Origin of the sequence: Aeromonas sp. s11 (assembly GCF_040907945.1) — a bacterium.
In the GTDB taxonomy this organism is placed as follows: Bacteria; Pseudomonadota; Gammaproteobacteria; order Enterobacterales; family Aeromonadaceae; genus Aeromonas; species Aeromonas veronii.
Genome location: NZ_JBFOCU010000062.1, coordinates 225933 through 281757 on the forward strand (window position 1 = coordinate 225933; position 55825 = coordinate 281757).

Sequence of the window (55825 nt, forward strand, 5' to 3'; positions counted from 1 at the left end):
GCCAGCTGGATGAGCGCCAACTTGGCCAGTTTCAGCAGGTCAATCAGCAGTTTCGCCGGGAGTTCGGTACACACCCGACGCTGGAGCTGATCAATCAGACCAGAACGCCGCGTCAGGATGAGCTGGAGTTCGACGTGCGCAGCGTCTCGTTTGGCCGGGTGCCTTATGTGGTACTGGCGGACAACCAGCGCTATCCGGTCGGGGGCGCAACCTCCAGCGGGGTGCGGGTGCTGGCTATTCGCCCCGATGCGGTGGTGGTGAGCAAGGGCAAGCAGCAATACATCGTCAAATTAAAAGGAGCCGAGCGGCATGATGACCAGTTTGGAAGCGCGACTGTCCGGCGCTGATCCCGCCTTTGCCCGTGAGCTGCATGAGCAGCTTGTTCAGGCGCAGGGTGAAGTGAAACGGCAACTGCTGCGTGGTGGAACCCCGCAACAGTATCGGGAGTGGCAACAACAGGCCGACGCCATCGAGGCGGGGCTCACGATCATTGGCAAGTTAAAGGAGCACAACCATGGCTGATTACTTTAAGTATGCGGACGGTACTACTAACACCCTCGATCAGGTGGCATCGAACCTCTCCGGGCAGGCCAATGACGCCAATACCGAGGTCAACAAGGCCATTGAGGCGATGAAAACCAATCCGGATAACCCGGCGCTGTTGGCCGAGCTGCAGCACAAGATCAACAAATGGTCGGTGATCTACAACATCAACTCCACCGTGACTCGGGCCATGAAAGACCTGATGCAGGGTATTTTGCAGAAGATTTGATGATGAACCCTGAACTAAAGCGACAACTGGCCGAACTTGCGCTGGCTGGTACCGGCCACCATTGTCACCAGGAGGCGGCTATTATTGCCGACTGGCTGGCTGGTGCGCCGGAGATGACCGAGTGTGTAACGCTCATTCGCCTCTCCTCCCTGATGAACCGGGGGGATTACCAGGCCGCTTTGCAGCTTGGTGGCGAGCACTGCACACCGGATATCGAGCCCTGGCTGGCCCTGTGCGAGTGGCGGCTTGGCCAGCAGGATGCGCTGGCCGCACGGCTGCTGCGGCTGGAACAGAGCGGCCAGCCCGCCTTGCAACAGTTTGCTGCAGGCCTGCGCGAGCAGATGGCGTCATGAAGATTGAAGGTAGCGATCAGCTGGGGGGAGTGCAGCCGCTGCATCAGCCCCTCCCGCCTGAATCCATGGCTCAACGCCAGTTCGAACGACTGCTGGCCAAGACCCCCGAGCCGGATCTGTTCGAACGCTGGCAACAGGGGGCCCCCCTTGAGGGGTTGCTTGCTGGTGTAACACCAGCCGCCAAGCGTGAACTGCTCTGGCAGATCTACCAACAGGGCGACAAACTGGCGCCGGATATTGGCAAGCAGCTGTTTGCCCCGGTCACCGACAAGCTGATCGCGCGTTTTGGCGAGCGCCAGTCGCCGGTGGTGGATGCCATCGATCTGCCGGAGTTGCGAGCCACCCTGCGGGAGTTTGATCCCCTGGCGTCGCGGCGGGAGAAGGTGTTGCTGAACTTGTTGAGCGAGCTCAGAGACGGGCAGGGCGCTGTGCCTGCGGGGCATCAATTTCTCGATGCACTGGCCCGGCGCGAGCTGATGACCCTGATCCCGCTCAACGGCATGGTAGACAATCTGATGCGCAATTCGCACAAACTTGATCTGGAGGCGTGATGGAAATTACACAGTCTGCCCAGGCGGTGGTCACCAGCCTGGATGAGTTGAAAGCGGTGGATCTCTCCTCGCCCCATGTCGCCAGTTTTGAACAGGCGATGGGGAGCACATCCCAGGGGATGGGGAGCTCCCTGCTCGGGGAGCTGGGGGAGTTGAAGCAGCAGTTTGTCGAGGCCAAACAGAGCCTGCAAGCCGAGCTGGCGACCCCGGGGGATGATCCCAACAGCCTGATGCAGATGCAGTGGTCGCTGATGCGGATCACCATGCAGGAGGAGCTGATTGCCAAGACAGTGGGCAAGATGAGCCAGAACGTAGAAACCCTGTTGAAGACCCAGTGAGGTAGTGTGAAGAGATCGATGCTGATGGGGGTGCTTGGCGCCTCGTTGCTGCTCAGTGGCTGCAAAGTGGAGCTCTATACCGGGGTCACTCAGAAAGAGGGCAACGAGATGCTGGCGTTGCTGCAAACCGAGGGGATCGCCTCGGACAAGCAGCCGGACAAGGATGGCCGCATCAAGCTGCTGGTGGAGGAGTCCGACGTGGCGCAGGCCATCGAGACCCTCAAACGCAAGGGCTATCCAAAAGAGAGCTTCTCCACTCTGCAGGATGTGTTTCCCAAGGATGGCCTCATCTCCTCGCCCACCGAGGAGCGGGCTCGCCTCACCTATGCCAAGGCGCAGGAGATCTCCAATACTCTGTCGGAAATAGACGGCGTGCTGGTGGCTCGTGTCCATGTGGTGCTGCCGGAGGGCAATGAGGGGATCAGCAAGAAACCCTCTCCCGCATCGGCCTCGGTCTTTATCAAACATGCGGCGGATATCCAGCTCGATACTTACATTCCGCAGATCAAACAGCTGGTCAACAATAGTATCGAGGGGCTCGCCTACGACCGGATCAGCGTGGTGCTGGTGCCCTCGGCGGATGTGCGCCAGAGCCCGCTGATGCCGCGCAATACCTCGCTCTTCTCCATTGAAGTGAGCGAAGGTTCAAAGTGGCGGTTGGGCGGCTTGATTGCCCTGTTGCTGGCGTTGGTGGTGACCAGCAACCTGGCGCAATACATGTGGCACCGGAGCCGGAGTCGCGGATGACGGTCGGTTTGACCCCCTATCAGCTGCGCTTTTGCCCGGCCAGTTACCTCCATGAGGCGCACCTGCCCTCATCCTGGGCGCAGGTGCCGAAACTTTTTCCCGAGTGGCGGACGCAGCCAGCCAGTAACGGCGCCCTGCTCGAGGCGCTGGCATTGGGAATTGGCTATGAGATGCCCGCGCCACTGGGGGGATTGGCGCTCTTTCCCCAAAGTGAGTTGGTGCTGTTGTTGCGCCGTCTGGGGGCCGTGCTGCACGGTGAGTCGATCCGTCGCTGTCTGCTGGCACCGATGCTGCGCCAGATCATCGCCTTGCTGGGGGAGGAGGGGCACAGAGCCGTACTCTCCCAGCTCGACTTGTTGATTGGACCTTGGCCCGCTGGCTGGCAGCAGCCTCTGCCCGCTCAGCTCGATGAGGGGGTGCTGGAAGAGGCTGGTTTGCAGTTCTGGTTGGCGGCGGCCGGGGAAGGCTACCCCGACTGGGCCCGTCGTCTCGCCCTGCGACTTCCCCCAGCGCCACCCGGGCCATCATGGCCTTTGGCGGCTGACCAGCTGCCACTGGCCCGGGCGCTTTGTCTCAAGATTGCCAAACAGGTAACTCCCCAATGCTGCCATTTGTTGAAATAAAGAGTAACCATCTGCAACTGGCGCCAAGCCAGCGTATTTTGCGTAGCCAGGATTACCTCTCCTACCTGAGCGCACAGGAGTTGGTAGAGGCCGCTCGTGCCCAGGCGGCCGATATCGTGGCCGAGGCCCGCGCCGTCTATGAAGAGCAGAAGAGCCTTGGCTGGCAAGCCGGGATGGACGAGGCCCGGCGCGAACAGGCGGTGCTGATCCACCAGACCCAGTTACAGTGCCAGGGGTACTATCGCACCGTGGAGCAGCAGATGAGCGAGGTGGTGCTGCAGGCGGTGCGCAAGATCCTGCACGATTACGATCAGGTAGCGCTCACCCTCAAGGTGGTGCGCGAGGCGCTCTCGCTGGTGAGCAATCAGAAGCAGGTGACGATACGGGTTCATCCCGAGCAGGTGCAGGCGGTACGCGACCAGATCGCCCGGGTGCACAAGGATTTCCCCGAAATCGGCTATCTCGAGATCTCCGCCGATGCCCGCCTCGATCAGGGGGGCTGCATCCTCGAGACCGAGGTGGGGATCATCGATGCCAGCCTCGATGGCCAGCTGGAGGCGCTCTCCTTCGCCATGAGCTCGGAGTTGGAAAAGCGTGGTGAACAGCAGGCCCGACTCGCCGGGGCGAATACCGCGGTTGAATAAGGCGGCTGAATATATGGCCGGCTACGTGAGAGAACATTCATCTGACAAGTCCCGCCGGTTGTTACCTGCCCAAAACAAAACCGCCCCGGATATCCGGGGCGGTTTTTTATTTAGCGATACCGAGATGAGCCGTGGGCGACATAAGGGCTCAGCGATAGCGGCCACGTACCGAGCTGCTGGCGCGGCCGGCCATCTTGATCAGGCTCTGGCGGGTGTGCAGGTGGCAGAGCGCGACGCCGAGGGCATCTGCTGCATCCGCCTGCGGGGTGGCGGAGAGTTTCAGCAGATGGGTCACCATATGCTGCACCTGCTCCTTGGCGGCGCCGCCGGTGCCGACCACCGCCTGCTTGATCTGGGTGGCGGAGTATTCGCTCACCGGCAGATAGGCGTTGACTGCGGCGACGATGGCGCTGCCACGGGCCTGCCCCAGCTTCAGGGCCGAGTCAGCGTTGCGGGCCATAAAGACCCGCTCGATGGCAAATTCGGTGGGTTTGAACTGGGTGATGATCTCGCATACCCCGTCATAGACCTGCTTGAGGCGCTCCGGCAGCTCGCCGCAATCGGTGCGGATGCAGCCAGAGCCCAAGTATTCGGCCTTGCCGCCCACGACCCGGATAACCCCGTATCCGGTGATCCGCGAACCCGGATCGATGCCCAAAATAATGCTCATGGGTGTTGATTGCTCTAAACGCGAGTGATGGCCGCCAAGATAGCAAACTGTGGCCCGTTTGGCTGTATGTCCCGGGTCAAGCGGGCAAAGATTGGCCAGCCTGCGTCGAGCGTGGTTAGCCCTTGAACAGCGCTATGGTGTCGCCATCCTGAAGGCTGCCGGCACCGCGCACCACCACCCGGTCCCCCTGCTTGAGGGCGCCGCTCACCGCCACCTGCTGGCTGTCGCCAAACAGCACGGTGACCGGCACCCGATTAACCTTGAGCGACTTGCCGCTTCGCGCCACCTGATAGACCACGCTGCCATCGGTGCCGAGCACTAGGGCATCCCGGGGCAGCAGCATGCTCTGCTGATCCCCCAGTGGCAGGGCAACCCGCACCGGCGAGCCGATGATGAAGGTGCCCGTTTCCGGTTTGAGGCGCAGCTCGATCAGGCGCGACTTGGGGTCGGCGCTGGCGGCCCGCTGGTAATAGACGCCGTGACCGCTCAGCTGCTCTCCCTCCACTCGCAGCCGGGTTTGCGGCGCAAGCTGCTGGGCCCAGAGAATGGGGGCTTGCAGGCGAATATCCGGCTGATCCGGGTTGACCAGCTCCAGCGCCTGCTCGCCCGCGTCCACATGCTCGCCGGGCTGGATGAAGTGGTTGTTCACCACCCCGTCGAACGGGGCATAGATGTGGCTGCGGCGTAGCTGTTCTTCAATCTGGCTCACCTGTATGGCGGCCAGCCGCTCGGCCAGCGCGGCCTGCTCCACATCGTAGTTGGCCTTGTCGTACAGGCTTTGGGAGGCGCTCTTTTGCTGGTGTAGTCGGGTGATCCGCTGGGATTCGGCGCGAGCGAAGCGCAAGTTGCTCTGCCATTTCGCCTGCTCGGCGCGGGCCTGCTCCAGCGAGAGGCGCAGCGCCGCGCTGTCGAGGCGCAGCAGCTCGTCCCCTTTTTTGACCCGGCTGCCAAATTCGGCGATCCACTCCACCCGGCCGCTCACTTCGGCACTGAGCGCCGCCTGCTGGCGACTCGCCACCGTGCCGCTGACCCAGATATTGGCGGCCGCATCCCCTTGGGTCACATCCGCCAGGGTCACCATCTTGCCCTGATCGGCCAATACCGGTAGCGCACTGCCTGCAATCAGTGCAGCGCCAGCCAACATTCGGGTAATCATATGTGTCATTGATGAGCTCCTTGCTCAGGCCCGCTGGCGCAGGGGTTGTGGGATCGCCACCTGCTCCCCGAGACGCAGGAAGGCAGGCAACAGGATCAGGGTAAACAGGGTGCTGCAACTCATGCCGCCAACAATGACGGTGGCGAGCCCGCGGTAAATTTCGCTCCCCTCGCTCGGGCTCAGCATCAGCGGCAGCATGCCGAAGATGCTGGTGAGGCTGGTCATGGCGATGGGGCGCATCCGGCTTTGCAAGGCATCAGCTACCGCCAGCTGACGGCTCATACCGTCCCGTTCGGCGGTGCGGGTCTGATGCACCAGCAGGATGGCGTTGTTGACCACCAGTCCCAGCAGGATGACAAAGCCGATGATGGTGAGCAGGTCCATCGGCAGCGGCACCAGCAGCCCGCTCAGTTGCAGCGCCAGCACGCCGCCAACCGAGGCAAGGGGCAGGGTGAGCAGCACCAGCAGGGCATCCTTGATGGAGGCAAACACCCCCCACAGCAGCACCAGCAGGATCACCACGGCGAACAGGAAGATGGTCCCCAGATTGTCGAGCGCCTGTTGCAGGCTGTCGGCATTGCCGGCAATGCGCAGCTCGCCACCAGCGGGCAGCAGGGGGCGGATGGCGGCAAAACTACGGTTTTTCAGGGTGTCGATCACCTGCTCCATGGTCATGCCCGCCGGAGGTGCTATCTGCAGGATGATGCTGCGACGCCCATCGGCCCGGAAGATACTGGCTGGGCCCATGTCGTGCTCCACCCGTAGCAGCTCGCCAAGGGGGACGATGCGTCCGGAGGGGGTGGCCAGCGGCACTGCCTTCAGCTCGTCCGGATTGGCGGAGCTCTGTCCCATCAGCATGATGTCGAGCCGATCTTCGCCGTCAAAATACTCGCCAACCCGCAAGCCGTCGCCAAAGGTCTGGATGATGGTGGGCAGGGGCGTGCGATCCCAGCCCACTTCGGCGAGGCGCCGATCTTGCGGCACCAGTTTGAGCTCGGGGGCGGTGAAGTCGAGACTCGGCTCGGGCCGGATCTGTGCTCCCGGCAGGTCCTTGCTGAGGATCCCCATGCTGGCTCGGGCCGCCTGATAGAGCTCGGGCAGGTTGCCTCCCTGCAGCAGCAGGGAGACGCCGTTCTCGCTGTCAAAGCCGCCAAACAGCGACCCCTGACCGCCGAACACCCGGGTGTCGGGAATACCCACCAGCAGCTGCTTCATCAACAGGCTCTCCAGCTCCTTGATGCGGTTTTCGTCTTTGGGGCGCACGCCAATCTGGGCGCCCCCCGGGTAGCGCAAGATGTAGTAGTTCTTGAGGGCAGGCTCTTTCTCCCCCTTCATGTAGGGGGCAAGGCGGGCGATCAGGGTATCGATCACCTCTTCGCGCTGGGCCTTGAGGTTGACCCCGGGGGTGAAGTTCATCCAGACATCCACCGCGTCCCGTTTCACGTCCGGCAGATAGTCCATCTTGGGCAGCAGCGCCCAGGTGGCCAGTGCCGGCAGACTCATCATCAGGGTGATGACTGTCCAGCGCTGGCGTGAGGTCGAGGTCCAGCGGATCACATGACGAGTGGTGCTCTGCCACAGCGACTCATAGGGATCGGTCAGCGTTTCACGCCCCATCCAGCGCGCCGCCACCGCGGGCAGCACGATGACGGCGACCAGCATGGAGACCGTCACGGCGCAGGCGATGGTGAGCGCCAGATCGGCAAACAGCTGACCCTCCACATCGTTGAGCAGCAGCACCGGCAGGAAGATGGCGACTGTGGTGAGGGTGGAGGCCACCAGCGCCGTCCACACCTGACGGGTACCTTCGAGCGCCGCCTCCGCCTTGCTCAAATCCCCCCGCTCGTGGCGCCGGTAGATGCTCTCCAGCACCACGATGGCGGCGTCGAGCACCATGCCGACGGCAAAGGCGATGCCCGCCAGCGAGATGATGTTGAGGGTGCGATCCATCACCTTGAGCAAGCAGAAGGTGAGCATGATGCTGATGGGGATGGCGAGGGCAATCATCAGGGTCGCCTTGAGCTGGCGCAGGAAGAGCCAGAGGATGGCGCAAGAGAGCAGCACCCCGAGCCCCAGGTTGGCAGTGACCATGCTGACGGCGCGATTGATGTAGAGGGAGGCATCGAACGACTGCTCCATGTGCAGCCCGACCGGCTCCAGCACCTCGCGGTTGAGCTCGTTCACCCGAGCCTTGATCGCCTCAAGGGAGGCCAGGGCATTGGCACCGCTCTCCTTGAAGATCTGGGCGGCGATGGCGGTATTGCCGTTCTGGATCCGCAGCACCGGGTTCTCTTCCCTGGCCACCCTTACTTCTGCTACATCCCGCAGATAGATGGGCAGGCCATCGCGCCAGTCCACCACCTTGTCCCCCAGCGTCTCGACATCATAGCGACCGGCGAAGCGCAGCTTGTACTCCCAGCGACCGATGTCGAGGGTACCGGCCGACACGTCCCAGCCGGTGGTGGCGCGGCTGGCCAGCACCGGGATCTCCACCCCCAGCTCGGCGGCGCGATAGGGGTCGAAGCGGATCTGGATCTGGCGCTCGTTGATCCCCTCGACTGCGACTGTCGAGACCCCTTCGATGCGCTCCAGCTCGGGTTTGACCCGCGCCTCGATCAGCGCCTGATGATCATCGATCACCCCTTTGGCACCGGGTAGCTGCTGGATGAAGAAGAAGGTGAGGGTATCGTTGCTGCTGTAGTTGTTGACGTAGGGGCCGCCGATCTTGTCCGGCAATCCCGAGACCCGGTTCAATCGCGAAATCACATCGAGTTGGGCCCGTTGCATGTCGGTGCCGAGGGCAAACTCCATGTCGATTTCGGTAAAGCCGGGATAGCTGTTGCTGACAAGGCTCTTGAGCCCCTGCACCCCCTGCATCTCCTGCTCGATGGGGTCGGTGATCTCCGACTCCATCTCTTGGGGCGAGGCTGAACGCCAGCTCACCGAGATGTTGAGGTGTGGACGGTCGATGTCGGGGAACAGCTGGATCGGCAGTCCCCGGATGCTGAGCAGGCCCAGCAGGAAAATCAGCACGATCGAGACCGCCACCCAGATGGGGCGCTCGATCGCCGTTTTGGCGAGGTTCATTCACTCTTCCTGAGTTGTTGTTATCGGCCATTCCGCTGGCCTTGCTTCCAAAGCCCCTGCAACAGGGACTCAAGCATTTAACTGGAATTCTCCCGGCTTGTAAATGCATGGTTAACAAACAAAAAAACCGGCCACGAGGGCCGGTTTGGTACTGGTTTGCCAAGGGATCAGGCGGCGTGCTCGACCTTGTTTGGCTGCTTGTTTGCTTGCTGGGAGAAGCCTTCCAGCTCGCCCGGGGCGAAGTTGTCTACCTGAATCGCTTCGTAGCGCAGGGCATCGGCGGCCAGCAGTTTGTCCGCTTCGTCCTTGCTCAGGATGGAACCGGCCAGTGCGGCGGCAACCAGCTCCGGCAGCGCCAGTTTGCGGGGCAGTTTGCCCTCTTTCTGGGCCTGCACCAGCTTCTTCTCGTAGGGCTGCACTGCAACCATGGCCTGGAAGGCACGCTCCATCAGGCCGACCGGATCCGCTTCGTCCTTACCCACGTAGCAGAGTGCCGTCAGACGGTCGCGGAACTCGCCCGGCTTCATCATGGCCAGACAGATGGCGTGGCAACGATCGTCGGCCGGCATTTTGTAACCGACGCCGAACGGGAACACCACGCGCTTGAGCACGGCACCCACCACCTTGTTCGGGAAGTTCTGGAAGAAGCCCTCGAACGCCTTGCCAATCAGGTAGAGGTTGCGCTCCACCGCGTACTGCACGAACGGCAGATCGGAGACCATACGGCCCTGATCCTCGTAATGCTTGAGGGTAGCGGAGGCCAGATAGAGGTGGCTCAGCACGTCACCCAGACGGGCGGAGATCATCTCCTTGCGCTTGAGATCGCCACCCAGCATCAGCATGGAGACGTCGGCGCACAGGGCTAGCCCTTTACTCATGCGGGAGAGCTGCTTGTAGTAACGGGCTGTTTCACCGGCCACTGGCGCGCTGTTGAACTGGCCAAGGGTCAGCCCCTGGAACAGGGAACCGAAGAAGTTGCCGGCGCCGAAGGCGATGTGCTTCATCAGCAGGGCGTCAAACTTCTCGAGACCGCGCTCCACGTCGGTGTCAGCCGCCGCTTCCAGCTCGGCAAACACGTACGGGTGGCAGCGGGTGGCACCTTGCCCGAAGATCATCAGGTTGCGGGTCAGGATGTTGGCCCCTTCCACCGTGATGGCGACCGGAATCCCCATGTAGGCGTAGCCAGTATAGTTTTTCGGGCCCAGCTGGATGGCACGACCGGCGTGGATGTCCATGGAGTCATCCATGATCTGGCGCGCCATCTCGGTCATGTGGTACTTGGAAATCGCAGTGACGATGGCCGGCGCCTGACCCAAGTCCAGCGAACCTGCAGTCATGCGACGTGCCCCTTCCAGCTGATAGGTGAGGCCACCGATGCGGGCCAGCGCTTCCTGCACCCCTTCAAACTTGCCGATGGACATGCCGAACTGCTTGCGCACATAGGAGTAGGCGCCCACGGTGCGGCTCGCCATGTGACCACAGGCGGTGCCCAGGGCAGGTAGCGAGATGCCGCGACCGGCGGAGAGGCACTCCACCAGCATGCGCCAGCCACGGCCGGCGTAATCGGGGCCGCCGATGATCCAGTCGAGCGGAATGAACACATCCTTGCCGAATGTCGGGCCGTTCAGGAACGCCAGCCCCATGGGGTAGTGGCGATCGCCGACGCGCACACCCGGGTGGCTGGTAGGGATAAGCGCGCAGGTGATGCCGAGCTCTTCCTTGTCACCCAGCAGTTTTTCCGGGTCATAGAGCTTGAACGCCAGTCCCAGCACGGTGGCGCGCGGCGCCAGGGTGATGTAGCGCTTGTTCCAGTTGAGACGAATACCCAGCACTTCTTCACCCTTGTGCATCCCCTTGCAGACTATCCCCTTGTCAGGAATGGCGCCTGCATCGGAGCCTGCTTCCGGCCCGGTCAGGGCGAAGCAGGGCACCTCTTTGCCATTGGCAAGCCCCGGCAGCCAGAAATCTTTCTGGGCCTGGGTGCCGTAGTGCATCAGCAGCTCGCCCGGGCCTAGGGAGTTCGGCACCATGACGGTAACCGCCACGCTCAGGCTCTTGGTGGCAATGCGGGTGACGATGGTGGAGTTGGCAATCGCTGAGAATTCGCGGCCGCCGTAAGATTTCGGGATGATCAGGGAGAAGAAGCCTTCCTTCTTCAGATAGTCCCACACCGGTTCCGGCAGGTCTTTGGTTTCGTTGACGATCTTGAAGTCATCAACCATGGCGAGCAGGGTTTCGACCTGATTGTCGATAAAGGCCTGCTCCTCGGCGGTCAGCTCGGCCTTGCCGTAGCCGTGCAGTTTTTTCCAGTCGGGGTTGCCGCGGAACAATTCGCCATCCCACCAGACGGAGCCGGCTTCCATGGCCTCCCGCTCGGTAGCTGACAAGGGCGGCAATATCTTCTTGAAGATGCCGAACACCGGACGGGTTACCACCTTTTTACGGATGGAGGGTACGCCGAGCACAACGGCTATCGCCAGCACCAGCAGGACAAGCAATGTGATCATACCGAAGTTCCTTCTATTTCACTGTTTCCGTTGATTTATTGTTGGTTGTTACACGGCCAGGGAGAGCCTGGTCGACTCCACGGGCGCCCCGACTCCGGACGCCAGATAAGGAATAACGTTGCGCACCAGCCCTTCCACATCGAGCTGCTGGCCAAAATCGGCCAGGGCGATGTCGCGCAGGGCATCGGCAGAGGCCATGGTGAATACGACGGTGCCCAGAGTGAAGTGCAGGCGCCAGAAGAGATCCGCCGGCGACAGGGCCGGATTGGCCTTGGAGATGGCCTGGGTGATCCGCTGCAAAATGGGGCCATAGTGGGCGGTGATAAAGCGGCGCAGGTGGCCCTGGCTGTCGATATAGCCGCGTCCCAGCAACTGCATGAAGATGGCCGGGCCATTGGCCCGCACCGCCGAGAGCTTCATCAGCGGCTCGACAAAGCTTTCAAACAGTTGCAGCAGGGTCAGCTGCTCCTGCTCCATCAGTACCCGCAGGCGGGCATCGAGATCGGGCATAAACAGGCTCAGATAGCGGTCCAGCACCGCCTGGATCAGCTCCTTCTTGGAGCCGAAGTGATAATTCACCGACGCCAGATTGACGTCGGCTTCACTGGTGATCAGACGCAAAGAGGTATCGGCGAATCCCCGCTCGGCAAACAGCACTTCAGCGGCGTCGAGAATACGGTTTTTGGTATCGATTTTACTCACTGGACACCTCACTTAAACGAATGTTTAAAAAGTACGTTTCATAACGTGAAGTGTCAAGAGAATGTGAATGAGTGTTAGCGGAATGTTTTTTGTTAAAAGGGGCAAAAAGATTGGAACTAACTCCACAGCAGGAGACTCTATATCAATGCCACTGCAATTAAACATTAAGTCTCGCCCAACCTGCACCATGCTAGTTGGGCCTTTTTTTTGCGCGTTTGTTACCGGTTTGCAGGCAAAAAAAACCGCCGCAGGGCGCGACGGTGGGGAAAGTGAGTTCGCGTCATCCTGACGGCAAACTGTCGATGCGAGTTCAGGCATGTATCGACGGGGGTAGTATGCCAGCCAGAGCCCCTCAGACTATGTCAGCTTCGCGGTATTTTGTGACAAAGTGTGGCAAGCACTGGCGTGGCCCAAGCTGCCGCTCTTTGCTATGCTGCCCTTTCAAAATATGAGGGGAGAGAAGATGAAGTACCCGGTCGATACCCACACTCACACCATTGCCAGCACCCATGCCTACAGCACCATCCACGACTATCTGCCGATAGCCAGGGCCAAGGGGATCAAGCTGTTCGCCACCACGGATCATGGCCCCGAAATGGCCGATGCCCCTCATGTCTGGCACTTTGCCAACTTGCCAATACTGCCAAGAGTGGTGGACGGCGTGGGGATCCTGCGGGGTATCGAGGCCAACATCAAAAACCTGGAGGGGGAGATCGATTTTCCCGAGCGTTACGAGTCGCGCCTCGACATGATCATGGCGGGCTTTCATGAGCAGGTATTCCCTCCCTGCGATCAGGCCACCCACACCCAGGCGATGATCAACGCCATCAAGAGCGGCCGGGTCGATATGATCAGCCACCCGGGCAACCCCGCATTTCCCATCGACATTCAGGCTGTGGTCAAGGCGGCGGCCGACTATCGGGTGGCGCTGGAGATCAACAACTCCTCCTTCATTCACTCGCGCCCGGGTAGTGAAGGTAACTGCCGTGCCATTGTTGAAGCTGCGCGAGATCTGGGGGCCTATCTTACCTTCGGCTCTGATTCCCACGTCGCATTTACCCTTGGCGATTTTGACCACTGCCACCGTCTGGTGACCGAAGCGGGCTTTCCGCTGGAGCGGATCCTGGTGCGCACCCCCCGGGCCCTGCTCGATTTCCTCGAGAGTCGCGGCCGCGCCCATATTCCCGAGTTTACGGATCTGTAGATTGGGCGCTAACACCATGAGCCAACTCATAAAATCGAGCTGGCTCAATTGACTTGCCGGTCATTTTTTATGAATGTGGAGAGCAACAAGCCGGTATAGCTCAGTTGGTAGAGCAGCGCATTCGTAATGCGAAGGTCAGGAGTTCGATTCCCCTTATCGGCACCATATAAAACAAAGGGTTAGCTTCTCATCGAAGCTAACCCTTTGTGCTTTTGGGCTGGTGGCCCCTTCTCATCCCCCTCTTTTGCGCTCGCAAAGCCAAGGGGGAAGGGTTGGCAGGCCAGACACCCGGTAGGTGGCCACTCAGGTGGTAACCAAGCGGCGCTCGCTATTCCCCTCAGGTCACCTCGGGTTCTGGCTTGGCCGGTTCCGCCTGCATGGTGTGTTGCTCTCCTTGCCTCGGGCACTCCAGCTTGTCGATGCGCACCGCCGCCACCTTGAATTCGGGGATCTTGGCGTGGGGGTCGGTGACATTGATGGTGAGCCGGTTGGCCGGTGCTTCGGCAAAGTGGAACGGGATAAAGACTACACCCGGTTGCATCCGCTTGGTGACGAAGGCGGGCAGTTCGATATGGCCGCGGCGGCTGGTGACTTTCACCTGTTCGCTGTTGCGGATGCCCAACCGCTGCGCATCCACCACGCTCATCATCACCTGCGGGCCAGCCAGCTTGTCGAGCCCCTTGGTCTTGCGGGTCATGGTGCCGGTATGGAACTGCTCCAGCAGGCGGCCGGTAGTGAGCACGATGGGATAGGTCTCGTCGGGCAGTTCGGCGGCATAGCGGAACGGGGTCGCGACCATCTCCCCCTTGCCACGGGTGAACTGCTTGCCGTGGAGCAGGCGAGTGCCTTCGGGCACCGCGTTGTTGCAGGGCCACTGTAATCCCTCCGGCCCCACTTTGTTCCACTGGATGCCGGCGTATTGCGGGGTGACCCGGCAGATCTCGGCGGTGATCTCTTGCGGGTGTTGATGGCGCCAGTCGCCGCCCATGGCGATGTGGTGCAGATAGGATTGAATGTCCACCCCGGCCGGACAGGCGCGCTGGCAGGGGGCTTCGCAATCGGCGTAGTGATCTGCGAGGATGCGGCCGAGCGCCTGCTGGCGGTGCGCGCGCAGGGCATTGCTTTGGGTCGTGATCACCATCCCTGCCTCGGGGCGCGTCTCGCAGGCGCGCCGGATGCCGAGCCCGGCAATCTCCACCACGCAGAGATCGCACGGCGTCTTGGGGCCGCTGGTGTTGTCACCGCACAGGGAGGGGATATCAGTCTGGTGCTGTTTGGCTATCTGGAGCAGGGTTCTGGTCGGGTCAACCGTCAACTGAGCCCCATCGAGGGTGATGGTGATCATGGCGTCATAAACTCGCTTTCAAGGCGCAGAAAATGCTGCATCTGGCGGAGCCAGCAGGGGAAGCGACAGGGAGGCCGCTTGCTATACGCTCACCATAACAAAGATTATTTACAACTTTATTTGATTTTAGACAGCTTATTGTTCAAAAGGGAAAACGATTTCAGGTTGTATTGTCTACCTCATCGGCTCGGCGCATCGTTGAGAACCATTCCTGTTAAAGCAAGCGATTCATTGTCTTATTGTCAGTTTATGCGTCTGGTAGAAGAGAGGCCACTCTCGCTCACGGTAGGCGTGATCCGCCAGTAGCACCATTTGTGATGCAACTTATTTTGCATAAATGGTGACTCTGATGAAGGCATGCAGAGCAAAGGGGGGGGGCACTCGGCTGGATAGACGGTTGCTGGAGAGGGGGCGGGCATGCGTGAGTGGCGAGTCCTAGATAAAGAAAATGGCCACCTTTTCCAAGGCGGCCATTCACGCTGCCGATCGGCGCGCTGTTGGCCCAAAGGGTTGGTCGCAGGAGATCAGCCGGATATCAGTGTCGGCAGTCGGGCTTGCCAGATCTGGTGCCAATGCTGCAGTTCGCTGCGCGGCATCGGGCGGGCGGTGAAGAAGCCCTGACAGATATCGCACCCCAGCTTGGCCAGCAGTTGCCAGGTCTGCACATCTTCCACCCCTTCGGCGACTGATTTCAGCCCCAGCTTGCGGGCCAGCTCGATGCTCGATTCGATGATGGCCAGACGGGAGGGGTCGGCATAGCAGCGATCGACAAAAGATCGATCAAGTTTGAGCTCGGTAAACGGCAGCAGCGCCAGCTGCTGCATCGAGGAGTAGCCGGTACCGAAGTCATCGATGGAGAGGCCAAAGCCGTGCATCCGCAGCCGGGTCAGCACTTCCAGTGCCTTGCCGATATCCTCGACAAACGAGCTTTCGGTCACCTCCAGGGTGATCAGCTCGGGATTGACGCCCCAGTGCTGGCACTGGTTGATCAGGAAGTGGCAGAGATCTCCCTCAATCAGCGAGGTGGTTGAGAGATTCATAGACAGATTGAGGGATAGGCCGGTCTGCCCCCACAGATGGCAATCCTGTAGCGACTTGTTGATGATGACATCGGTCAGCTGATCGATAAGGCCGTTATTTTCCGCCAGCGGGATAAACATGCCGGGGGAGATCAGCCCATATTCCGGATGCTGCCAGCGGGCCAGCGCCTCCATCCCCACCCACTGGCCGGACGCAAAGCCGACCTTGGGTTGATACCAGGGCAGCAACTGGTCGTTGTCGAGGGCGCGTTTGAGCTCGTCCACCGAGAGGACGAGGCCATCGTCCTTGCCCGAGGGAGCCGACTTGGGTGCCCAGGAGTCGATCAACTGGCGCAGCCGCTGCGGGCTGGAGGGTTTCTCGATGCGACCCAGCACATGGAGACCATAGGCCGCGCTCATCCGCAGCACGGCCTCCACCACGTCATCTTCCAGCGCGCTGGAGAGGATGATGCCGCCCCGAAAGCCACCCAGCGAGAGGCGGCGTAGCAGCGCCATGCCATCCATGCCGGGCATCCGCAGATCGCAGAACAGGATGTCGACAGCGTGGCTCTGGCACAGCGCCAGGGCTTCGATGCCGTCTGCGGCCTCCAGCAGTTGCTGATAACCGAGCGCCCGGATCTGGTGCATCAGGGTCTTGCGTTGAAACCCGTGATCCTCGACCACCATGATGACCAACTCGTCTGCCGTTCTACTCATCGAGCCACAATCCCATTTCACGTTCAATATTGTTCATCTGTTCTTCCACTCTCTGTGTCAGCAGCGCGAGCTCGCTCAACTGTTTGAGGCGGGCCGCCGATTCCAGTTGCGCCGCCTGCTCGGCCAGGGAGAGCTCCCCGACCATTCTGGCTGCCCCTTTGATGCGGTGGGCGATCTCCACCAGCTCCTGGCTATCATCGGAGGAGAGCGCGCTCATCATAGCGTGGCAATCTTTCCGGTTGGAGGCCAGATACTCCCTTGCCATGCTTTTGGCAATCCCTTCATCGCCAAACAGATCTTGCCAGCGACCGATCATGTCGAGATTGATGGCCTGTCGTGCGGGCACTCTCTCTGTGATCGTAGTCGCGGGCAACCACCGCAGCAGCATCTGGCGCAGTGACTCCAGCGAATAGGGTTTGCACAGCATGTCGTTCATGCCGGCTGCCGTCATATTGGCTGCCGCTTCCTCCGAGGTATCGGCAGTGACGCCGATGATGGGGGCTTGCTCCCCTTGTTCCCGCAGGTGGCAGGTCAGGGTGTAGCCATCCATGTGCGGCATGTGGCAGTCGGTGATCAGCAGGGCGAAATCCCGGGTTTTCCAGGCGTGCAACGCCTTCTCGCCATCTTCCACTACCTCGCACTCCACCCCCAGAATCGCCAGCTGACGGGTCAGCAGGGCGCGATTGACCAGATGGTCATCGGCGACCAGCACCCGCCCGCCCAGTTTTTCGATGCTGGCGGCATGGGTGGTCACGGCTCGCCCGGTGATCAGCTCGCGGCAGCTTTCGAGCAACAGATCCGGATAGAGGGGGGATTGGCCGAGGCGCCACCAGTTCTCTGAGCCCATGCGTCCCCGCAACGCTTCGCGGGAGGAGAGGATGACCCCTTTGAGGGTGCCGGACTGCAGCAAGGTGTGCCAATCGCTCCCCAAGTAGGACTCCAGCGAGGCCTCTTCCGCTAACAGCAGTCCGTCGAGATCGGCGGTGAGCTGGTGGATATCGAGGGGGCTCAACCGGGCGCCGAGCCGTGCCATGGTGGCCTGCAAGGCGGCATCGCTACCCAGCCACCACCATTCGCTGCCCGCCAGTGCGGGTGGTTCCCACAGGCCATTGAGCAGCGGGATGCTAAAGCGGAAACAGGCCCCTTCACCGAGCTGGCTCTTGACCGTCAGGGTGCCGCCCATCTTCTTTACCAGCTGATCACAGATGGCCAGGCCCAGACCTGTGCCGCCAAAGCGGCGATTGATATCGGATTCCACCTGCTCGAACGGGGTAAAGAGCTTCGCTTGCTTCTCTTCGGCGATGCCGATGCCGGTATCCGTCACCGCGATAACCAGCTGCTGGTCGTGACAGCTGACCTGGATCGAAATGGTGCCCTGCTCGGTGAACTTCACCGCGTTGTTGAGCAGATTGGAAACCACCTGGCCCACTCTGACCGGATCGATATCGGCCAGGTCGGGGAGTTGATCCTCCCACTGGAGCGTGACCTTCAGCCCCTTGCTGTAGGCCAGTGCGGCATGGCCGCGGATCACATCGCACACCACAGGTTGCAGACGGCAGGATTGGTGATTGAGGTGCAGCTGACCCGCCTCGATTTTAGAAAAGTCGAGGATATCGTTGACCAGATAGAGCAGGTGGTTGGCCGAGCTCTCCACATTGCGCAGCAGATAGCGCTGGTCATCATTGAGCTCGCTCATGCGCAGCAGCTCCAGCATGCCGTGCATGCCCGAGATGGGGGTTCTCAGCTCATGGCTCATGGTGGCCAGAAAAAGGCTGCGAGCCTGCATCGCCTGCTCGGCCACGGCGCGCGCCTCGCGCAGCTCATGCTCCTGTTGCTTGATGGCGGTGATGTCCTGCACCACGCCGTTGAGCAGGCGATCATGGCCCTGTTGCGCCACAAAGTTGCCGCGGATCTGGATATAGCGCTCCCCCTGAACAGAGGGCACCAGCACCTCCATATCGAGCGGCTCAAGGGTTTGCGCATGTTTGGCCACCTTATCGATAAAGGTTGCCAACGCCTCGTCATTCAAGCCGAGGATCACGCCGCCAGACTCGGCTGCCATCAACTCTTGGTGGGTCATCCCGAGAATGTCGCTGGCGCCTTGGGACAGATAGAGGAATTTCCCCTTGCCGGCCCCTTGCCAGAGATATTGATAAACCAGACCCGGCATGCTGTCGGTGATATCCCGCAGCCTGCCCTCCACTTCCCGCACCTTGTTTTCGGCGGCCTTGAGGGCACTGACATCGGTCAATACCGTCAGCACCCCCTGAATCGCGCCGTCTGCGCCGCGATAGGGCAACTTGACGTAGACCACGTGAAGGGGAACATCCCCCTCGCGCTGGGTATAACCCGATCCTTGGAAGATCTCGCCGGTTTCCCAGACCGCAAGCTCCTCGCGCAGCATCTGTTGCCGCTCGTCCTCGGTCATATAGCCCCAGCGATCACCTTCTTCCCCATCACCGACAAACAGCTCGCGGTATGCCCGGTTGCTGAGGGTCAGGCGATGATCGCGATCCCGCAGCGCCACCATATTGGGTAGGGAGTCGAGCAGGGTCTGGATGAACACTAACTGTTCATTGAGCGTCTTCTCGGCCCGTTGTCGCTGCACGATCTCCCGTTTCAGGGTACGGTTCCACGCCCAGAACAGGGTAAACAGCAGGGTGGCAGTTGCGCCGCTCATTACGAACCAGAACAGCACTGTTTCGTTATTGATGCCGGTCTGCACGCTCATGGAGAGCCAGCGTTTCTCCACTTTATGGAGCTCCTCCGGCGGTATCGAATAGAGCACCTTGGTAAGGATCCGCTGCAGCATGGGATCTTTGCGCGTGGCCATGGCGACCGGCAGGCGCAAGTCTTTGCCGGCATAGACCACCTGATAGCGTTCGCTCACCCGCTTGTTGATGGATGGCAGGGTGACCATCACGTAGTCGGCATCGCCCGTGTCCAGCAGCTCCAGCAAGCGGTTGTCATTGTTGACCTCTACCGGATGGGCGCCGATGTGGGTCAGTAGATCTTTGTCCAGCGAGCCATGCACCATGCCGACCCGTTTCCCTCGCAGCAGTGAGAGATCGGTGATATCGGCACTGCGTTTGGGGGCAATGACTACCCGATCGACAAACAGATAGCCGGGGGTGAACAGTGCAAACTGGCCGCGGTCGTGGTTGGGGGAGATGGCCGGAATAAAATCGATCTGCCGCAGCTTCAGCAGGTTCTGGGTTTCCCCCCAGCTATTGGTGCGAACCAGAGAGAACTTCAGCCCGGAGACTTGCTGCATCAGCGCCATCAGGTCCGCCACATAACCGACCAGCCTGCCCCGGTAATTGAATTCGCTCATGGAGGTCCAGTCCGGAGAGACGCCGTAAGTGAGCTCAGGATGCTGGTTGAGCCACTCCTGCTCCTCAGGGGTAAACTGCACAGACTTTACCGCTCCTGAGTCCGCATGTTGGCTAGTCGTGGTAGCTGCCAGCATATGACGACGATCTTCAACCGGTATCTCGTTGAATGCCTTGCTCACCAGGCTGACCAGTGCCGGGTCGCTCTGGTTCATATTGATGGAGAGAGACGTGCCGCTTACCCATTCCGGAGTGGCAATGGTGAAGCCAGCCTTGGGGTGCTGATCTTTCACCATCACCAGTGACGGCATGTCAGCAAGATAGGCGTCAGCCATGCGCTTTTTGAGCATAAAGGCCGCTTCGCTGCGACTCTCGGCCTCGGTCACACGGGGAAATCCCAGTTTTTTCAATTCACTGCAAGCATTGACTCCCGTGACACAGACCCAGTGCAAACCATGGGCATCCTGTCGTGACAACTTCGTTTTGCCATTGTTGAGCAGCACGCCGCGCGGCATGGATAGCAAAAACGGGAGGGAGACAATATTGGATCGCCATTGTTCGCTTGGCTGGTCGTTCACCAGTATGTCGATTGCGCCGTGGCCAAGCCCGGTCAGCGCATCCACGTAGGAGGGGTAAACCTTGTAGCGCAGGGTCAACCCGAGCGTTCTGGCAATCTGCTGCGCAATGTCGGGGACTGGGCCGGTAAAGCGTTGATCTGCATCCTTATAGCTGTATGGAGGGTCACCCATCATCGGCATGCCGATGACCAACTCCTGGTGTGATGACAGCCAGGCGCGCTCAGACAGATCAAACTCGTCTTCATTCAGACTGGTAATGGCGTGCGCCGCCACGCCCCAGAGCAGTAGCAGGAGAAACAGGAATAGACGATCACATTGGCGGAGCATCAGAAGGAATCCAACAGAATTGGGTGCATATTGTAAGTGCATTAAAATGCAGCGGCCAACTTCAATTTACTCAATATTGGGCCACGACATGCCGATGTGCGGCTGTGAGTCCGGCTAGTACCGGGATGGCAACCTGATGATAAAGCCTGCGTGGTGATGCGCCTGATTTTTTGCCAAAGGTTAGTTCAAGGGGGATATTGGAAAAAATCCAACCAGTTTGATATCGGTAAACAACATGGACATGGACAAATAAAAAGGGCCACCTCTTGCGAGGTGGCCCTTTCCAAACGTTTGGTGGAGCTGGGGGGATTTGAACCCCCGTCCAAAATTACTACATCCTTGGCACTACATGCTTAGTCACTCTTTACATTCGCCAACCCGCTGCGGAGAGACACGCCACGAATTGACTAGCTCGATTGGTTTTAATGCTTCCGCCCCGAGCAGGACTTCCACACGATCCTGTGAAGGATGACCTTCCGATTCCCTAGGACACAGGCAAGCTAGGGTAGAAGGGCTCTATGCAGGTTATTAAGCTGCTAGTGCGTAGTTTTCGTCGTTTGCGACTATTTTTTTGCGGTTTATTAACGAGGCCTACCGCACCTCGGCATGCACCTTGGGTTTCGTGAATCTTGTCGAATCCAGAATCAGCCCCAAGTTGTTAATTGCGATTGTACGCAAAAATGCTGTCATAGCAAGGCGTTGATACCCATTCCCTCTGGCAGCCAGTCTGTTTGCCGATTTATTGTACGCAGCTGAGCCTGAAGAGCCAGCTGCGCTGGGGGAAGGTGAACCGGCGTCCTGATCCTGCCAGTAGCAGGTTAGCCGCGATGCTTGTTCTTCATGATGCGCGCTTTTTCCCGATCCCATTCGCGGGCCTTGGTATCTTCGCGCTTGTCGTGCTCTTTCTTGCCCTTCACCAGGCCGATCTCGACCTTGACCCAGCACTGTTTCCAGTAGAGGGCGAGGGGAACTATGGTGTAGCCCTGACGGGCAATCAGGCTTTCGAGCTTGTCGAGTTCACGACGGCTCAGCAGCAGTTTGCGGGTGCGGGTCGGGTCACATACCACATGGCTGGAGGCCGCTTGCAGTGGCAGGAAGCTGGAGCCGAACAGATAGGCCTCGCCATCGCGGAAGATGACATAGGCTTCGCTGATGTTGGCCTTGCCCGCCCGCAGGGATTTGACTTCCCACCCTTGCAGGGACAGACCCGCTTCGATCTTCTCTTCGATGAAGTATTCGTGGCGCGCGGTTCTGTTGAGTGCAATGGTGCTGGACCCGGCTTTGTTTTTACTGTTTTTTTTGCTCATGACGGGCGATTTCCGGCAATGACTAGGAGGCTCGTATTATACGTAGGCAGGGGCGGCTGTAAAACGCGCAGCAGGTCAAGTGGTGGCTTTCTGAGCGGTTTGGCTGAGGTTTTACCTCCACAACCCCAAACATGGTGATAAAATCGCGCCGATTGGATGAGGAAAAGCCATGCCCCGAATTACGCGCAGTGCCCTGGTGATGTTCAGTGCAGAACAGATGTTCAAGTTGGTTAACGATGTGGATGCCTATCCGCAGTTTTTGCCCGGCTGTGTCGGCAGCCGTGTCCACGAAGCTGGCGATGACTACATGATGGCGTCGGTCGATGTGGCCAAGGCGGGGATTGCCAAGACCTTTACCACCCGCAATCAGCTGGATGTGAACCGCCAGATCAGGATGGAGCTGGTGGATGGCCCGTTCCGCAAGTTGGCGGGCTGGTGGACCTTTACCCCGCTCGATGTGGATGCCTGCAAGGTGGAGTTCGATCTCGATTTCGAGTTTACCTCCAAGCTCATCGAGGTGGCTTTTGGTCAGGTATTCCGCGATCTGGTGAGCTCCATGGTCTCCGCCTTCTCCAACCGGGCGAAGGAGGTCTACGGTGTCTGACCAGCTCAATATCGAGGTTGTCTATGCCTTGCCGCAGCAGCAGACGGTGATTGCCCTGCGGGTGGCGCCCGAGACCTGCGTGCTGGCGGCCATCGAGCAGTCCGGCATCGTTCAAAAGCACCCCGAGATCGATCTGGCGGTCAACAAGTTCGGCATCTACAGCCGACCGGTGAAAGGGAGCGAACCGCTGCACGACGGGGATCGTATCGAGCTCTACCGCCCGCTCATCGCCGATCCCCGCGAGATGCGCAAAAAGCGCGCCGAGAAGGCCAAAGAGGAGGGGAGAGCCGATAGCGTGACCGGTGGTCGCCCCGATGTGCATCGCAAACTCCGCGAGTAGCGCTCAGGTTTTTCTTGCAGAAAAAAGGCGCCGAGGCGCCTTTTTTTGATCCCGTTAGCTGGTGAGCTGGCCGAGGGGATATCAAGAGAGGGCTGCTTCTGTCACGCCCAGCCGGGCGCGTGCCCAGGCGGCCAGCAGCTCGACCCCGCTTTGCATCACCCGCTCATCGAAATCGAATTCGTTGTGATGGTGCGGCGCCGCCAGATCGGCCCCCAGGATCAGGTAAGCCGCTTCGCCCCCCTGCTTTTGCACCCGCTCCATCAGAAAACCGGCATCTTCGCTGGCGCCAAAGCGGCGAGTCTGGATGGTGGCAAGCCCTTGCTTGCGGGCCAGCGCCGCCAGCTCAGCCTGCAGCGCCGGGCTGTTGTCGAGCGCAATGGCCTCACCCTGCTTGATGATGCGGTAGGTGACGCCGTGGGCTAGGGCGGTACCTTCGACGATGCGCTGTACCTGACTGAACATGTAGTCGTTGAGCGCGCTGTCGGCGCCGCGGGTTTCACCGCGTAGCTCGGCATGATCGGGAATGACGTTGCGGCCGCTGCCTGCGTGAAGCTGGCCGACGTTGATGCGGGTCATGCCGTCGCGGTGGCGGGGAATGCCGAGCATGGCGGTGGTGGCCATGCAGGCGGCTGCCAGCGCATTGCTGCCGGCGTTGGGCTCGAGCCCTGCATGGGCGGCGGTGCCCATAAAGTGGACGTCGAACTTGGTGGAGCAGAGAAACTCGGTGGGGTTGATCACCAGCTCGCCGCTGCCAGCGTGAATACCGATATGGAGCGAAAGCAGGGCATCCACGTCATCGAGCGCACCACCGGCGGCTAGCGCCTTGCCACCGCGACACCCCTCTTCGGCGGGTTGGAAGAAGAGCTTGATGCGACCGCACAGTTGCTCTTTCATCGCCATCAACTGGCTGGCCAGCCCCATGCCGATGGCGGTGTGGCCATCGTGGGCGCAGGCGTGCATCCACCCCTTGTTGTGGGAGGCAAAACCCTCTTGCTGCGGTTGGTGCTGTTCGGCGTCGGACTCTTCCACCTCCACCGCATCGATATCGAAGCGAAAGGCCAGGGTCGGACCGGGACGACCGGTATCCAGCTCTCCCATCAGGCCAGTGACATCGCCAATCCGCTCCAGCCAGTCGGGATGGGCTCCCTGACGACGGGCGCGAGCCTTCTCGGCAGCCACATCCACATCACGGCCCATCATCAGATTGCTGGCCAGCAGCTTGTCGCCGAGCACGATGCGATAACCGAGCTCGCTCAGGTGGTGGGCAATCAGGCTGGTGGTGCGAAACTCTTTCCAGGCGGCTTCCGGCAGGCGGTGCAGGTCGCGGCGCCACAGGATCAGGTGCTCAAGGGTCATCTTGGCTTCCTTGGTGATTCGATTTGCCGGCTATTGTGCCTTTTTTCCCGGCTGACCACACGGGGCCCGCAGCTGGTCGGGGGAGCTGTGAGTGCAAGTGGTGGCTGTTCGGGCCGTGAATAGTGGTGAGCGCCCATAAAAAACGCCTCCACAAGGGAGGCGTTGTCGATAGCTGGTTATCAGGCCGCGTGATGGTAAGCGGAGGCTTCAAACAGCTTCTTGTTGGCCACCAGATCGATGGGGTCAAAATCATCGACGTTGATGGTGCGAAGGCGACTTACCTCGGCGCGGCGCAGCAGCTCCGCTTCGCTCTGGGTCAGTACGCCAGCGGCCAGGCCGCTGTCGGCCACCTTGTCCAGCGCCATGAAGGGACGCTTGATTCCATCGCTCTTGCAGACTTTCTCGAACAGCGGCTCGGCGGCCAGTACGTCATCGAGCGCCTGCTCCAGCAGGCCGAAGGGGTTGCCCTCTTCGCGAGTCAGGTATTGGCCCTTGGCCAGGCGGCTGCGGGTCTCGCTCGGGGTTTGCAGCAGACGGGCAACCTGTTGATCCAGCTTGTCGCATGGACGGTTCAGGTCACGACCCAGCGGCAGCACCACGGCGCGCAGGGCAAGCCCAATCCAGCGGTTCGGGAAGTTGCGCAGCAGCTCGTCGATCGCCTCTTGTGCCTTGAACATGGCATCTTGCAGTGCCCAGTGCAGCAGCGGCAGGTCGGCCTGCTGGCGTCCCTCGTCCTGATAGCGCTTGAGGGCGCTGGAGGCCAGATAGAGCTGGCTCAGCACGTCGCCGAGGCGTGCGGAGACCCGCTCCTTGCGCTTGAGCTCGCCACCCAGGGTGCCCATCGCCATGTCTGACAGGAACGCCAGGTTGGCCGAGAGGCGGGAGAGCTGCTGGTAGTAGCCCTTGGTCTGATCCTTGTAAGGGGCCGCGGCAAAGCGGGCGCCGGTGATACCGAGCCAGAAGCTGCGTACCAGGTTGCTGATGGCAAAGCCGACGTGGCTGAACACCGCCTTGTCGAAATCCTTCAGCGCCTGCTCCTTGTCGGGGTGGCTGGCGGCCAGCATCTCCGGCAGTACATACGGGTGGCAACGGATAGCGCCCTGACCGTAGATGATCATGCTGCGAGTCAGGATGTTGGCCCCTTCCACCGTAACGGCGATGGGGGCACCCTGATAGCCACGGGCCAGATAGTTGTTGGGGCCCATGCAGATGGCCTTGCCGCCGTGGATGTCCATGGCATCGATGATGCACTTCTGGGCACGGTCGGTGAGGTGGTATTTGACGATGGCGGAGATGACCGACGGCTTCTCGCCAAGGTCGATACCGGTCACGGTCAGGTTGGCTGCGGCGCCCATGATGTAGGCGTTACCGCCGATGCGGGCCAGCGGCTCTTCAATCCCTTCCATCTTGCCGATGGGCAGCTTGAACTGGCGACGGATGCGGCTGTAGGCGCCGCTCGCCAGTGCCAGCATCTTGACGCCGCCAGTGCTGTTGGAGGGCAAGGTGATGCCGCGACCGACCGACAGACACTCGACCAGCATGCGCCAGCCCTGACCGGCCATGGCCGGGCCACCGATGATGAAATCGAGCGGGACGAACACATCCTTACCCTGAGTCGGACCGTTTTGGAACGGTACGTTGAGCGGGAAGTGGCGACGGCCAATGCCGACCCCCTTGATGTGAGTCGGGATTAGCGCGCAGGTGATGCCGAGCTCTTCCTCTTCGCCCAGCAGGTGTTCCGGATCACGCAGTTTGAAGGCAAGGCCCAAGACGGTTGCGATAGGCGCCAGGGTGATGTAGCGCTTGTTCCAGGTGAGGCGCATACCGAGCACCTCTTTTCCTTCCCACTCGCCCTTGCAGACGATACCGAAGTCGGGGATGGAGCCGGCGTCAGAACCCGCTTCCGGGCTGGTCAGGGCGAAGCAGGGGATCTCTTTGCCTACCGCTAGGCGGGGCAGGTAATAATCCTTCTGCTCGTCGGTGCCATAGTGCTGCAGCAGTTCGCCCGGGCCCAGTGAGTTGGGCACGCCGACGGTGGAGGCGAGCACGGCGCTGGCACCGCACAGCTTTTGCAGGACACAGGACTGGGCGTAGGCCGAGAACTCCAGACCGCCATATTTCTTCTTGATGATCATGGCGAAGAACTTGTTGTCCTTCAGGTATTGCCACACCTCGGGGGAGAGATCCGCGCGCTCGTGAGTCACTTCCCAGTCGCTCACCATGCGGCATACTTCCTCGACCGGACCATCCATAAAGGCCTGCTCTTCGGCAGAGAGGGCGCTGACCGGGATGGCGTGCAGCTTTTTCCAGTCCGGGTTGCCCGCGAACAGATCGGCTTCCCACCAGGTGGTGCCCGCTTCAATCGCCTCTTTCTCGGTGCGGGACATCTCCGGCATGATCGATTTGTAGATCTTGAACAGCGGCTTGGTTATTTGATTGCGGCGAAATTCCACCAGATTGAGCGGGATGGCGATCACCGCGAACAGCGCCCATACCAGCAAGGGCACATGACCATAGATGGCGCCAAGCACCAGGGCGGCGCCGGTGACCAGGGTGGAGATGAACAGGGATGCCCGGCGATAGGCCAGGGCTCCGATAACCAGGATCACCCCGAGCAGAGTGAGGGTCGTCGTCATTGCTTGCTCCTTGCGTGGTTAGGTTGCCAACGTGGCGTAACTGATCCAGAGGTCTGACCTGTTGGATATGGCCCCTGTTGTAATTCATACGCACAAAGTTATCAAGCTGTTTACATCTTCATTACCTTCTCTCTGTGATCCCCATAACGCTCACGCGCCGCCAGCGCTGTGGCTCGCAGGGGGGCGACTGTGCGATTCGCTTGTGCGAGAATAGCCGCGATCTACACGCACACCACGCACACTAAAAACAGTGGAAGAGACATCATGTACCAAGAATTGATCCGCAATGAACTGACCGAAGCTGCCAGCGTGCTGCAGGCCTTCCTGGCTGATGAGCAGAACCTGAAAAACATCGAAGCGGCCGCCAAACTGCTGGCTGACTCTTTCAAGGAAGAGGGCAAGGTGCTCTCCTGTGGCAACGGTGGCTCCCACTGTGACGCCATGCACTTCGCCGAAGAGCTGACCGGTCGTTACCGCGAGAACCGCCCGGGTTATGCCGGTATCGCCATCTCAGATCCGAGCCACCTCTCCTGCGTCTCCAACGACTTTGGCTATGACTATGTCTTCTCCCGTTACGTAGAAGCGGTTGGCCGTCGTGGCGACGTGCTGCTTGGCATCTCCACCAGCGGCAACTCCGGCAATATCCTGAAAGCCATCGAGGCAGCCCGAGCCAAAGGGATGAAAGTGATCGCCCTGACCGGCAAGGATGGCGGCAAGATGGCGGGTCTGGCGGATGTCGAGATCCGGGTTCCGCACTTTGGCTATGCCGACCGTATTCAGGAAGTGCACATCAAGGTGATCCACATCCTGATCCAGCTGGTCGAAAAAGAGATGGCCAAGTAATCAGACCATCGCGCTGAGACAATGGCATCAGCGGTTGCATGGTTCGCCATCGACCGGTTGTTGCCAGCCACAGGGGAAGGGATTGCACCTTCCCCTGCTGTCTGTCGAACCAGAGCGCTGGTCGAACATGACACAAGCCAAATCATGAAAGGAGTCTGCCGATGTGCGAACTGCTCGGCATGAGTGCCAATGTGCCGACCGATATCTGCTTCAGCTTTACCGGGTTGATGCTGCGTGGCGGCAAGACCGGGCCCCACAAGGATGGTTGGGGGATCACCTTCTACGAGGGGAAGGGCTTTCGCACCTTCAAGGATCCCGAGCCCAGCGCCCAATCTCCCATCGCCAGACTGGTACAGGCGCTGCCCATCAAGAGCTGCGCTGTGGTCAGCCACATTCGGCAGGCCAACCGTGGCTGCGTGTCACTGGAAAATACCCACCCCTTTACCCGTGAGCTGTGGGGCCGTTACTGGACCTTCGCCCACAACGGTCAGCTGACCGGCTACAAGAAGCTGCCAACCGGCCGCCACCGGCCGGTGGGGGATACCGACAGCGAGCACGCCTTCTGCTGGCTGCTCGATCGGCTGGAGCAAAAATATCCCAAGCGTCCGGCCAACTTTCCCGCCATGTTTCGCTATCTCGCTACCCTGTGTGACGAGCTCAGAGCGTTCGGGGTGTTCAACATGCTGCTCTCGGACGGGGAGTATGTGATGAGCTACTGCAGCAACAACCTGCACTGGCTGACCCGCTGTGCGCCCTTTGGCGAGGCGAGCCTGCTGGATGAGGAGGTGGTGATCGACTTTCAAAGCGAGACTACCCCCAACGATGTGGTGACCCTGATCACCACCCGTCCGCTGACCGGCAATGAGAACTGGGTCAAAATGGCACCCGGCGAATTCAATCTGTTTCGCATGGGGGAGCGGGTGGCGACCAATCAGGTCGCGCTTGAGCAAGATAAAAAAATACCAGGGTAGATACCTACCCTGGTTCTTCGCAGCAGCCATAAAAGGCAAAAGGGATGAGAGGTGTTGCTGAGCATCATCACTCTGACGGCATTGAGTGTTGACCAATTGTTAATTTTTGGCAATCAGGTTGTTGTCTTGACGGGCGTTTCAGCATCGCTATTTCGATACTGATCACATTTTTTGCCACTTTATTCCCTGAGCCATCCAATTGGGTGCTTCATCACAGCCTGGTCGTGAGCCACGACATCGAAAACTATCTATAGTATGGTCTGTTTGAATACCGTTCTGGAGGAGCCTCGCATGGAGTGGGTGGATCGCAAGGTGTTGCAGCAGCTGGCAGAGGATATCGGTCCGGATATGCTGCCCGTGGTCATCGCAGTCTTTATTGAAGAGGTGGGCGAGCAGCTGAGTCAGCTCAGGCCCCTCTATGAGCAGGGGGAGTGGGAGGCGCTGGCTCGGGTGGCGCACAGCATGAAATCATCCTGTGGCAGCTACGGCGCCATGCCGAGTTATCAGCAGGTGATGGCGCTGGAGATGGCCAGCAAGCAGGCCGATGTGGCAGAGGCAGAGCGCCAGTTGCAACTGCTGGAGGCCTCCTTGCCTCAGGTACTCGCGTTTCTTGCCGATTATCTGTAACGGCGCCATGCAGGGGTGCCGGGGCGCCGTGACCGTAGCCTAACGCTGGTTGAGCAGTTGCTGGATGATCCGGTCCAGCGCCAGTTTCAGCTTCAACCGATCGTGCCGGTGCGGCAGCTCAAGCTCGCCTAGCTCGGCTTCGATCACACGCCCTTGCCACTCCCCCGCATCACTCGCGCCCTGTGGGGCCAAGATGGCATCCAGCCGACCCTGACCGACCCGGGACTCCAGCCAGCGACACTGACTCATCAGATCCAGCTGACTGGCAGGACCGTTTTCCGCCACCAGATTGCAGACGAAAACCAGCATGGCGCTGCTCTCGTTGATGGCTTGGGCGATCTCGGCCAGCAGCAGTGGCGGCATGATGGAGGTGAGAAAACTGCCCGGCCCAAGAATGATCATGTCCGCCTGCTGCAATGCCAGCACCGCTTCGCGCGTCGCTTGCACCTCCGGCATCAGGCCGAGAGAGAGGGGCGGGGTAGCCAACTGATCGATGGATACCTCTCCCAGGATCTGGGTGCCACACTCCATATGGGCGCAGAGATCGGTGGGAAATTCAGACATGGGTAGCAATTGTGACTCGATTTTGAGCATGTCACTGATCAGCTTGATAGCATCAAGAGGACGGACACAGAGATTATCGAGCGCCAGCAGCATCAGGTTGCCAAGGTTGTGGCCCGCCAGCTCGCCTTTGCCGGCGAAGCGGTACTCGAACAACAGGCTGCCGATGCTGGGATCGGTCACCAGCTGGTTCAGGCAGTTGCGCAGATCGCCCCAGGCGATGCACTCCTGACTCTTGCGCAGGCGTCCGGTCGAGCCGCCATCATCTGTGGTGGTGACGATGCCGGTGAGCCGTTGACCGAGAAACGAGAGGGATGAAAGCACTCGTCCCATGCCGTGGCCACCACCGATGGCAACGACCCGATCGAAGTCATTGATGTTTTTTTGCCACATATGGGCGTCCTGTCATTGGTCTCAGTTGACCGCTATGTTAGCAAGCGAAGCGAGATAATTGTTTGATAAAGGTATGATTTTTGCTTGAGGCTGCCATTCGATAAAACAAGGAGTTGGTGTTGAAATTTCTGACCGTTCACTCCCTCGCCCAGAATTCATCGCTGGCGGCCCAAGATATCTGCGCGCAGCTGCGCCACCATGCCGATCAGGCACCCTCCCTGCTGTTACTCTATTTTACCCAAGCCCATGACGGGGCGATACTGCGCGACGCGCTCAAACACCAGTTCCCGACGACCCGCCTGCTTGGGTGCAGCTCTTGCGGTGGTGTCATGACCGAGATGGGACACCACGCCCGAGATGGATATGGGCTGGCCGTTGCTGCCCTGTACGATGAGAAAGGGGCATTCGGGGTAGCCGGTGCCAGCGGTGACGGGGTGGATGTGCGGCAGTTGCTGCGCCGAGCCATGAGCGACTGTGGTCGACCGGGCGAGCTGCCCCAGTTGATCCTGTTTCACGCCAGTCCCGGCAAGGAAGAGGGGCTGCTGGCCGGTATCGAGGCTGAACTCGGTGCCTCGGTGCCGGTGGTCGGTGGATCCGCGGCTGATAGCAGTGTCAGCGGTGACTGGCAGCTCTGCTGGGATGAGGCGGTGGCTCAGGATGGCATCGGTCTGGCGGTGCTCTATCCCGATTGCCAGCTGGCCTTTCAGTTTCACTCCGGTTATGTGCCTGCCGAATTCAGTGGCGAGATCACCGCCTGCAACGGGCGGGAGGTACTCACTATCGATCACCAGCCTGCTGCCGAGGTCTATGCCCGCTGGTGCGGGCGCGAGCAGCCCTGGCCGGTGGGGGCGATTTTGCGGGAGACCACGCTCACCCCGCTGGCTCGTCAGGTGGGAGCGCTGGATGGCATTCCTTATTATAAACTCTCCCATCCCGAAGCGGTGACTGAACAGGGCGGGCTGCGGCTCTTTACCGATGTGGTGCAAGGGGAGCGTCTGCTGTTGATGTACAGCAGTCAGGAAGGGTTGTTGCAGCGCAGCCTCAATGCCATGCGCGTCGAGCCAGGGTATGGGGTCGATGTGGAATTGCAGCCTATCGGCGCGCTCATCATCTTTTGTGCTGGTTGCCGTTTGGCGCTAGGTGATATGTTGTGCCAATTTGTCGAGCAGAGCCAGGCTCTCCTCGGCAAGATCCCTTTTATCACCCCCTTTACCTTCGGCGAGCAGGGGCGGCTGCCCAATGGCGAGCTGGCCCACGGCAACCTGATGGTATCGAGCGTGATTTTCCTGACCCGTTGAGTCGGTAGAACATAACAGAGCAGGCAACAAGATGATTGGCAACAGTGAACTGGAAGCCCTCGGCGACAAATTGCAGACCACGCTGGTCGACCTTATGCGTTGCCGCGAGCGCGAGGCCAAGTATCGTCACGAGTCCCAGACCCTGCTGGGCGGGGTTGCCACCCTCGCCGATGCCAAGACGCTGGAGCAGGTACTGGAGAGCCTTATCCAGGTGCTCAAACCCTTTATCGGCTTTGAACACGCGGATGTAGTGGCCTGGGAAGGGGAGCAGGGGAGTACCCACCTCAGTACCGAGCCGATGCTATCAGCCCGCAGCTGGCGTATGACCCCGGCATTTGCCCGCGCCATCTCGGGTGAAACCCTGGTGATTTACGATCCCGCCCAGCTGCCTGAGCTGGCGCCGCTGGCAAGCGAGCCGGGCTGGGCCAGCGTGATGCTGACCGGGCTACAGGCCCCCGGTTTTACCGCTACCCTCATCTGCCGCCACGCCCGGGCGGGCACCTTCGATCTCACCAGCAAGGCTGCCATGGAGCGTTGCCGTCCGCTCATCGCCCAAGCGCTGGTCAACATCACCTATCGGGCCCGCTTGCAGGAGCAGGTCGCGGTAAAAACCGAGGCGTTACAGGCCAGCGAACGTCGTTTTCGCAGCTTCGCCGCCATGGCTTCAGACTGGTTTTGGGAGACAGATGCCGAGCATCGCCTCAGTTATGCCTCAGAGCCGGGTTATCTGGATGAGATGACCCCGCAAGCGACCCGGCCGACCCTCTATGACTACGTCTGCAACAAGCAGAGCTGCGATGCCCAGAAATATCTGCAGCTTTTGGCGCTGCGCCAGCCGGTGCGAGGGGTGCGGATGCAGGTTGCGCTGCAACACGGCCCCTGCTGGATGGAAGTGAGCGCCGAGCCCTGTTTTGACCATGATGGCCTGTTTATCGGTTATCGCGGCACAGCCCGGGATATCAGCAACCAGATCCGTAGGGAAGAGGAGCTGGCGCGGGCACGGGATGAGGCCGAAGCGGCCAACCGTGCCAAGTCCCAGTTTCTGGCCATGATGACCCACGAGATCCGCTCGCCCATGAATGCGGTATTGGGGATGCTCGATCTGGTGCAGCATGCCGAGCTGGCGCCGGAGCAACAGAGCCTGCTGCGCCATGCCACCCACTCGGCCAGATTGCTGCAAACCATCATCGACGACGTGCTCGATTTTTCGAAAATCGAGTCGCAAACCTTGGTGTTTCACTGCGAGACCCTGCAACCCGTCCAGCTTTGCCAATCCCTGGTCGAGCCGCTGCAAGCTCGCGCGACCGCCAAGGGGATCGCGCTGGTTTATCGGGTCGATGAGTCTGTGCCCCGGGAGTTGCAGGGGGACCCGATGCGTCTGTCGCAGGTGATGGGCAATCTGCTGGACAACGCCCTCAAATTTACCGAGCAGGGGCAGGTGACACTGCACCTGGGTTGGCAGGATGAGAAGCTGCTGATCTCGGTCTCCGACACCGGGATCGGGATCGCCGATGCGGATCAGGCGCTGCTGTTTGAACCCTTCTCCCAGGTCGACAACTCGGCCACCCGGCGTTTTTCCGGTACCGGCCTCGGTCTTGCCATCAGCAAGCGTCTGGTGACGCTTATGGGGGGAGAGATCCACCTGAAGAGCGAGCCGGGCAAGGGAAGCTGTTTCTGGTTCGAACTGCCCGGCATGGCGCTGCCTTGTCATAGCCAGCCGCAGCGGGAGGAGGGGGCTTCGGCACTGCTGCCACTGGATGTGCTGGTGGTGGAGGACAGCCCGGTGAACCAGTTGGTGGTGTCGCTGATGCTGCAAAAACTGGTGGGCAAGGTACGGCTGGCAGCCAATGGTCTGGAGGCGCTGGCGCAGGTGGATGAGCAGCTCCCGGATCTGATCCTGATGGATATGCGGATGCCCCTGATGGACGGACTGGAAGCGACTCGCCGGTTGCGGGAGTTGGGATGCACCATGCCTATCGTCGCCCTGACGGCCAATGCGATGGCGGAGGACAAGGCGTGCTGTCTGGCGCAGGGGATGGATGACTTTCTCGCCAAGCCCATCACCTTGTCACGGCTGAGAGAGTGTTTGCAGCGTCACTTTGGTCAGCGGTTGCCGACGCGCGGATAAAAAAAATGGTCAACTTTGTGGGTTGACCAGTTCTTCAGCAAATACTGAAGAGAGCACGGGATAAATCGGGTTGTACAAATCTATATGAAAAATCTGTGCCAACTTTTTTAGACTCTTTTGTGTTCAATTTTGGCCGTTTAGCGCAGCGGCTCTCTCTTGTTATGGCGTTTTGCGTTCCTACTTACTCGCAAAATGCGAATTTCACATTTTCATTGTTGGAATAATTGCATTTTGCAACGCTGTTTTTGTCATTGTGAAATCAGGCGATGCAGGAATTTACGGGCTGCTTCGCTGTTTTGTTTGGCAATCAGCATCTGCTTTTCATAAATCGGCATCGGCAATATCTCGAGCCAGCGTTGGCAGAGCCAGGCGGCATCTTCAAAGCGCTTGTCCGGATAGAGCTCATCAAGCTCCGGATACTGCTCGAACACTTCCCGCAGGCGATTGACCAGCAGCTTGTCGTTGAAATCGGAGTGGGTGCTCGGCCAGTTGGGCAGCATCTCCACCTTGGCCCGACGAAGGCCCATCTCGTCTGTTTCCATCTCGTGGATGCAGAAGCGCTCCAGTCCCAGCACCGTCACCCCCAGCAGGCCATCATTGAGGGTGTAGAAGTCAGTCACCTTGACTCGGGTGCCCACCGGCAGAATGCGGCCGGATTGTCCCGAGGTGGTCGACTCTTCCATCACGATGCCAAAGCCCTGATCGTTGATGAATGACTCCTTGAGCATCTGCAGGTGGCGTGGCTCGAACAGACGCAGAGGAAGCTTGCCGCCCGGCAGTATGTGGGAAGGCAAGGGGAACAGTGCCAAAGGTTGTAGTTTCATGTTCCATCCTCCATTGAGTAGTTGCTGAATATGACAATGCAGCGACTGTGCCAGAGAATGAAAAAAGCCACCGGAGGGTGGCTTTTCGGGCGGTTGAGGGCGCTTAGTTGCGCTGCTCCAGATACATGACAGCCGCTTCCACGCGGCTTTGCGCCTCGAGTTTCTTCAGCAGGCTCTTCACGTGAACCTTGACCGTTCCCTCGGAGATATGGAGTACCGAGGCGACCTGTTTGTTGGAGAGGCCTTTTGCAATTTCGCGCAGGATTTGCATTTCGCGACGCGTTAAGCTTTCCAGCTTCTGCTGCAGGTGATCCAGCTCGTAGATGTTTTCGAGATAGGGGCGTAGCGGTTCGCTCAGGATCTGCTTGCCGGTCATCACGTCGGCCAGCTGGGCCAGCAGCAGATCAGGCTCGGTATCCTTGAGCAGGTAGCCATCAGCACCCGCTTTGAGCAAAGCAACCACATCCTGACGGGCATCGGAGACGGTGAGGATCACCACCCGGGAGGTGATCTCTTCGGCCCGCAGCGCCTTGAGGGTATCGAGGCCGGAGAGCCCCTTCATGTTGAGGTCGAGCAGGATCAGATCCGGCTCGGACTCTTTGGCCAGCGCCACGGCATCTGTGCCGTTGGAGGCTTCACCGGTCACCTCCATGTTCTCTTCCAGAGCCAGCAACTGCACAATCCCTTTGCGCATGAGGGGATGGTCATCTACGACCAGAACTGTGTATTTCATCTCGTCCATCAGGCGTCTCTCGCTAGACTGGTGGGAAAGGTCAGATGCACGCAGGTGCCTTGTGGTTGCTGCTCGTTGATGGTCAGCAGACCGTGCAGTTTGCTGGCGCGCTCGTTCATGATGCTCAACCCGTAATGGTTGATCGCCGAGCTGGCGAGTCCGATCCCGACACCGTCATCTGAAATCTGAACCTCAATGTTACCACTGGCGAGGGTCTCACAGCTAACATCAATCACTTGCGCGTTGGCATGTTTGATGGCATTGAGCACTGCCTCACGGATCAGCTGCAAAATGTGGATATGCTGGCCCGCCTCCAGGTCATTGTCGGCCAGTCCGTAATGGAACCGGATTTCGGCCTGGGTCTGGGGTTGCAGTTGATCGAGCATGACGCGGATCGCTTCCCCCAGATTGGCATCGCCAATGGTGAGACGGAAAGTGCCGAGCAGTTCGCGCAACTGGGTATAGGCATTGCTAAGTCCCTCGTCGATCTGCTGCATCGCCTCCTGCGCCTTGTCATGCTGCCCCTTGGCGTAAGATCGCTTGAGCAGGGTGGACTGGATCTTGAGATAGGAGAGGGCCTGCGCCAGCGAGTCGTGCAGCTCCCGGGCGATCACCGCCCGCTCCTCCATCAGCAGCAGTCGCTGCTGTTGCAGCAGGGTCTGGTCTTTGTGCAGCACCTGAGCCAGCAGCATGGTGAAGTTCTTGATCAACCGCTCATCGATGGGGTGCTGGCTGATGATGTCGAGGCGGCCGAACTCCTGCTCATCCATCTGCAGATAAAAGCTGGCCACCGCATCGAGATCGCCGGGCCAGCCGGTGCGCCCCGAGATGTAGACCGGCATGGCGTTGTGCTCGAAGCGGGTCAGCCGGATGTGGTCGATATGCTGGTGGGCGGCAGCACGGTCCAGCAGTTTGATGAGGGTGCGGGTGCTGAGCGGGGCGGCGTGCAGCTTCTGGGCGGTCGAGTAGAGAAACGAGAGGGTGTCGTTGGCCTGTTGCAGCTTGGCGGTTTTCTCTTCCACCTTGTTTTCCAGCTCCCGATAGAGCTTACCCAGCTCGTCGGCCATGGTGACGAAGGCGCGCGACAGCTCCCCCAGCTCGTTTTCGCCGTGGGCGGGCAGCTTAAGATCGAAATCCTGCCGCTGGATCTGGCGGGCACAGTAGACCAGCTGGTTGAGGGGGGCGACCACCTGCTGGCGGGTGAAGCGCACCGTGAACCAGGCGATGGTGATGATAGCCAGCAGGCCGAGCCCCTCTGCCAGTGCCAGCATCCGCACCTTGAATTCCACGTGGTACTGCATCTGATTGACGAAATTGTCGATGGCCGCCACAAACTGCTCGGTGTTATCGGTGTACCGTCTGGGGGTGCGATCCTCGATGTGCTGGCGCATTACCTGCCACTGGCCGAGCACCTCGCCATAGGTGCGACGCAGGGAGGCAGGAGTGATCCAGCGCTGGGTCTCCTGCAGCTCTTCGGCGTGCAGGGTCTCTTCAAACTGGGAGAGGCGCCCCAGCACGCTGTCGCCCCGCTCGATTTCGTAGGCCATCCGGTAGGCTTGCATCCGCAGCGAACCGGAGAGGTTGATCGCCTTGGCATCGGGCACCGAGTAGAAGAGGGTGACCATGGCGACCAGCGCGATCAGGCTGGCCATGAAGAGGATCAACACCATGGCGCGACCAATGGCACTGCTGACCGAATGGACCCTGAACCGTTTTCCCATACTGATGCGCACCTCTGAATAGTGATAAGGACCCCGCAAGATGCGTGGGAGTGTACTCCAACTTGTGTTAGCATCGAAAAACTAGATGAACTCCGAGCGGTTTTGCCTAAGTCCTAGCGATAGGGGGAAACCAGCCGTCAGCCGACGTTCGAGCTGTAAGGGTCAGGAAAGAAATGCCCTGGCCTCCCGTATTTGGAAAGGTGTTTATGTTGCCACTTGAAGATGGTTTTTCCCGTCGTTTTTACTATTTGCGTCTGTCGGTGACCGATGTGTGCAACTTCCGTTGCACCTATTGCTTGCCTGATGGCTATCGCCCCCCCGAAGGTCACAAAGCGGGGCGTCAACCCTTTCTCTCGATTGACGAGATCCGCCGCGTGGTCAGCGGTTTTGCCGCCATGGGCACCCGCAAGGTGCGCATCACGGGGGGCGAGCCCTCCCTGCGCCGCGATTTCACCGAGATCGTCAAGGTGATTGCCACCACCCCGGGCATCGAGAAGGTCGCCATGACCACCAACGGCTATCGCCTCAAGGAGCGGGCTCAGGAGTGGTTTGATGCCGGACTCAACGCGCTGAATGTCAGTGTCGACAGTCTCGACCCGCGCCAGTTTCACCAGATCACCGGCGAGAACAAGCTGGCCGAAGTGATGGAGGGGATCGAAGCAGCACTGGCCGCCGGTTTCAAATCGGTGAAGATCAATGCGGTGCTGCTCAAGGGGCTCAACGACTACCAGCTCGATGCCTTTTTGGGCTGGATCAGGCACAAGCCCATCGAGCTGCGCTTTATCGAGCTGATGCAGACCGGCGAGATGGATACCCTGTTTCGTGATCACCATGTCAGCGGCGAGCAGATCAAACAGCGCTTGCTGGAGAGCGGCTGGGTGCAGCAGTTGCGGGGCACGGATGACGGTCCAGCGCAGGTATTCATGCATCCGGAATCGCAGGGTGGAGTGGGGCTCATCATGCCCTACAGCAAGGATTTCTGTGCCGGTTGCAACCGGCTGCGGGTCTCCTCGCTGGGGAAGCTGCATCTGTGCCTGTTTGGCGACAACGGCATCGACCTGCGGGATCTGCTCGGCGCAGATGGGCAATCTGATGAGCTGCAACAGCGCATTCGCGCGGCACTGGCGGGCAAGAGTGCCACCCATCGTCTCCATGAGGGCAATGCCGGCATCACCCCTCATCTCGCCTCGATCGGCGGATAACCGCAAAAAATCGCCAACGATTAAATAGCAATCCTCACATGGAGGTATTTTAACCGATACCTCCATTTTTATTGCGCAGCAAGGCTTTGATCTGGCGCAAAAATCCCCCCTGTTTATCTCCCTGGTGGTATATCCCTTACCTTGTCAGGGCCGCAATATACACCCACTCTTATAATTGGTATCAAGAATGCCAATCATGGACTCGCACTGTCCCCTTTTTCACCAGAACAGGAGTCAACATGCCGGATGAGATCGATCTTGCCCGCCGAGGCCTGTTCCGGGGGCGGCTGAGAACCGCCGAACCGCCGGTGCAGTTGCCCTGGTCAGTCAATTGGTCGACATTTGTCGCCGACTGCACCCGCTGCGGGGATTGTCTGGCGGCCTGTCCGGAGCAGATCCTGGTGAATGGCGAGGGCGGTTTTCCGGTGGTCGATTTCCTGCGTGGCGAATGCACCTTCTGCACCGAGTGCGTCACGATCTGCAAGGCGCCGCTGTTTCGCCCGACCAGCGAGTCCCCCTGGCACTACAAGGCCCATATCGAGGCCAACTGTCTGGCCAATGGTCAGGTGTTCTGCCAGCGCTGTCAGGACAGCTGCGAGCCCAATGCCATTCGTTTTATTCCGGTGCTGGGGCGTGTGCCCACCCCGACGGTCGAGCCGGATCGCTGTAATGGCTGCGGCGCCTGTGTGCAGGATTGTCCGGTTGGCAGCATCAAGGTCGACGGGCGAGCCGCCCCATCCGGTGGTGCGAGCCAGCCCACCCTCAAGCAGGAGTCAGAATGAGTCAGAAGCCGTGTGACACAGAAGCCACAATGGATCAGGAGTTCCATGTATCGAGTCTGGTGGTGCTGACCCAGCCCCCTTTGCGCCATCAGCTCGCCGAGCAGATTGGCGCCCTTGAAGGGGCCGAGATCCACGCCGTCAGTGACGAGGGCAAGCTGGTTGTGACCCTGGAAGGTCCGAGCCAGCGGCCGATCATGGCGGCCATTGATGCGATACAGGCGATGCCGGGCGTGCTCTCTGCCGCCCTGATTTACCACCAGTTCGATGAACTGGGCGGTCACTGAAAAGAGTGATGGGATGCCGGGCGTGCCCTCTGCCGCTGATGGCTGGCTCCCGTTCGACAGATTCGACAACTATTACGCGATAAGCAATGTGAGGATATGCCATGAAGCTGAGTCGACGCGACTTTATGAAGGCCAACGCGGTGGCAGCTGCCGCTGCCGTGGCCGGTGTCAGTGCCCCCACGCTGGCAGCCAATCTCATCACCAGTACCGACAAGACTGCCATCCATTGGGATAAGGCTCCCTGCCGCTTCTGCGGTACCGGCTGCTCCGTGCTGGTGGGCTCTCAGGATGGTCGGGTCGTGGCGACTCAGGGCGACCCCGATGCGCCGGTCAACCGTGGCCTCAACTGTATCAAGGGCTACTTCCTCTCCAAGATCATGTACGGCCAGGATCGCCTCACCCAGCCGATGCTGCGGATGAAGAACGGCCAGTTCGACAAGGATGGCGACTTTGCCCCCATCAGCTGGGATCAGGCGTTCGACATCATGGCCGAGAAGTTCAAGGCGACCCTGAAAGAGAAGGGGCCGACCGCCGTCGGCATGTTCGGCTCCGGCCAGTGGACCGTCTGGGAAGGCTACGCTGCCGCCAAGCTGATGAAGGCCGGTTTCCGCTCCAACAACATTGACCCCAATGCTCGTCACTGCATGGCCTCTGCGGTCGTCGGCTTCATGCGTACCTTCGGCATGGACGAACCGATGGGCTGCTACGACGATATCGAGCAGGCCGATGCGTTCGTGCTGTGGGGCTCCAACATGGCCGAGATGCACCCCATCCTCTGGTCGCGGATGTCTGATCGTCGCCTCTCCAACCCGGATGTGCAGGTGCACGTGCTCTCGACCTTCGAGCACCGCAGCTTCGAGCTGGCGGACAACGGCATGGTGTTCACTCCGCAGACCGATCTGGCGATCCTCAACTATGTCGCCAACTACATCATCCAGAACGACAAGGTGAATTGGGACTTCGTCAACAAGCACACCGTGTTCAAGAAGGGGGTCACCGACATCGGTTACGGCCTGCGCCCGACCGATCCGCTGCAGCAGAAAGCGAAGAACCCGGACAGCGGCGATGCCACTCCGATGACCTTCGAGGAGTTTGCCAAGTTCGTGGCGGATTACGATGTGGAGTCGGTCTCCAAGCTCTCCGGCGTCTCCAAAGAGAAGCTGGAAAAGCTGGCCAAGCTCTATGCCGACCCGAGCAAGAAGGTGGTCTCCTACTGGACCATGGGTTTCAACCAGCATACCCGTGGCGTCTGGGCCAACAACCTCTGCTACAACATCCACCTGCTGACCGGCAAGATCTCCGAGCCGGGTAATGGTCCTTTCTCACTGACCGGCCAGCCCTCTGCCTGTGGCACCGCGCGTGAAGTGGGTACCTTTGCCCACCGTCTGCCTGCCGACATGGTGGTGACCGAGCCCAAGCACCGCGCCATTGCCGAGCAGATCTGGAAACTGCCGGAGGGGACCATTCCCGACAAGGTGGGTTTCCACGCCGTGCTGCAGGATCGCATGCTCAAAGATGGCAAGCTCAACGCCTACTGGGTGATGTGTAACAACAACATGCAGGCCGGCCCCAACATGAATACCGATCGCCTGCCTGGCTATCGTGATCCGCGCAACTTCATCGTGGTCTCCGACCCGTACCCGACCGTCACTGCCCAGGCCGCTGACCTCATCCTGCCCACCGCCATGTGGGTGGAGAAAGAGGGGGCCTACGGCAATGCCGAGCGCCGCACCCAGTTCTGGCACCAGCAGGTGAAAGCGCCGGAAGGGGCCAAGTCCGACTTGTGGCAGCTGATGGAGTTCTCCAAGCGCTTCAAGGTTGAGGAAGTGTGGCCGGCTGAGCTGATTGCCAAGATGCCGGAAGTGAAGGGCAAAACCCTGTTCGACGTGCTCTATGCCAACGGTCAGGTCAACCAGTTCCCGAAAGAGCAGAGCAAAGGTCTGCTGAACGACGAGGCCGAGCACTTCGGGTTCTACGTCCAGAAAGGGTTGTTCGAAGAGTACGCCATCTTCGGTCGTGGCCACGGTCACGATCTGGCGCCGTTCGATCAGTACCACGAAGCCCGTGGTCTGCGCTGGCCTGTGGTAGATGGCAAAGAGACCCTGTGGCGCTATCGTGAAGGGTTCGACCCCTATGTGAAAGCGGGCGAGGGGGTACGTTTTTATGGCAAGCCCGATGGCAAGGCGGTCATCTTCGCCCTGCCGTTCGAGCCCGCCGCCGAGTCGCCGGATAAAGAGTACGATCTGTGGCTCTCCACCGGCCGCGTGCTGGAGCACTGGCACACCGGCACCATGACCCGTCGGGTGCCCGAGCTCTATCGCGCCTTCCCGGATGCGGTGCTCTTCATGCACCCGGACGATGCCAAGGCTCGCGGCGTGCGTCGTGGTGAAGAGGTGATCGTCTCCTCCCGCCGTGGCGAGGTGAAGACCCGTGTCGAGACCCGTGGTCGCAACCGTCCGCCGAAAGGACTGGTCTTCATGCCCTTCTTTGATGCGAGCCAGTTGGTCAACAAGCTGACCCTGGACGCCACCGATCCGCTCTCGAAAGAGACCGATTACAAGAAGTGCGCCGTCAAGGTGATGAAGGCTTAAGGCGGGGGAGTACGAGATGAGTCGTAGTCGTCGCCAGTTTCTGGCCGACATGGCCAAGGGGGCCTGCGGTGTGGGCCTGCTTGGCGTGGGGCTCGGTGGCGTGGCCCGCCAGCAGGCACAAGCTGTGCCTGCCCAGGCGCTGCGCCCGCCCGCCGCTCTCGATGAAACAGAGTTTCTCGGCGCCTGCGTGCGTTGCGGGCTCTGCGTCGAGGCGTGCCCCTACGACACCCTCAAGCTCGCCCGGCTGTTTGACCCTGTGACCACTGGTACCCCTTATTTCAAGGCGCGTGCTGTGCCCTGCGAGATGTGTGATGACATCCCTTGTGTGGTGGCCTGTCCGAGCGGGGCGCTGGATCAGCAGATGACCGACATCGATCAGGCCCGGATGGGGGTGGCAGTGCTCATCGATCACGAGACCTGCCTCAACTATCTGGGGCTGCGCTGCGATGTCTGTTATCGGGTCTGCCCGCTGATTGACAAGGCGATCACTCTTGAGCTGCAGCATAACCAGCGTACCGGCAAACACGCCATGTTCCTGCCCACGGTACACAGCGATGTCTGTACCGGCTGTGGCAAGTGCGAGCATGCCTGCGTGCTGGAGGAAGCGGCCATCAAGGTGGTGCCACGCCAGCTCGCCAAAGGTGAGCTGGGTCATCACTACCGGCTCGGCTGGGAAGAGAAGGCCAAGGCGGGGAACAAGTCGCTCATCGGCGACAGGCTCACCCTGCCCACCCGCAAACCGGAGGGGTTATGAGTCGTTATCCGGGGGAAGAGGCTCGCATCAAGCTGGGGTGGTGGCGTTCCCACCGCTTCCTGATGCTTCGTCGGCTGAGTCAGTTCAGCGTGCTCGGGCTGTTTTTGCTGGGGCCGCTGGTGGGCATCTGGATCCTCAAGGGCACCGTCTCCAGCTCGCTGTTGCTGGAGACGGTGCCGCTGACCGATCCCCTCACGCTGTTGCAGTCGCTGGCGGCGGGCCACTGGCCCATCACCACCCTCTGGCTGGGGGCTGCCATTGTACTGGCCGGTTACTGGCTGGTCGGGGGGCGGATGTTCTGCTCCTGGGTCTGTCCGGTCAACCTCATCACGGATGCCGCAGCCTGGCTCCGGTGGCGCCTTGGCCTCAAGGGCAATGGTCAGTTCAGCCGAGCGACCCGCTACTGGCTGCTGGCCATGGTGCTGGTGGTGCCAGCTGTGGTCGGGGTGATGGCGTGGGAGTTGGTCAATCCGGTGTCGCTCGCCATGCGTGGTCTGCTGTTTGGCATGGGGGCGGGCTGGACCTTGCTGGCGGCGCTATTCCTGTTCGATCTCTTCGTGGTTGAGCGGGGCTGGTGCGGTCATCTCTGTCCGGTGGGGGCTTTCTATGCCTTGGTCAACCGGGTCGGATTTATCAAGATTTCTGCCAAGGGGCGCGAGCGGTGCAACAACTGCATGGATTGTTATGCGGTCTGCCCGGAGCGTCCCATCCTGCGCGGGCCTGTTCACGGTGCCAAGCGCGGTCACGGGCCCTTGATTGCGGCTCAGGAGTGTACCAACTGTGGCCGCTGCATCGATGTCTGCGCGGAGCAAGTTTTTGAAATCACTGTAGGTTTTGCCGTCAAGGCAGAAAAAACGTCGGAGAACAAATAATGAAAAAGCTGATTGGAGCAATGCTGGCCTGCCTGATGGCGGGATCCTTGATGGCAGCGGCCCCCGAGATCACCAACAGTACCGGTGGCCTCAAGTCCGAGCGTGGCGCCACCGATCTGGTGACCGATGCCACCGCCGCGCCCCTGAAAAACTTCCGCAAGGATGGCGCGCCCTACGATCGCCAGTACATGCATCAGCCGCCGCTGATCCCCCACGACATTCGCAACTATGAGGTGGACACCAAGGTCAACAAGTGCCTGGCTTGCCACAGCTTCAAGAATGCCAGTGCCATGAAGGCCCCCAAGATCAGTCCGACTCACTTCGAGACCCGTGACGGCCTGACCCTGGGTGAAGTGTCGCCGCGTCGCTACTTCTGCCTGCAGTGCCATGTGCCGCAAGCGGATGCCAAGCCGCTGGTGGAAAATACCTTTAAACCGGTTGAAGCGCTGAACTGAGGAATCCATAGATGAAATTACCCGGCTTTATCCAGCGTCTGTGGACCACCTTCAAGTCACCATCTAAGGCGGCTCTCTGGGTCATCCTGCTGATGGGCTTCTTCGGTGGCGTGATTTTCTGGGGTGGCTTCAACACTGCCATGGAAGCATCCAACACCGAGGCCTTCTGCACCAGTTGTCACGAGATGAAGGACAACGTGTACGAGGAGTACCGCGACACCATCCACTACGCCAACCGCTCCGGCGTGCGGGCCAGCTGCCCGGATTGCCACGTACCGCACGAGTGGACCTACAAGATCATCCGCAAGGTGCAGGCTTCCAAGGAGCTGTGGGGCATGATCACCGGCAAGGTGGATACCCGCGAGAAGTTCGAGTCGCACCGGCGCGAGATGGCGGAGCGGGAGTGGCAGCGGATGAAAGAGACTGATTCGCGCGAGTGCCGCAACTGCCACAACTTCGAGTACATGGACTTCTCCCTGCAGGGGCAGCGTGCCGCCAAGATGCACTCTACCAATCTGGCCAGTGGTGAAAGTACCTGCATCGACTGTCACAAGGGGATCGCTCACCAGCTGCCCGACATGACCGGGGTGAAAGGGTTCTGATCCTGCGACGACAGGCCGGGTTTACCCGGCCTGCGTTTTGTTCATATATGGGACAAGCATCAGATTTGTGTGTCTTTTAAATCCCATATCTCGTGAAACCTTTGATAGAATCAGCCCGCCGTCACACGCTTGAGCAAGTTGGTCACCTCTGTCTGCGTCAGTTTTTGCGCCCTGACAGCTGGCCTCTCATACCCCTTCTCTTCCTGCCTCGTTGACGGCCCATAGCCACAAGGAGCTGCCCGATGGGACAGAAACACAACGCATTTATTCCCCTCAAGATCGCTGTGCTGACGGTTTCCGACAGCCGCACTGCCGCCGATGACAGCTCGGGCGACTATCTGGTCTCGGCCCTTACCGACGCGGGCCATCAGCTGGCCGATCGGGCGCTCTGTCCGGACAACCTGTTTCGCATCCGCGCGCGGGTGAGCGAGTGGATCGCCGATGAGGGGGTGCAGGTGGTACTGATTAACGGCGGTACCGGCTTCAACGAACAGAACCGGGTGCCGGAAGCGGTCGGTGTGCTGTTCGAGCGCACCGTACAGGGTTTTGGCGAGATGTTCCGTCAGCTCTCTTTTGCCGAGATTAAAGGCTCCGCCATGCAGAGCCGTGCACTGGCGGGACTCGCCAATCGCACCCTGATCTGCTGTCTGCCCGGCTCCACCGGCGCCTGTCGGCTGGGTTGGGAGCAACTGATCCGCGATCAGCTCGATGCCCGCACCAAGCCGTGCAACTTTGTATCCCACCTCTGAGAGCAAACGATGAACCAGACCGATCCCAAGCAGACCCAGCCCAACCTGACGCATCTGAACCAGAGCGGCGAAGCCCATATGGTGGATGTGACCGACAAGCAGGTGACCGAGCGCGAAGCCCGTGCCGAGGCGTTTGTTGCCATGGCTCCCGAGACGCTGGCGCTGATCCTGAGCGGCCAGCACCACAAGGGGGACGTGTTCGCCACCGCCCGCATCGCCGGTATCATGGCTGCCAAGAAGACCTCTGATCTTATCCCCCTCTGCCATCCGCTGGCCTTGACCAAAGTCGAGGTGGAGATAGTGCCGCTGCCCGAGCAGAATCGGGTACATATCCGCACTCTCTGCAAGCTCTCCGGCAAGACCGGGGTAGAGATGGAGGCGCTGACGGCGGCATCGGTGGCGGCGCTGACCATCTACGACATGTGCAAGGCGGTACAAAAGGACATGGTGATCGAACAGGTGCGGCTGGTAGAGAAAAAGGGCGGCAAGTCCGGCCATTTTCAGCTGGGGTCAAATAGCGGGGGGCAAGCATGATCAAGGTACTGTTTTTTGCGCAAGTAAGAGAGCTGGTGGCCTGCGATGAGCTGAGCCTGCCGTGCGACTACGCCACCGCCGAACAACTGCGCGCGGCGCTCTGTGAGCGTGGCGACAAGTGGGCGCTGGCGCTGGAAGCAGGCAAGCTCTTGGTCGCGGTCAATCAGACCTTGGTGCCCCTCGATACCCCCATCAATGATGGCGATGAGGTGGCCTTCTTCCCGCCGGTGACCGGAGGTTAAGGATGAGCGAGGCAACCATGACCGATCGCATTCTGGTCCAGCGGGAGGATTTCTCGCTGGCGGACGAATATGCCCGTCTCGCCACCCGCCCCGACAGTGGCGCCATCGTCACCTTCGTTGGCAAGGTTCGCGACTTCAATCAGGGGGAGGAAGTGAAGGGGTTGGCCCTCGAGCACTACCCCGGTATGACCGAGAAGGCGCTGGCCGATATCGTGCAGGAGGCCCGCCGCCGCTGGTCGCTGCAGGAGTGTACCCTCATTCATCGTATCGGCGAGCTGTGGCTTGGCGATCAGATTGTGCTGGTGGCGGTGAGCTGTGCCCACCGCGACGCCGCCTTTGACGCCTGTCACTTCATCATGGATTTCTTGAAAACCCGGGCGCCGTTCTGGAAAAAAGAGCTGACCGCCGAGGGTGTGCAACGCTGGGTCGAGGCCAAGGAGAGCGACAACGCCGCCGCTGCCCGCTGGCAAGCCTGACCTGTTCATCACGAGGGGCGCAGGTTCAACGGGAACCACGGCCCCGCCAAGGGGCGCGGATGTGCGGGCCCCATCAGGAGAAAGGGAATGAAACCGTTGTTATCTGTTGTCATCGCCGGTGTCTGCGCCGCCACCTTGCATACCGGTGTCGTGCAGGCTGATGAAGTGAAAGTGGCCGTGGCCGCCAACTTCAAGGGCACCATAGAGCGTATCGGTAAGGAGTTCACCGCCAAGACCGGCCACACCCTGGCCATCTCGTCTGCCGCCACCGGGGTGCTCTACACCCAGATCAGTCACGGCGCACCGTTCGATCTCTTCCTCTCCGCCGATGCGGCGACCCCCGAGAAGCTGGAAAAAGAGGGCAAGGGGAGCGATCGCTTCACCTACGCCATCGGCCAGCTGGGGCTGTGGAAGAAGGGGGGGCCGGCCCCTGACGAGGCGACCCTGCGCAGCTGGAAAGGCAACCTCGCCATCGCCAATGCCCGCACAGCTCCCTATGGTGCTGCCGCCATGGCGACCCTCACCCATCTCAAGATCGATCCCAAGCAGTACCGGCTGCTGACCGGTGCCAACATCGGCCAGACCTGGCAATTTGTCGACACCGGCAATGCCGAGCTGGGCTTTGTCGCCTGGGCCAATCTGGTGGAAGCGGACAAGACCGGTGAAGCCTGGGCCGTACCGGCTGACTTCTATCCCCCCATCGAGCAGCAGGGGCTGGTATTGAAGAAAGGCGCCGCGGTCGAGGCGCTGGTGGCCTGGCTCAAGGGGCCGGGTCAGGCGCAGATCAAGGCAGCTGGTTATGCCTTGCCCCAATAAGGGGATGGGCCTGATGCGATACCCTGAGTGGTCGGCCTTCGGGTCGGCCACTCTTTGCAATAAGGAGCGATACCATGCCGTTGGGGGCATTTATCAACCGGGAGGTCGGCAATGAGTGAAGGGGATCTGCTGGCGGTCTGGCTCACCCTGAAGCTTGCGGCCTGCACCACAGCGATTTTGCTGTTGCTGGCACCGCCGCTGGCCTGGTGGCTGTCGCGCAGTCAGAACCGGCTGCGGCCGCTGGTTGAGGCGCTGGTGGCGCTACCGCTGGTGCTCCCCCCCACGGTACTGGGTTTTTATCTGCTGCTCGCCTTCTCCCCTGAATATGGCTTCGGCGCCTGGTGGCGCGACACCTTTGGTGCCCCGCTTGCCTTCAGCTTTCTCGGCCTGCTGTTCGCCTCCATCCTCTATTCGCTGCCGTTCGTGGTGCAGCCGCTCACCTCCGCTTTCGTCAACATGGGTAACAAGGAGCTGGAGGCTGCCGCTACCTTGGGGCTTGGCCCACTGGAGCGCTTCTTCCACATCATCTTGCCGATGACCCTGCCCAGCTTCGTGATGGCGGCGGCTCTCGGCTTTGCCCACACCCTGGGGGAGTTTGGCGTGGTGCTGATGATTGGCGGCAATATCCCCGGCGAAACCCAGGTGCTTTCGATTGCCCTGTTTGATCATGTGGAGGCGATGGATTACCGACAAGCCCACTATCTGGCGGGCGGCCTGATGGCCTTCTCGCTGGTGATGCTGGTGCTGGTCTACGGGGTGTTGCAGCGCCGACAGCGGAGAGTGTTTGGATGAACCAGCCCGCTACTATGCCGCCAGTGAACGAGCCGCACCGCCATGCCCTGAACCTCCATGTCCGGCGTGAGTTTGGCTCCTTTACCCTCGATTGCGCTCTGACCCTCGAGCTGGGGGGGATCCTCGGCCTGTTCGGCCCCTCCGGCTGCGGTAAGAGCACACTGCTGCGCATCATTGCCGGGCTCGATCGCCAAAGCGGGGATCGCTTGCGGTGGCGCGATCGGGAGTATGCTCAACTTCTGCCCGAAGCGCGCCGGATCGGACTGGTGTTTCAGGACTCGCGCCTCTTCCCCCATCTGACGGTGCTCGGCAATCTGCAACTGGCGGCCCGCAAGGGGCGAGGGCGCTGGCAGCCCGAAGCGCTGGCTGCTCGGCTCGGTTTTGCCGATCTGCTGGGGCAGCCTGCCCATGCCCTCTCTGGCGGTCAACGCCAGCGGGTAGCGCTGGGGCGGGCGCTGCTGGCCGAGCCTGATCTGCTGCTGCTCGATGAGCCTTTTTCTGCGCTCGATCGGCGCAGCCGCATCCATCAGGCCCATGTGCTCAAGGGTTTGCAGCAGGAGAGCGGCATCCCGATGATCTTCGTTAGCCACGCCATGGAGGAGGTGAGCCTGCTCTGCGATCAGCTGGTGCTGCTGGAAAGTGGCAGGGTGGAGGCGCAAGGTAGACCGAGCGAGATTTTCGCCCGAACCGACCTGTCACTCGCCAGCCGTGACGATGCCGGAGTGATGCTGGATGCGACCTTGGCCCACTACGATGACGACGAACAGATGGCGACCCTGCAACTCGGCGAGCAGCAGTTGCGGGTCACCATGACCCATGTGCCGGACGAGAGTGGCCCCTTGCAGATCAAGGTGGCGGGGCGCGATGTGGTGATTGCTACAGCACCTATCGAGCACTCCAGTCTCTCCAACTGTCTCGTCACCCGTCTGCTGGCGGTGCGCGAGGTGCGCCCCGGCCAGACCCTGTTGCAGTTGGCGCTGGGTGAGCAGATACTGCTGGCTCGGATCACCAGCCGCTCCGCCAGGCGGCTGGCGCTGGCACCGGAGCAGCAGATCTACGCTTATATCAAGGCGGTGAGTCTGGTCAGCGAAGGCTGATTGGGCGCCGTGCTGATAACGTGGCAGGATGGCCACGGGTAACATAACAACAAGAGATGGTTCAGGTGATGAGTCGAGAGGCAATACACTGATGCGCCGCAATCAGGTGATGAAATTCAACGGTCTTGCCCTGCGCAGTGCGGGGGAGGGCCCTTTGCTGTTGCTGCTGCACGGGCTGGGCTCCTCGAGCCTCGACTGGCAGGCGCAGATCGAACGGTTTTCCGAACACTACCGGGTGGTGGCGCTGGACTTGCGCGGCCACGGCCAGAGCATGCAGGAGGGGCCGTTCGATGTGGCGACCCTGGCAGCCGATGTGGTGAACTGGCTCGACGAGCAGCCGGAGCCCGCCTGGGTTGTCGGATTGTCGCTCGGGGCCATGGTAGCGCTGGAGCTGGCGCTGCAACTGCCCCACAAGGTGCAGGGGCTGGTGCTGGTCAACGGTTTTAGCGAGTTTCTGCTGGAGAGCCCCAAAGAGCAGGAGCGTTACGCCCAGCGTCTCAAGTGGCTGCGCTGGTTCGGTATGCGCCCGCTCGCCTGGTGGCTGGGACGCGAGCTCTTCCCGGGCCCGGATCTCGCGCAGGTGCGCCACACCTTCCGGCTGCGTTTCGTGCGCAATAAAAAGAAAACCTACAAGGCACTGCTGGAGGCGTTACCCGGCTGGTCGGTACGCGCCCGGCTCGGCGCCATCTGGCAGCCGGTGGCCATCATCTCCACCAGTCACGACTACCTGCCGCTGGCGAAACGGGTAGAGCAGTTTGCCGCCCTGCCCAACGCCACCATCCACACCCCCAACGGCCACCACGCCTGGCCCGCGGAAGATCCTTCCGGATTTAATCATTTGCTTCACCGGATTTTAGAAACCCATTAAACTTGTCGCCCTTTTACCCCGTGTATGTATTGGTTCGATCGCCTTGCCAAAGGCATAAGGCAAGGCAATCGGACCCATTTCTGATCTATTAACAGGTGTTTCCTCATGTCTGAAGTAATGAAAATGGCCATCGATGATGGCTCGACCAACGTCAAGGTGAGCTGGATTGAGAACAAGGTGCTCAAGACCATCATCTCTCCCAACTCCTTTCGCAAGGACTGGAAGAGCGCCGCATTGCGTAAAGACAAGAAGATCTACAACTACGAGATAGGCAACACCAAGTACACCTACGACGCGACCTCCGACAAGTCTCTGGCCACCACCCATGTGGAGTACCAGTATGACGATCTCAACCTGCTCTCAGTGCATCATGCCCTGTTGCAGACCGGTGTGACGCCGTGCGATGTCGCCATTACCGTGACCCTGCCCATCACCGAGTTTTACAACCCGGACGATTGCCAGCGCAACGAAGAGAAGATCGAGAAGAAACGCCGCAACCTGATGCGGGCCATCTCCCTCAACAAGGGCGAGCTGTTCAATATCGTCAGTGTCGAAGTGATGCCGGAGAGTCTGCCTGCTGCGCTTTCCCGTCTGATTGGTTCAGGCTGCAACGAGTTCACCAAGACTCTGGTGATCGACTGTGGCGGCACCACTCTGGATATGGGGATCATCGTCGGTGAGTTTGATGATGTCTCCGATGTCTACGGTAACAACGAGATCGGTGTCTCCATGGTGACCGACGCTACCCGCAAGGCGCTGGCCGCAGCAGACAGCGACTCCAGCTATCTGGTGGCCAACGAGTTTATCAAGCGTCGTCACGACATGAGCTTTGTACGCGATGTGGTCAACGATGAGAGCCAGATCCCCAAGATCCTCGAGAAGATGCAAAACAAGATCGACGAGCTGGGCACTCAGGTTGCGCATGAAGCGAAGAAGTTTGCCAAGAACCCGAACCGTGTCTATCTGGTCGGTGGCGGCGCATCTCTGATTTATGACGCGATCAAGGCGGCCTATCCCACCCTGGGTGACCGTGTCGAGCTGCTGGACGATGCTCAGTCCGCGCTGGCTCGTGAAATCTGCCTCTACACCACGGAAGAGGATGAAGTCTATCGCGAAGCGCCTGTGATGGCCGAGGTTGACGATGAGTAGTCAACTCAAGCGCATGACCTTCTCCATTTACATGGATCCGGGTGCGCTGGAGTCTGATCGCTATGCAGTCGGGGTATTGCAGAACTGGTATCAACGGGCGCGAAAGATCCAGGAGGGCACCGAGGAGTTTGATTTCTCCAAGAGCCGTTTCCACAAGGATATCTACCTCTCGGGCATGTTCATGTACGTGCTGGCGCCCAACCTCTGCAAAGCGATTGCCAATGCGCTGGGGCCGGAGCAGGTGAGCATGACGACCCTGCGTCATGCCTTTGCCAGCTGTGGTTTCAATCTGGGTGAGGCCGCTGGCGAGGCGCAGCCTGCCGCAGATGTGATGATCGACGAGATTGTGGCCAGACTGGCTCCACAGCTGGGACAGAGTGATACCACTTCACTGGTGGACGAGATTGTCAGCCGGCTTGGCGAGCAGCAACCCAGCGAGATGTGGGATGAACTCAGGCAAGGACTGCCTGCTGCACTGGATCATGACCAGCTGGCCGAAGCCATCGCTGGCAAGCTGCCATCAGCAGGGGCCGAGCAGGATCTGGCTCCCCTTGCCAGCAGTATCCAGCTGCTCTCTCGCCAACTGGAAGAGCAATCCCGGCTGATCCGCGAGCAGCACAGATTGATCCAGCGACTGGCCAGTGCCCCCGCTCGACAGAGTGCTAGCGGCACAGAGGCAGAACCTTTGATAGAGGATCTCTCGAGTCAGGTGGCCAGTATGAAAAAGGTCAAAGCCAAGGGGATCTTCTGATCCCCGATACCGTTGCTAAATCGGAATACAAAAGCCGAACCACAGGGTTCGGCTTTTTTGATCCCGTTTGCGTCAAGGGTGGGAGCAGACCGGGCAGTCGGGGCGCTTGGGCAGCTTCATCTCGCGGAAGGTGCCGCTCAGGCCGTCGATCATCAGCAGGTGGCCGCTGTAGCTTTTGCCCATGCCAGCTAGGATCTTGATGGCTTCGAGTGCTTGCAGGCTGCCCACCAGACCCACAACGGGGGCGAGTACACCGGCTTCGACACAGGTTAGGGCCTGTTCGCCAAACAGGGCGCTGAGGCAGGCGTAGCAGGGTTCATCTTCCTGCCAGGTAAAGCTGCAGAGCTGACCCTCCAGCCGGATGGCGGCGCCACTGACCAGCGGAACCCTGTGTCGGCGTGCCTTTTGGTTGAGCTGGTTGCGAATGGCCAGGTTGTCGGTGCAATCGAGCACCAGCTGGTGCAGGGGCAGCAGGGTATCGAGCAGCGCCTCGTCGGCCACGGCAGCGTGGGTCTCCACGTTGAGCCAAGGATTGAGGGCACGAAGCGACTGCGCTGCTGAGTCCACCTTGTAGTGACCGATGCGCTCATCGTTGTGCAGCACCTGACGCTGCAGATTGGAGAGCTCCACCTTGTCGAAATCGACCAGGGTGAGCTGGCCAACCCCGGCCACCGCCAGATACTGGCTGGCGGCGCAACCAAGGCCACCGGCGCCGATCACCAGCACACGGGCCTGTTTGAGCGCCTCCTGCCCCTCGAAATCGAAGGACTTGAGGATGATCTGGCGGTTGTAGCGCAGTAGTTCGGCGTCGCTCAGGATCTCGCTCACAGCAGCAATCCCCCGAATGGTTCGATGGTGACCGTCTCGCCCACGGCGACGCGGCCCCGTTCCCGTTCAAGAACGATGTAGCAGTTGGCTTGCGACAGGGAGCTGAACACGGCGGAGTCCTGCGAGCCGGTGCTGCGCACCTCGAGGCCGTTCGGTCCCTGACTCATGATGCCGCGCTGGAAGTCGAGTCGGCCCGGGCTCTTTTTGAGTGGTTCGGCCGCAATGGCTTGCAGCTGGAGCGGGCGCTCGAAGTGCTGGCCCGCCAGCTTGGCCAGCGCCGGTTTCACCAGCTGATCGAAGGTGACCATGGCGGAGACGGGGTTGCCCGGCAGGCCGAAGAACCAGGCGCGGGGCAGACGGCCAAAAGCAAACGGCTTGCCCGGCTTGATGGCCAGCTTCCAGAAGCCAATCTCGCCGAGCTCGTCCAGCAGCTGTTTGGTAAAATCCGCTTCCCCTACCGAAACGCCGCCGGTGGTGATGAGTACATCGGCCTCTTCATCGGCGCGGATAAAGGCGGCGCGTAGCTGGGCCGGATCGTCGGGGATGATGCCAAGGTCGAGGCAGTTGCAGCCCATGCGCGCCAGCATGGCCCGCACGCCGTAGCGGTTGGAGTCATAGATATCGCCGTGGGCGAGGGGGGTACCGACCGGTTTGAGCTCATCGCCGGTGCTGAAGATGGCCACTTTCAGCGGTCGGCGTACCGCGACGGTAGCCACGCCGAGGGAGGCCAGCAGTGGCATCTCTCTTGGGGTGAGGCGGGTACCGGCTGGCAACACGCAGGCGCCCTTGCCGATATCGCTGCCGGCGCGGCGGATATTCTGGCCCGGGTCGGGTTGTGCCAGAAAAGTGATCCGATCGCCATCGGCCTGCGTTTCTTCCTGCATCACCACTGCATCCGTACCGGCCGGTACCGGAGCACCTGTCATGATCCGCACGCAGTGGCCGGCGGGCCATTCGCCCTGATAGGGCTGACCGGCAAACGCTTTGCCCGCCATGATGAGCGGGGTGCCGCTGGTGAGATCCACAAGGCGCACGGCGTAACCGTCCATAGCGGAGTTGTCGAAGGGGGGCACGGCGAGGGGAGAGGCGATGTCGCTGGCCAGAACCCGGCCAAGGGCCTCTGGCAGGGGCTGCTGCTCGCTGTCGCAGCAGCAAGCGAGTTGTTCCAGCATCCCTTGCAGGGCATCGCTTAAGGGAAGTAGTCCGCTGGTATCAAATCCCATCGTCATGACCTCTTTCTATGATTGAAGGCGGGATTATCACAAAAATCCCCGGGGATGGGCAGGTTATCTCAAGGGAATCTCGGGGTAATCGGCGCAAAAACGGGGGGTGATGGCCATAAAGTATGAGGTGACGCACAAGTTGACTTGAATCTTGGCGGCAATGGCCGTTTACTATGCCGCCATAACAGATGGCTGTCACATCCCGTGTGGCGATCATTACAGCGATACCGTCGGCCCTGTACGCCGCCATAACATAAGGGGTTGCTCCTTGAGCGACCCTCACAGTCCCTGAGCGTGGGAGAGAAGATAATGACAACCTTAAGTCCGGAAGCCTTGCTGGTCAGGGCTGCCCTCGAAGCCCAGGGACTGGAAACCCCCCTGGTCACCAACGAGCTGAACAGCCAGCAGAAGCGGGAGAAGATCGAAGGCCATATGCGCTCCATCATGGAGACACTGGGGCTGGATCTGACCGATGACAGTCTGGCCGAGACGCCGCACCGCATCGCCAAGATGTACGTCAACGAGATCTTCTCCGGCCTCGATTATTCCACCTTCCCCAAGGTGACAGTGATCGAGAACAAGATGCAGGTGGACGAGATGATCATGGTGCGGGACATCAGCCTCACCAGCACCTGCGAACACCACTTCGTCACCATCGACGGCATGGCTCATGTGGCCTATATCCCTCGCGGCAAGGTGATTGGCCTGTCGAAGATCAACCGTATCGTGCAGTTCTTCGCCCGTCGTCCCCAGGTGCAGGAGCGGCTGACCCAGCAGATCCTGCTGGCGTTGCAGACCCTGCTCGGTACCAAGGATGTTGCCATCAGCATCAAGGCGACCCACTACTGCGTCAAGGCGCGCGGAGTGATGGATTCGACTTCTTACACCACCACCACCTCCCTCGGCGGGGTGTTCAAGACCCAGCCCGATACCCGGGCCGAATTTCTGGGCGGCCTGCGCGGATAAGATGGCGGTTGTTTTGTAACCGCCTTGCTGAATAAACGAGACGCCAGCAGCCATTGCTGGCGTTTTTATGGACGATAGCCAGAGATGGCGAGCCTGTATCGACCACTTTCTCTATTTTCGTAAGCGAATATTTCATGTTCGTGATCGAGCGCTCAAAGTGTGAAAATCGTGAGTGGTAGCTCTTCGGAACCAACCTGTCCCCTCTTAAGATGCTTGCCATTACCAGCAGGGCATCATTTACAGGTTGGAGTAGCCGTGTTTCGTTCAATCAAACATCAGGTCATGTTTTTTGGTGGCTGTATTTTACTGGCTACCGTGTTGAGTGTGGTCGGGTATAGCTATCTGTCTCTTGCGACTATGCAAGGTGGTATTCAGGGCGAAATGCGCGAGACAACTCGTCAGGATGCCGGACGATGGCTGGTGGCTCTGGCTGGTCAACAAGCCGGCGAGATCGCAGGCACCTTTGAACAAGCCCTTAATACAGCAGAGACACTTGCCGCCATGCTGGCTGGCAATGTTCATCAACCCAGGCCATTGGACCGGGCTACCGTGACTGCCTTGCTCAAGGATGTTGCTGAACGGAACAGCGACTTTCTCAGTATCTACAGTGGTTGGGAGCCAAATACCTTTGATGGTCAGGACAGTACGTATTTGACTGACGGGGTACATAGCCAGGCCACTGGCAACTTTGCCCCCTACTGGAGTCGTGGTCCAGCCGGGTTCACAATCAAACCGCTGGGCGACTACTACAGCAAGAGTTTGAGCAAGACCGGTATCC

Annotated in this window: 54 protein-coding genes, 1 tRNA gene, 1 other RNA gene and 1 riboswitch (2 of these 57 only partly in view); of the genes, 38 read left to right on the forward strand and 18 right to left on the reverse strand. The window is 60.2% G+C overall.

Translation table 11 applies throughout. The annotated features are described in order from the left end of the window. The 9 genes in view from ascD to ascL are tightly spaced (at most 6 nt apart) and all read left to right on the forward strand, a layout consistent with a single transcriptional unit that may run on beyond the window. Positions 1–347, forward strand: partial view of a SctD family type III secretion system inner membrane ring subunit AscD gene (ascD, locus tag AB5Y84_RS19625; protein WP_040065230.1) — the 3' end only. 958 nt of this gene lie to the left of the window's left edge; the window shows 347 of its 1305 coding nt (coding positions 959–1305); its start codon lies beyond the left edge, outside the window; the stop codon is at positions 345–347. Then, entirely contained in the window at positions 310–522 is a 213-nt protein-coding gene (locus tag AB5Y84_RS19630; protein WP_040065228.1) for an EscE/YscE/SsaE family type III secretion system needle protein co-chaperone, read from the forward strand. The genes ascD and AB5Y84_RS19630 overlap by 38 nt, the downstream gene beginning before the upstream one ends. Then, positions 515–772 (forward strand): type III secretion system needle filament protein AscF, encoded by a 258-nt coding sequence (gene ascF, locus AB5Y84_RS19635; RefSeq protein WP_040065226.1) that lies wholly within the window; start codon positions 515–517, stop codon positions 770–772. The genes AB5Y84_RS19630 and ascF overlap by 8 nt, the downstream gene beginning before the upstream one ends. Beyond that, positions 772–1125, forward strand: coding sequence for a YscG family type III secretion system chaperone (locus AB5Y84_RS19640; RefSeq protein ID WP_069528270.1), 354 nt, complete (start codon positions 772–774; stop codon positions 1123–1125). The genes ascF and AB5Y84_RS19640 overlap by 1 nt, the downstream gene beginning before the upstream one ends. Then, positions 1122–1676: a YopR family T3SS polymerization control protein gene (locus tag AB5Y84_RS19645; RefSeq protein ID WP_069528271.1), complete on the forward strand. Its 555-nt coding sequence runs from the start codon at positions 1122–1124 to the stop codon at positions 1674–1676. Before AB5Y84_RS19640 ends, AB5Y84_RS19645 begins: the two co-directional genes overlap by 4 nt. Continuing rightward, positions 1676–2014, forward strand: a complete 339-nt coding sequence (ascI, locus tag AB5Y84_RS19650) for a SctI family type III secretion system inner rod subunit AscI (RefSeq protein WP_005334527.1) — start codon at positions 1676–1678, stop codon at positions 2012–2014. Before AB5Y84_RS19645 ends, ascI begins: the two co-directional genes overlap by 1 nt. Before the next feature lie 6 nt (positions 2015–2020). Next, positions 2021–2761 carry a SctJ family type III secretion inner membrane ring lipoprotein AscJ gene (gene ascJ, locus AB5Y84_RS19655; protein ID WP_179831119.1) on the forward strand — a complete coding sequence of 247 codons (741 nt, stop codon included), beginning with the start codon at positions 2021–2023 and terminating at the stop codon, positions 2759–2761. Further along, a complete protein-coding gene (locus AB5Y84_RS19660; protein ID WP_069528274.1) occupies positions 2758–3384 on the forward strand; it encodes a SctK family type III secretion system sorting platform protein in 627 nt (208 codons plus the stop codon). The genes ascJ and AB5Y84_RS19660 overlap by 4 nt, the downstream gene beginning before the upstream one ends. Next, complete coding sequence (gene ascL, locus AB5Y84_RS19665; protein ID WP_302245618.1) at positions 3363–4028, forward strand: SctL family type III secretion system stator protein AscL; 666 nt, start codon at positions 3363–3365, stop codon at positions 4026–4028. The genes AB5Y84_RS19660 and ascL overlap by 22 nt, the downstream gene beginning before the upstream one ends. A gap of 148 nt (positions 4029–4176) precedes the next feature. On the opposite strand, the gene ruvC is transcribed toward ascL, so the two are convergent. From ruvC to AB5Y84_RS19690, 5 genes are all read right to left on the reverse strand, one after another. Next, positions 4177–4698: a crossover junction endodeoxyribonuclease RuvC gene (ruvC, locus tag AB5Y84_RS19670; protein ID WP_005334512.1), complete on the reverse strand. Its 522-nt coding sequence runs from the start codon at positions 4696–4698 to the stop codon at positions 4177–4179. Between the two features lie 115 nt (positions 4699–4813). Next, a complete protein-coding gene (locus AB5Y84_RS19675; RefSeq protein ID WP_368177592.1) occupies positions 4814–5863 on the reverse strand; it encodes an efflux RND transporter periplasmic adaptor subunit in 1050 nt (349 codons plus the stop codon). Positions 5864–5878: 15 nt separating this feature from the next. Beyond that, on the reverse strand, positions 5879–8941 hold the full coding sequence (locus AB5Y84_RS19680) for an efflux RND transporter permease subunit (protein WP_368177593.1): 3063 nt from the start codon (positions 8939–8941) through the stop codon (positions 5879–5881). Positions 8942–9108: 167 nt separating this feature from the next. After that, entirely contained in the window at positions 9109–11448 is a 2340-nt protein-coding gene (locus tag AB5Y84_RS19685) for an acyl-CoA dehydrogenase (protein WP_005353557.1), read from the reverse strand. Between the two features lie 48 nt (positions 11449–11496). Then, positions 11497–12150: a TetR/AcrR family transcriptional regulator gene (locus AB5Y84_RS19690; protein ID WP_005334507.1), complete on the reverse strand. Its 654-nt coding sequence runs from the start codon at positions 12148–12150 to the stop codon at positions 11497–11499. Between the two features lie 463 nt (positions 12151–12613). Between AB5Y84_RS19690 and AB5Y84_RS19695 the strand changes: the two genes are divergently transcribed. Together AB5Y84_RS19695 and AB5Y84_RS19700 are read left to right on the forward strand one after the other, a co-directional pair. After that, positions 12614–13354, forward strand: a complete 741-nt coding sequence (locus AB5Y84_RS19695) for a phosphatase (protein ID WP_368177594.1) — start codon at positions 12614–12616, stop codon at positions 13352–13354. A gap of 89 nt (positions 13355–13443) precedes the next feature. Further along, positions 13444–13519 (forward strand) — tRNA-Thr (locus tag AB5Y84_RS19700). 172 nt (positions 13520–13691) lie between these two features. On the opposite strand, the gene AB5Y84_RS19705 is transcribed toward AB5Y84_RS19700, so the two are convergent. The 5 genes from AB5Y84_RS19705 to smpB all read right to left on the reverse strand — a co-directional run bounded on the left by AB5Y84_RS19705 (position 13692) and on the right by smpB (position 21979). Next, the gene (locus tag AB5Y84_RS19705) at positions 13692–14699 is read right to left on the reverse strand and encodes a molybdopterin dinucleotide binding domain-containing protein (RefSeq protein WP_368177595.1); all 1008 of its coding nucleotides are present in this window, start codon (positions 14697–14699) and stop codon (positions 13692–13694) included. 524 nt (positions 14700–15223) lie between these two features. Next, on the reverse strand, positions 15224–16435 hold the full coding sequence (locus AB5Y84_RS19710) for an EAL domain-containing protein (protein ID WP_368177596.1): 1212 nt from the start codon (positions 16433–16435) through the stop codon (positions 15224–15226). Then, complete coding sequence (locus tag AB5Y84_RS19715) at positions 16428–20672, reverse strand: transporter substrate-binding domain-containing protein (RefSeq protein WP_368177597.1); 4245 nt, start codon at positions 20670–20672, stop codon at positions 16428–16430. Before AB5Y84_RS19715 ends, AB5Y84_RS19710 begins: the two co-directional genes overlap by 8 nt. A 292-nt stretch (positions 20673–20964) precedes the next feature. After that, positions 20965–21324: a transfer-messenger RNA gene (gene ssrA, locus AB5Y84_RS19720) on the reverse strand. A gap of 166 nt (positions 21325–21490) precedes the next feature. Continuing rightward, positions 21491–21979, reverse strand: a complete 489-nt coding sequence (gene smpB, locus AB5Y84_RS19725; protein WP_005334498.1) for an SsrA-binding protein SmpB — start codon at positions 21977–21979, stop codon at positions 21491–21493. Between the two features lie 169 nt (positions 21980–22148). On the opposite strand from smpB, the gene AB5Y84_RS19730 reads away from it, so the two are divergent. Together AB5Y84_RS19730 and AB5Y84_RS19735 are read left to right on the forward strand one after the other, a co-directional pair. Continuing rightward, positions 22149–22583, forward strand: coding sequence for an SRPBCC family protein (locus AB5Y84_RS19730; RefSeq protein ID WP_005334496.1), 435 nt, complete (start codon positions 22149–22151; stop codon positions 22581–22583). Beyond that, positions 22576–22923, forward strand: coding sequence for an RnfH family protein (locus AB5Y84_RS19735; protein WP_368177598.1), 348 nt, complete (start codon positions 22576–22578; stop codon positions 22921–22923). Before AB5Y84_RS19730 ends, AB5Y84_RS19735 begins: the two co-directional genes overlap by 8 nt. Positions 22924–23004: 81 nt before the next feature. Here AB5Y84_RS19735 and AB5Y84_RS19740 read toward each other — a convergent pair whose 3' ends face one another. Both AB5Y84_RS19740 and fadE read right to left on the reverse strand, forming a co-directional pair. Further along, complete coding sequence (locus tag AB5Y84_RS19740) at positions 23005–24279, reverse strand: amidohydrolase (protein ID WP_236371193.1); 1275 nt, start codon at positions 24277–24279, stop codon at positions 23005–23007. Between the two features lie 179 nt (positions 24280–24458). Beyond that, positions 24459–26915, reverse strand: coding sequence for an acyl-CoA dehydrogenase FadE (fadE, locus tag AB5Y84_RS19745; protein WP_368177599.1), 2457 nt, complete (start codon positions 26913–26915; stop codon positions 24459–24461). A gap of 264 nt (positions 26916–27179) precedes the next feature. On the opposite strand from fadE, the gene lpcA reads away from it, so the two are divergent. The 3 genes from lpcA (at position 27180) to AB5Y84_RS19760 (ending at position 29356) form a co-directional block, all read left to right on the forward strand. Next, complete coding sequence (gene lpcA / locus AB5Y84_RS19750; protein WP_005334485.1) at positions 27180–27758, forward strand: D-sedoheptulose 7-phosphate isomerase; 579 nt, start codon at positions 27180–27182, stop codon at positions 27756–27758. A gap of 161 nt (positions 27759–27919) precedes the next feature. Then, the gene (locus AB5Y84_RS19755) at positions 27920–28729 is read left to right on the forward strand and encodes a class II glutamine amidotransferase (protein ID WP_019446544.1); all 810 of its coding nucleotides are present in this window, start codon (positions 27920–27922) and stop codon (positions 28727–28729) included. Between the two features lie 291 nt (positions 28730–29020). Further along, on the forward strand, positions 29021–29356 hold the full coding sequence (locus tag AB5Y84_RS19760) for an Hpt domain-containing protein (protein ID WP_257725856.1): 336 nt from the start codon (positions 29021–29023) through the stop codon (positions 29354–29356). Between the two features lie 39 nt (positions 29357–29395). Here the strand turns inward: AB5Y84_RS19760 and yvcK are convergent, their stop codons facing one another. After that, positions 29396–30310, reverse strand: coding sequence for a uridine diphosphate-N-acetylglucosamine-binding protein YvcK (yvcK, locus tag AB5Y84_RS19765; protein ID WP_182963529.1), 915 nt, complete (start codon positions 30308–30310; stop codon positions 29396–29398). Between the two features lie 113 nt (positions 30311–30423). On the opposite strand from yvcK, the gene AB5Y84_RS19770 reads away from it, so the two are divergent. After that, positions 30424–31608: an FIST signal transduction protein gene (locus AB5Y84_RS19770; protein WP_368177600.1), complete on the forward strand. Its 1185-nt coding sequence runs from the start codon at positions 30424–30426 to the stop codon at positions 31606–31608. A 31-nt stretch (positions 31609–31639) separates the two neighbouring features. Further along, on the forward strand, positions 31640–33736 hold the full coding sequence (locus AB5Y84_RS19775; RefSeq protein ID WP_019446540.1) for an ATP-binding protein: 2097 nt from the start codon (positions 31640–31642) through the stop codon (positions 33734–33736). Positions 33737–33984: 248 nt separating this feature from the next. Here the strand turns inward: AB5Y84_RS19775 and AB5Y84_RS19780 are convergent, their stop codons facing one another. From AB5Y84_RS19780 to narQ, 3 genes are all read right to left on the reverse strand, one after another. Continuing rightward, on the reverse strand, positions 33985–34560 hold the full coding sequence (locus tag AB5Y84_RS19780; RefSeq protein WP_005334473.1) for an LON peptidase substrate-binding domain-containing protein: 576 nt from the start codon (positions 34558–34560) through the stop codon (positions 33985–33987). A gap of 103 nt (positions 34561–34663) precedes the next feature. Next, positions 34664–35302, reverse strand: coding sequence for a two-component system response regulator NarL (gene narL / locus AB5Y84_RS19785; protein ID WP_005334471.1), 639 nt, complete (start codon positions 35300–35302; stop codon positions 34664–34666). Further along, positions 35302–37014 carry a nitrate/nitrite two-component system sensor histidine kinase NarQ gene (narQ, locus tag AB5Y84_RS19790; protein ID WP_005334468.1) on the reverse strand — a complete coding sequence of 571 codons (1713 nt, stop codon included), beginning with the start codon at positions 37012–37014 and terminating at the stop codon, positions 35302–35304. The genes narL and narQ overlap by 1 nt, the downstream gene beginning before the upstream one ends. Positions 37015–37092: 78 nt before the next feature. Further along, a riboswitch (molybdenum cofactor riboswitch) is annotated at positions 37093–37233 on the forward strand. On the opposite strand from narQ, the gene moaA reads away from it, so the two are divergent. The 18 genes from moaA to AB5Y84_RS19880 all read left to right on the forward strand — a co-directional run bounded on the left by moaA (position 37221) and on the right by AB5Y84_RS19880 (position 52030). Then, positions 37221–38216: a GTP 3',8-cyclase MoaA gene (gene moaA / locus AB5Y84_RS19795; protein ID WP_158109458.1), complete on the forward strand. Its 996-nt coding sequence runs from the start codon at positions 37221–37223 to the stop codon at positions 38214–38216. It overlaps the preceding riboswitch by 13 nt. 239 nt (positions 38217–38455) lie before the next feature. Then, positions 38456–38998 (forward strand): ferredoxin-type protein NapF, encoded by a 543-nt coding sequence (gene napF / locus AB5Y84_RS19800; protein ID WP_368177601.1) that lies wholly within the window; start codon positions 38456–38458, stop codon positions 38996–38998. Between the two features lie 29 nt (positions 38999–39027). Continuing rightward, positions 39028–39282 carry a chaperone NapD gene (locus AB5Y84_RS19805; RefSeq protein ID WP_031227438.1) on the forward strand — a complete coding sequence of 85 codons (255 nt, stop codon included), beginning with the start codon at positions 39028–39030 and terminating at the stop codon, positions 39280–39282. Positions 39283–39383: 101 nt separating this feature from the next. Beyond that, positions 39384–41873: a nitrate reductase catalytic subunit NapA gene (gene napA / locus AB5Y84_RS19810; RefSeq protein ID WP_368177602.1), complete on the forward strand. Its 2490-nt coding sequence runs from the start codon at positions 39384–39386 to the stop codon at positions 41871–41873. Positions 41874–41889: 16 nt separating this feature from the next. Continuing rightward, on the forward strand, positions 41890–42627 hold the full coding sequence (napG, locus tag AB5Y84_RS19815) for a ferredoxin-type protein NapG (RefSeq protein WP_005353463.1): 738 nt from the start codon (positions 41890–41892) through the stop codon (positions 42625–42627). Beyond that, complete coding sequence (napH, locus tag AB5Y84_RS19820; protein WP_257725642.1) at positions 42624–43499, forward strand: quinol dehydrogenase ferredoxin subunit NapH; 876 nt, start codon at positions 42624–42626, stop codon at positions 43497–43499. Before napG ends, napH begins: the two co-directional genes overlap by 4 nt. Then, positions 43499–43954, forward strand: coding sequence for a nitrate reductase cytochrome c-type subunit (locus AB5Y84_RS19825; protein WP_005334452.1), 456 nt, complete (start codon positions 43499–43501; stop codon positions 43952–43954). Before napH ends, AB5Y84_RS19825 begins: the two co-directional genes overlap by 1 nt. Before the next feature lie 11 nt (positions 43955–43965). Continuing rightward, the gene (locus AB5Y84_RS19830) at positions 43966–44556 is read left to right on the forward strand and encodes a cytochrome c3 family protein (RefSeq protein ID WP_107685087.1); all 591 of its coding nucleotides are present in this window, start codon (positions 43966–43968) and stop codon (positions 44554–44556) included. A gap of 242 nt (positions 44557–44798) precedes the next feature. Beyond that, positions 44799–45305, forward strand: a complete 507-nt coding sequence (gene moaB / locus AB5Y84_RS19835) for a molybdenum cofactor biosynthesis protein B (protein ID WP_120415734.1) — start codon at positions 44799–44801, stop codon at positions 45303–45305. Positions 45306–45314: 9 nt separating this feature from the next. After that, complete coding sequence (gene moaC / locus AB5Y84_RS19840; RefSeq protein WP_257725641.1) at positions 45315–45839, forward strand: cyclic pyranopterin monophosphate synthase MoaC; 525 nt, start codon at positions 45315–45317, stop codon at positions 45837–45839. After that, positions 45836–46081: a molybdopterin synthase sulfur carrier subunit gene (gene moaD, locus AB5Y84_RS19845; protein WP_005353453.1), complete on the forward strand. Its 246-nt coding sequence runs from the start codon at positions 45836–45838 to the stop codon at positions 46079–46081. Before moaC ends, moaD begins: the two co-directional genes overlap by 4 nt. Before the next feature lie 2 nt (positions 46082–46083). Beyond that, complete coding sequence (gene moaE / locus AB5Y84_RS19850) at positions 46084–46557, forward strand: molybdopterin synthase catalytic subunit MoaE (protein WP_257725640.1); 474 nt, start codon at positions 46084–46086, stop codon at positions 46555–46557. Between the two features lie 87 nt (positions 46558–46644). After that, the gene (modA, locus tag AB5Y84_RS19855) at positions 46645–47373 is read left to right on the forward strand and encodes a molybdate ABC transporter substrate-binding protein (protein WP_257725639.1); all 729 of its coding nucleotides are present in this window, start codon (positions 46645–46647) and stop codon (positions 47371–47373) included. Positions 47374–47484: 111 nt separating this feature from the next. Then, positions 47485–48165, forward strand: coding sequence for a molybdate ABC transporter permease subunit (gene modB / locus AB5Y84_RS19860; RefSeq protein ID WP_005334429.1), 681 nt, complete (start codon positions 47485–47487; stop codon positions 48163–48165). A 14-nt stretch (positions 48166–48179) separates the two neighbouring features. After that, positions 48180–49262 carry a molybdenum ABC transporter ATP-binding protein gene (gene modC / locus AB5Y84_RS19865; protein ID WP_252655667.1) on the forward strand — a complete coding sequence of 361 codons (1083 nt, stop codon included), beginning with the start codon at positions 48180–48182 and terminating at the stop codon, positions 49260–49262. A 91-nt stretch (positions 49263–49353) separates the two neighbouring features. After that, positions 49354–50130 carry an alpha/beta fold hydrolase gene (locus AB5Y84_RS19870; protein ID WP_167572985.1) on the forward strand — a complete coding sequence of 259 codons (777 nt, stop codon included), beginning with the start codon at positions 49354–49356 and terminating at the stop codon, positions 50128–50130. A 105-nt stretch (positions 50131–50235) separates the two neighbouring features. Beyond that, complete coding sequence (gene parM / locus AB5Y84_RS19875) at positions 50236–51279, forward strand: plasmid segregation protein ParM domain-containing protein (RefSeq protein WP_005334423.1); 1044 nt, start codon at positions 50236–50238, stop codon at positions 51277–51279. Then, positions 51272–52030: a hypothetical protein gene (locus AB5Y84_RS19880; RefSeq protein ID WP_005334422.1), complete on the forward strand. Its 759-nt coding sequence runs from the start codon at positions 51272–51274 to the stop codon at positions 52028–52030. Before parM ends, AB5Y84_RS19880 begins: the two co-directional genes overlap by 8 nt. 72 nt (positions 52031–52102) lie before the next feature. On the opposite strand, the gene moeB is transcribed toward AB5Y84_RS19880, so the two are convergent. Together moeB and moeA are read right to left on the reverse strand one after the other, a co-directional pair. Beyond that, positions 52103–52858, reverse strand: coding sequence for a molybdopterin-synthase adenylyltransferase MoeB (gene moeB / locus AB5Y84_RS19885; RefSeq protein ID WP_257725637.1), 756 nt, complete (start codon positions 52856–52858; stop codon positions 52103–52105). Further along, positions 52855–54081: a molybdopterin molybdotransferase MoeA gene (gene moeA, locus AB5Y84_RS19890; RefSeq protein WP_368177603.1), complete on the reverse strand. Its 1227-nt coding sequence runs from the start codon at positions 54079–54081 to the stop codon at positions 52855–52857. The genes moeB and moeA overlap by 4 nt, the downstream gene beginning before the upstream one ends. A 309-nt stretch (positions 54082–54390) precedes the next feature. Between moeA and folE the strand changes: the two genes are divergently transcribed. Together folE and AB5Y84_RS19900 are read left to right on the forward strand one after the other, a co-directional pair. Beyond that, on the forward strand, positions 54391–55047 hold the full coding sequence (folE, locus tag AB5Y84_RS19895; RefSeq protein WP_005334419.1) for a GTP cyclohydrolase I FolE: 657 nt from the start codon (positions 54391–54393) through the stop codon (positions 55045–55047). Positions 55048–55302: 255 nt separating this feature from the next. Beyond that, positions 55303–55825, forward strand: the 5' portion of a protein-coding gene (locus AB5Y84_RS19900) for a methyl-accepting chemotaxis protein (RefSeq protein WP_368177604.1). 1565 nt of this gene lie beyond the right edge of the window; only the first 523 of its 2088 coding nucleotides appear in the window; it begins with the start codon at positions 55303–55305; the stop codon falls past the right edge of the window.

What these genes read in the sequence shown, in the direction of transcription:
- AB5Y84_RS19630 (WP_040065228.1), top strand. Translation starts at nt 310, where the DNA reads ATGATGACCAGTTTGGAAGCGCGACTGTCCGGCGCTGATCCCGCCTTT.
- ascF (WP_040065226.1), top strand. Translation starts at nt 515, where the DNA reads ATGGCTGATTACTTTAAGTATGCGGACGGTACTACTAACACCCTCGAT.
- AB5Y84_RS19640 (WP_069528270.1), top strand. Translation starts at nt 772, where the DNA reads ATGATGAACCCTGAACTAAAGCGACAACTGGCCGAACTTGCGCTGGCT.
- AB5Y84_RS19645 (WP_069528271.1), top strand. Translation starts at nt 1,122, where the DNA reads ATGAAGATTGAAGGTAGCGATCAGCTGGGGGGAGTGCAGCCGCTGCAT.
- ascI (WP_005334527.1), top strand. Translation starts at nt 1,676, where the DNA reads ATGGAAATTACACAGTCTGCCCAGGCGGTGGTCACCAGCCTGGATGAG.
- AB5Y84_RS19660 (WP_069528274.1), top strand. Translation starts at nt 2,758, where the DNA reads ATGACGGTCGGTTTGACCCCCTATCAGCTGCGCTTTTGCCCGGCCAGT.
- ascL (WP_302245618.1), top strand. Translation starts at nt 3,363, where the DNA reads ATGCTGCCATTTGTTGAAATAAAGAGTAACCATCTGCAACTGGCGCCA.
- ruvC (WP_005334512.1), bottom strand. Translation starts at nt 4,698, where the DNA reads ATGAGCATTATTTTGGGCATCGATCCGGGTTCGCGGATCACCGGATAC.
- AB5Y84_RS19675 (WP_368177592.1), bottom strand. Translation starts at nt 5,863, where the DNA reads ATGACACATATGATTACCCGAATGTTGGCTGGCGCTGCACTGATTGCA.
- AB5Y84_RS19680 (WP_368177593.1), bottom strand. Translation starts at nt 8,941, where the DNA reads ATGAACCTCGCCAAAACGGCGATCGAGCGCCCCATCTGGGTGGCGGTC.
- AB5Y84_RS19685 (WP_005353557.1), bottom strand. Translation starts at nt 11,448, where the DNA reads ATGATCACATTGCTTGTCCTGCTGGTGCTGGCGATAGCCGTTGTGCTC.
- AB5Y84_RS19695 (WP_368177594.1), top strand. Translation starts at nt 12,614, where the DNA reads ATGAAGTACCCGGTCGATACCCACACTCACACCATTGCCAGCACCCAT.
- AB5Y84_RS19705 (WP_368177595.1), bottom strand. Translation starts at nt 14,699, where the DNA reads ATGATCACCATCACCCTCGATGGGGCTCAGTTGACGGTTGACCCGACC.
- AB5Y84_RS19710 (WP_368177596.1), bottom strand. Translation starts at nt 16,435, where the DNA reads ATGAGTAGAACGGCAGACGAGTTGGTCATCATGGTGGTCGAGGATCAC.
- AB5Y84_RS19715 (WP_368177597.1), bottom strand. Translation starts at nt 20,672, where the DNA reads ATGCTCCGCCAATGTGATCGTCTATTCCTGTTTCTCCTGCTACTGCTC.
- smpB (WP_005334498.1), bottom strand. Translation starts at nt 21,979, where the DNA reads ATGAGCAAAAAAAACAGTAAAAACAAAGCCGGGTCCAGCACCATTGCA.
- AB5Y84_RS19730 (WP_005334496.1), top strand. Translation starts at nt 22,149, where the DNA reads ATGCCCCGAATTACGCGCAGTGCCCTGGTGATGTTCAGTGCAGAACAG.
- AB5Y84_RS19740 (WP_236371193.1), bottom strand. Translation starts at nt 24,279, where the DNA reads ATGACCCTTGAGCACCTGATCCTGTGGCGCCGCGACCTGCACCGCCTG.
- fadE (WP_368177599.1), bottom strand. Translation starts at nt 26,915, where the DNA reads ATGACGACGACCCTCACTCTGCTCGGGGTGATCCTGGTTATCGGAGCC.
- lpcA (WP_005334485.1), top strand. Translation starts at nt 27,180, where the DNA reads ATGTACCAAGAATTGATCCGCAATGAACTGACCGAAGCTGCCAGCGTG.
- AB5Y84_RS19755 (WP_019446544.1), top strand. Translation starts at nt 27,920, where the DNA reads ATGTGCGAACTGCTCGGCATGAGTGCCAATGTGCCGACCGATATCTGC.
- AB5Y84_RS19760 (WP_257725856.1), top strand. Translation starts at nt 29,021, where the DNA reads ATGGAGTGGGTGGATCGCAAGGTGTTGCAGCAGCTGGCAGAGGATATC.
- yvcK (WP_182963529.1), bottom strand. Translation starts at nt 30,310, where the DNA reads ATGTGGCAAAAAAACATCAATGACTTCGATCGGGTCGTTGCCATCGGT.
- AB5Y84_RS19775 (WP_019446540.1), top strand. Translation starts at nt 31,640, where the DNA reads ATGATTGGCAACAGTGAACTGGAAGCCCTCGGCGACAAATTGCAGACC.
- AB5Y84_RS19780 (WP_005334473.1), bottom strand. Translation starts at nt 34,560, where the DNA reads ATGAAACTACAACCTTTGGCACTGTTCCCCTTGCCTTCCCACATACTG.
- narL (WP_005334471.1), bottom strand. Translation starts at nt 35,302, where the DNA reads ATGGACGAGATGAAATACACAGTTCTGGTCGTAGATGACCATCCCCTC.
- narQ (WP_005334468.1), bottom strand. Translation starts at nt 37,014, where the DNA reads ATGGGAAAACGGTTCAGGGTCCATTCGGTCAGCAGTGCCATTGGTCGC.
- moaA (WP_158109458.1), top strand. Translation starts at nt 37,221, where the DNA reads ATGTTGCCACTTGAAGATGGTTTTTCCCGTCGTTTTTACTATTTGCGT.
- napF (WP_368177601.1), top strand. Translation starts at nt 38,456, where the DNA reads ATGCCGGATGAGATCGATCTTGCCCGCCGAGGCCTGTTCCGGGGGCGG.
- AB5Y84_RS19805 (WP_031227438.1), top strand. Translation starts at nt 39,028, where the DNA reads ATGGATCAGGAGTTCCATGTATCGAGTCTGGTGGTGCTGACCCAGCCC.
- napA (WP_368177602.1), top strand. Translation starts at nt 39,384, where the DNA reads ATGAAGCTGAGTCGACGCGACTTTATGAAGGCCAACGCGGTGGCAGCT.
- napG (WP_005353463.1), top strand. Translation starts at nt 41,890, where the DNA reads ATGAGTCGTAGTCGTCGCCAGTTTCTGGCCGACATGGCCAAGGGGGCC.
- napH (WP_257725642.1), top strand. Translation starts at nt 42,624, where the DNA reads ATGAGTCGTTATCCGGGGGAAGAGGCTCGCATCAAGCTGGGGTGGTGG.
- AB5Y84_RS19825 (WP_005334452.1), top strand. Translation starts at nt 43,499, where the DNA reads ATGAAAAAGCTGATTGGAGCAATGCTGGCCTGCCTGATGGCGGGATCC.
- AB5Y84_RS19830 (WP_107685087.1), top strand. Translation starts at nt 43,966, where the DNA reads ATGAAATTACCCGGCTTTATCCAGCGTCTGTGGACCACCTTCAAGTCA.
- moaB (WP_120415734.1), top strand. Translation starts at nt 44,799, where the DNA reads ATGGGACAGAAACACAACGCATTTATTCCCCTCAAGATCGCTGTGCTG.
- moaC (WP_257725641.1), top strand. Translation starts at nt 45,315, where the DNA reads ATGAACCAGACCGATCCCAAGCAGACCCAGCCCAACCTGACGCATCTG.
- moaD (WP_005353453.1), top strand. Translation starts at nt 45,836, where the DNA reads ATGATCAAGGTACTGTTTTTTGCGCAAGTAAGAGAGCTGGTGGCCTGC.
- moaE (WP_257725640.1), top strand. Translation starts at nt 46,084, where the DNA reads ATGAGCGAGGCAACCATGACCGATCGCATTCTGGTCCAGCGGGAGGAT.
- modA (WP_257725639.1), top strand. Translation starts at nt 46,645, where the DNA reads ATGAAACCGTTGTTATCTGTTGTCATCGCCGGTGTCTGCGCCGCCACC.
- modB (WP_005334429.1), top strand. Translation starts at nt 47,485, where the DNA reads ATGAGTGAAGGGGATCTGCTGGCGGTCTGGCTCACCCTGAAGCTTGCG.
- modC (WP_252655667.1), top strand. Translation starts at nt 48,180, where the DNA reads ATGCCGCCAGTGAACGAGCCGCACCGCCATGCCCTGAACCTCCATGTC.
- AB5Y84_RS19870 (WP_167572985.1), top strand. Translation starts at nt 49,354, where the DNA reads ATGCGCCGCAATCAGGTGATGAAATTCAACGGTCTTGCCCTGCGCAGT.
- parM (WP_005334423.1), top strand. Translation starts at nt 50,236, where the DNA reads ATGTCTGAAGTAATGAAAATGGCCATCGATGATGGCTCGACCAACGTC.
- AB5Y84_RS19880 (WP_005334422.1), top strand. Translation starts at nt 51,272, where the DNA reads ATGAGTAGTCAACTCAAGCGCATGACCTTCTCCATTTACATGGATCCG.
- moeA (WP_368177603.1), bottom strand. Translation starts at nt 54,081, where the DNA reads ATGGGATTTGATACCAGCGGACTACTTCCCTTAAGCGATGCCCTGCAA.
- folE (WP_005334419.1), top strand. Translation starts at nt 54,391, where the DNA reads ATGACAACCTTAAGTCCGGAAGCCTTGCTGGTCAGGGCTGCCCTCGAA.